The 56,322-nt window shown below is 71.6% G+C and carries 53 protein-coding genes, 1 tRNA gene and 3 pseudogenes (2 of these 57 running past the window's edge); 33 read left to right on the top strand and 24 right to left on the bottom strand.

The window, feature by feature from the left end; genetic code table 11:
* A protein-coding gene (locus ACOBQB_RS25485) for a low temperature requirement protein A (protein WP_423594583.1) crosses the window boundary here: on the bottom strand, positions 1–1,079 show its 5' portion. The gene continues 172 nt to the left of window position 1, outside the view; only the first 1,079 of its 1,251 coding nucleotides appear in the window; it begins with the start codon at positions 1,077–1,079; its stop codon lies off the left edge, out of view.
* A gap of 530 nt (positions 1,080–1,609) precedes the next feature.
* Here ACOBQB_RS25485 and ACOBQB_RS25480 point away from each other — a divergent pair.
* Positions 1,610–1,855, top strand: coding sequence for a hypothetical protein (locus tag ACOBQB_RS25480; protein WP_423594581.1), 246 nt, complete (start codon positions 1,610–1,612; stop codon positions 1,853–1,855).
* Between the two features lie 7 nt (positions 1,856–1,862).
* Here the strand turns inward: ACOBQB_RS25480 and mscL are convergent, their stop codons facing one another.
* From mscL to ACOBQB_RS25450, 6 genes are all read right to left on the bottom strand, one after another.
* Positions 1,863–2,339 (bottom strand): large conductance mechanosensitive channel protein MscL, encoded by a 477-nt coding sequence (gene mscL / locus ACOBQB_RS25475; RefSeq protein ID WP_423594579.1) that lies wholly within the window; start codon positions 2,337–2,339, stop codon positions 1,863–1,865.
* A 138-nt stretch (positions 2,340–2,477) separates the two neighbouring features.
* A complete protein-coding gene (locus ACOBQB_RS25470) occupies positions 2,478–3,002 on the bottom strand; it encodes an RcpC/CpaB family pilus assembly protein (RefSeq protein ID WP_423594577.1) in 525 nt (174 codons plus the stop codon).
* Between the two features lie 210 nt (positions 3,003–3,212).
* On the bottom strand, positions 3,213–4,088 hold the full coding sequence (locus ACOBQB_RS25465; protein WP_423594575.1) for an S-methyl-5'-thioadenosine phosphorylase: 876 nt from the start codon (positions 4,086–4,088) through the stop codon (positions 3,213–3,215).
* 85 nt (positions 4,089–4,173) lie between these two features.
* Complete coding sequence (locus tag ACOBQB_RS25460) at positions 4,174–4,512, bottom strand: FmdB family zinc ribbon protein (RefSeq protein ID WP_423594573.1); 339 nt, start codon at positions 4,510–4,512, stop codon at positions 4,174–4,176.
* A 67-nt stretch (positions 4,513–4,579) separates the two neighbouring features.
* A complete protein-coding gene (locus ACOBQB_RS25455) occupies positions 4,580–5,851 on the bottom strand; it encodes an MFS transporter (RefSeq protein ID WP_423594571.1) in 1,272 nt (423 codons plus the stop codon).
* A gap of 289 nt (positions 5,852–6,140) precedes the next feature.
* Positions 6,141–7,646 (bottom strand): potassium/proton antiporter, encoded by a 1,506-nt coding sequence (locus ACOBQB_RS25450; protein ID WP_423598748.1) that lies wholly within the window; start codon positions 7,644–7,646, stop codon positions 6,141–6,143.
* Between the two features lie 243 nt (positions 7,647–7,889).
* Here ACOBQB_RS25450 and ACOBQB_RS25445 point away from each other — a divergent pair, with 243 nt between their 5' ends.
* Positions 7,890–10,706, top strand: a complete 2,817-nt coding sequence (locus ACOBQB_RS25445) for a penicillin acylase family protein (RefSeq protein WP_423594569.1) — start codon at positions 7,890–7,892, stop codon at positions 10,704–10,706.
* 93 nt (positions 10,707–10,799) lie between these two features.
* Here ACOBQB_RS25445 and ACOBQB_RS25440 read toward each other — a convergent pair whose 3' ends face one another.
* Entirely contained in the window at positions 10,800–11,414 is a 615-nt protein-coding gene (locus tag ACOBQB_RS25440) for a 5-formyltetrahydrofolate cyclo-ligase (RefSeq protein ID WP_423594567.1), read from the bottom strand.
* Positions 11,415–11,506: 92 nt separating this feature from the next.
* Here ACOBQB_RS25440 and galU point away from each other — a divergent pair, with 92 nt between their 5' ends.
* The 7 genes and pseudogenes from galU (at position 11,507) to ACOBQB_RS25405 (ending at position 17,227) form a co-directional block, all read left to right on the top strand.
* Positions 11,507–12,418 carry a UTP--glucose-1-phosphate uridylyltransferase GalU gene (galU, locus tag ACOBQB_RS25435; RefSeq protein WP_423594565.1) on the top strand — a complete coding sequence of 304 codons (912 nt, stop codon included), beginning with the start codon at positions 11,507–11,509 and terminating at the stop codon, positions 12,416–12,418.
* Positions 12,419–12,422: 4 nt separating this feature from the next.
* Complete coding sequence (glp, locus tag ACOBQB_RS25430; RefSeq protein WP_423594563.1) at positions 12,423–13,769, top strand: gephyrin-like molybdotransferase Glp; 1,347 nt, start codon at positions 12,423–12,425, stop codon at positions 13,767–13,769.
* An 87-nt stretch (positions 13,770–13,856) separates the two neighbouring features.
* Positions 13,857–14,378, top strand: a complete 522-nt coding sequence (gene moaC, locus ACOBQB_RS25425; RefSeq protein ID WP_219687546.1) for a cyclic pyranopterin monophosphate synthase MoaC — start codon at positions 13,857–13,859, stop codon at positions 14,376–14,378.
* Positions 14,375–15,007, top strand: coding sequence for a MogA/MoaB family molybdenum cofactor biosynthesis protein (locus tag ACOBQB_RS25420; RefSeq protein ID WP_423594561.1), 633 nt, complete (start codon positions 14,375–14,377; stop codon positions 15,005–15,007). The genes moaC and ACOBQB_RS25420 overlap by 4 nt, the downstream gene beginning before the upstream one ends.
* 59 nt (positions 15,008–15,066) lie before the next feature.
* Positions 15,067–15,627, top strand: a complete 561-nt coding sequence (locus ACOBQB_RS25415; RefSeq protein WP_392143565.1) for a GNAT family N-acetyltransferase — start codon at positions 15,067–15,069, stop codon at positions 15,625–15,627.
* 184 nt (positions 15,628–15,811) lie between these two features.
* Positions 15,812–17,067 (top strand): annotated as a pseudogene (gene glpR, locus ACOBQB_RS25410) (gephyrin-like molybdotransferase receptor GlpR).
* 86 nt (positions 17,068–17,153) lie between these two features.
* Positions 17,154–17,227, top strand: a tRNA-Ala gene (locus ACOBQB_RS25405).
* 58 nt (positions 17,228–17,285) lie between these two features.
* Here ACOBQB_RS25405 and ACOBQB_RS25400 read toward each other — a convergent pair.
* Entirely contained in the window at positions 17,286–17,798 is a 513-nt protein-coding gene (locus ACOBQB_RS25400; protein ID WP_423594559.1) for a GNAT family N-acetyltransferase, read from the bottom strand.
* Between the two features lie 178 nt (positions 17,799–17,976).
* Between ACOBQB_RS25400 and ACOBQB_RS25395 the strand changes: the two genes are divergently transcribed.
* Together ACOBQB_RS25395 and ACOBQB_RS25390 are read left to right on the top strand one after the other, a co-directional pair.
* Positions 17,977–18,759 carry an exodeoxyribonuclease III gene (locus tag ACOBQB_RS25395; RefSeq protein WP_423594557.1) on the top strand — a complete coding sequence of 261 codons (783 nt, stop codon included), beginning with the start codon at positions 17,977–17,979 and terminating at the stop codon, positions 18,757–18,759.
* 139 nt (positions 18,760–18,898) lie between these two features.
* Positions 18,899–19,915, top strand: a complete 1,017-nt coding sequence (locus ACOBQB_RS25390; RefSeq protein WP_423594555.1) for a DUF6528 family protein — start codon at positions 18,899–18,901, stop codon at positions 19,913–19,915.
* A gap of 12 nt (positions 19,916–19,927) precedes the next feature.
* Here the strand turns inward: ACOBQB_RS25390 and ACOBQB_RS25385 are convergent, their stop codons facing one another.
* Positions 19,928–20,554: a MerR family transcriptional regulator gene (locus ACOBQB_RS25385; RefSeq protein WP_423598746.1), complete on the bottom strand. Its 627-nt coding sequence runs from the start codon at positions 20,552–20,554 to the stop codon at positions 19,928–19,930.
* Between the two features lie 198 nt (positions 20,555–20,752).
* Here ACOBQB_RS25385 and ACOBQB_RS25380 point away from each other — a divergent pair.
* The 3 genes and pseudogenes from ACOBQB_RS25380 to ACOBQB_RS25370 all read left to right on the top strand — a co-directional run bounded on the left by ACOBQB_RS25380 (position 20,753) and on the right by ACOBQB_RS25370 (position 24,135).
* Positions 20,753–22,337, top strand: a pseudogene (locus tag ACOBQB_RS25380) (flavin-containing monooxygenase).
* Positions 22,334–23,263 carry an alpha/beta fold hydrolase gene (locus ACOBQB_RS25375; RefSeq protein WP_423594553.1) on the top strand — a complete coding sequence of 310 codons (930 nt, stop codon included), beginning with the start codon at positions 22,334–22,336 and terminating at the stop codon, positions 23,261–23,263. Before ACOBQB_RS25380 ends, ACOBQB_RS25375 begins: the two are co-directional and overlap by 4 nt.
* Positions 23,260–24,135: an SDR family oxidoreductase gene (locus ACOBQB_RS25370; RefSeq protein ID WP_423594551.1), complete on the top strand. Its 876-nt coding sequence runs from the start codon at positions 23,260–23,262 to the stop codon at positions 24,133–24,135. The genes ACOBQB_RS25375 and ACOBQB_RS25370 overlap by 4 nt, the downstream gene beginning before the upstream one ends.
* A gap of 100 nt (positions 24,136–24,235) precedes the next feature.
* On the opposite strand, the gene ACOBQB_RS25365 is transcribed toward ACOBQB_RS25370, so the two are convergent.
* Positions 24,236–24,493 carry a hypothetical protein gene (locus ACOBQB_RS25365; protein ID WP_423594549.1) on the bottom strand — a complete coding sequence of 86 codons (258 nt, stop codon included), beginning with the start codon at positions 24,491–24,493 and terminating at the stop codon, positions 24,236–24,238.
* A 91-nt stretch (positions 24,494–24,584) separates the two neighbouring features.
* The gene (locus ACOBQB_RS25360; protein WP_423594547.1) at positions 24,585–27,998 is read right to left on the bottom strand and encodes a S41 family peptidase; all 3,414 of its coding nucleotides are present in this window, start codon (positions 27,996–27,998) and stop codon (positions 24,585–24,587) included.
* Between the two features lie 159 nt (positions 27,999–28,157).
* Between ACOBQB_RS25360 and ACOBQB_RS25355 the strand changes: the two genes are divergently transcribed.
* Positions 28,158–28,748, top strand: coding sequence for a TetR/AcrR family transcriptional regulator (locus ACOBQB_RS25355; RefSeq protein WP_423594545.1), 591 nt, complete (start codon positions 28,158–28,160; stop codon positions 28,746–28,748).
* A 127-nt stretch (positions 28,749–28,875) separates the two neighbouring features.
* Complete coding sequence (locus ACOBQB_RS25350; protein ID WP_423594543.1) at positions 28,876–31,116, top strand: MMPL family transporter; 2,241 nt, start codon at positions 28,876–28,878, stop codon at positions 31,114–31,116.
* 10 nt (positions 31,117–31,126) lie between these two features.
* Here the strand turns inward: ACOBQB_RS25350 and ACOBQB_RS25345 are convergent, their stop codons facing one another.
* Complete coding sequence (locus ACOBQB_RS25345; RefSeq protein ID WP_423594541.1) at positions 31,127–31,474, bottom strand: SsgA family sporulation/cell division regulator; 348 nt, start codon at positions 31,472–31,474, stop codon at positions 31,127–31,129.
* A 209-nt stretch (positions 31,475–31,683) separates the two neighbouring features.
* On the opposite strand from ACOBQB_RS25345, the pseudogene ACOBQB_RS25340 reads away from it, so the two are divergent.
* From ACOBQB_RS25340 to ACOBQB_RS25325, 4 genes and pseudogenes are all read left to right on the top strand, one after another.
* A pseudogene (locus ACOBQB_RS25340) lies at positions 31,684–32,715 on the top strand (energy-coupling factor ABC transporter permease); the annotation flags it as partial.
* A gap of 589 nt (positions 32,716–33,304) precedes the next feature.
* Positions 33,305–34,066 carry a cobalt ECF transporter T component CbiQ gene (gene cbiQ, locus ACOBQB_RS25335; protein WP_423594539.1) on the top strand — a complete coding sequence of 254 codons (762 nt, stop codon included), beginning with the start codon at positions 33,305–33,307 and terminating at the stop codon, positions 34,064–34,066.
* Positions 34,054–34,857, top strand: coding sequence for an energy-coupling factor ABC transporter ATP-binding protein (locus tag ACOBQB_RS25330; RefSeq protein ID WP_423594537.1), 804 nt, complete (start codon positions 34,054–34,056; stop codon positions 34,855–34,857). Before cbiQ ends, ACOBQB_RS25330 begins: the two co-directional genes overlap by 13 nt.
* A 29-nt stretch (positions 34,858–34,886) precedes the next feature.
* Positions 34,887–36,059, top strand: a complete 1,173-nt coding sequence (locus ACOBQB_RS25325; RefSeq protein WP_423594535.1) for a serine hydrolase domain-containing protein — start codon at positions 34,887–34,889, stop codon at positions 36,057–36,059.
* A 1-nt stretch (position 36,060) separates the two neighbouring features.
* Here the strand turns inward: ACOBQB_RS25325 and ACOBQB_RS25320 are convergent, their stop codons facing one another.
* Positions 36,061–36,330 carry a hypothetical protein gene (locus ACOBQB_RS25320; RefSeq protein ID WP_423594533.1) on the bottom strand — a complete coding sequence of 90 codons (270 nt, stop codon included), beginning with the start codon at positions 36,328–36,330 and terminating at the stop codon, positions 36,061–36,063.
* A complete protein-coding gene (locus ACOBQB_RS25315; protein ID WP_423594531.1) occupies positions 36,327–36,785 on the bottom strand; it encodes a hypothetical protein in 459 nt (152 codons plus the stop codon). The genes ACOBQB_RS25320 and ACOBQB_RS25315 overlap by 4 nt, the downstream gene beginning before the upstream one ends.
* 80 nt (positions 36,786–36,865) lie before the next feature.
* Here ACOBQB_RS25315 and ACOBQB_RS25310 point away from each other — a divergent pair, with 80 nt between their 5' ends.
* Positions 36,866–37,207: a PadR family transcriptional regulator gene (locus ACOBQB_RS25310; RefSeq protein ID WP_423594529.1), complete on the top strand. Its 342-nt coding sequence runs from the start codon at positions 36,866–36,868 to the stop codon at positions 37,205–37,207.
* The gene (locus ACOBQB_RS25305) at positions 37,204–37,887 is read left to right on the top strand and encodes a permease prefix domain 1-containing protein (RefSeq protein ID WP_423594527.1); all 684 of its coding nucleotides are present in this window, start codon (positions 37,204–37,206) and stop codon (positions 37,885–37,887) included. The genes ACOBQB_RS25310 and ACOBQB_RS25305 overlap by 4 nt, the downstream gene beginning before the upstream one ends.
* A gap of 6 nt (positions 37,888–37,893) precedes the next feature.
* Here ACOBQB_RS25305 and ACOBQB_RS25300 read toward each other — a convergent pair whose 3' ends face one another.
* Genes ACOBQB_RS25300 through ACOBQB_RS25290 form a run of 3 tightly spaced genes read right to left on the bottom strand, consistent with a single transcriptional unit; the run spans position 37,894 to position 39,195 of the window.
* Complete coding sequence (locus ACOBQB_RS25300; protein ID WP_423594525.1) at positions 37,894–38,091, bottom strand: DUF397 domain-containing protein; 198 nt, start codon at positions 38,089–38,091, stop codon at positions 37,894–37,896.
* Positions 38,088–38,318, bottom strand: a complete 231-nt coding sequence (locus ACOBQB_RS25295) for a DUF397 domain-containing protein (RefSeq protein ID WP_423594523.1) — start codon at positions 38,316–38,318, stop codon at positions 38,088–38,090. The genes ACOBQB_RS25300 and ACOBQB_RS25295 overlap by 4 nt, the downstream gene beginning before the upstream one ends.
* A 25-nt stretch (positions 38,319–38,343) precedes the next feature.
* A complete protein-coding gene (locus ACOBQB_RS25290; RefSeq protein WP_423594521.1) occupies positions 38,344–39,195 on the bottom strand; it encodes a helix-turn-helix domain-containing protein in 852 nt (283 codons plus the stop codon).
* 240 nt (positions 39,196–39,435) lie between these two features.
* Between ACOBQB_RS25290 and ACOBQB_RS25285 the strand changes: the two genes are divergently transcribed.
* A complete protein-coding gene (locus ACOBQB_RS25285) occupies positions 39,436–39,717 on the top strand; it encodes a hypothetical protein (protein ID WP_423594519.1) in 282 nt (93 codons plus the stop codon).
* On the top strand, positions 39,717–40,157 hold the full coding sequence (locus ACOBQB_RS25280; protein ID WP_423594517.1) for an ATP-binding protein: 441 nt from the start codon (positions 39,717–39,719) through the stop codon (positions 40,155–40,157). Before ACOBQB_RS25285 ends, ACOBQB_RS25280 begins: the two co-directional genes overlap by 1 nt.
* A gap of 206 nt (positions 40,158–40,363) precedes the next feature.
* On the opposite strand, the gene ACOBQB_RS25275 is transcribed toward ACOBQB_RS25280, so the two are convergent.
* Positions 40,364–41,719, bottom strand: coding sequence for a tetratricopeptide repeat protein (locus tag ACOBQB_RS25275; protein WP_423594515.1), 1,356 nt, complete (start codon positions 41,717–41,719; stop codon positions 40,364–40,366).
* A gap of 257 nt (positions 41,720–41,976) precedes the next feature.
* On the opposite strand from ACOBQB_RS25275, the gene ACOBQB_RS25270 reads away from it, so the two are divergent.
* From ACOBQB_RS25270 to ACOBQB_RS25255, 4 genes are all read left to right on the top strand, one after another.
* Positions 41,977–42,114: a hypothetical protein gene (locus tag ACOBQB_RS25270; protein WP_423594513.1), complete on the top strand. Its 138-nt coding sequence runs from the start codon at positions 41,977–41,979 to the stop codon at positions 42,112–42,114.
* Between the two features lie 305 nt (positions 42,115–42,419).
* Entirely contained in the window at positions 42,420–42,713 is a 294-nt protein-coding gene (locus tag ACOBQB_RS25265; protein ID WP_423594511.1) for a hypothetical protein, read from the top strand.
* 78 nt (positions 42,714–42,791) lie between these two features.
* The gene (locus ACOBQB_RS25260; RefSeq protein ID WP_423594509.1) at positions 42,792–43,538 is read left to right on the top strand and encodes a class I SAM-dependent DNA methyltransferase; all 747 of its coding nucleotides are present in this window, start codon (positions 42,792–42,794) and stop codon (positions 43,536–43,538) included.
* Positions 43,539–43,562: 24 nt separating this feature from the next.
* Entirely contained in the window at positions 43,563–44,462 is a 900-nt protein-coding gene (locus tag ACOBQB_RS25255; RefSeq protein WP_423594507.1) for a protein kinase domain-containing protein, read from the top strand.
* 24 nt (positions 44,463–44,486) lie between these two features.
* Here the strand turns inward: ACOBQB_RS25255 and ACOBQB_RS25250 are convergent, their stop codons facing one another.
* The 5 genes from ACOBQB_RS25250 to ACOBQB_RS25230 all read right to left on the bottom strand — a co-directional run bounded on the left by ACOBQB_RS25250 (position 44,487) and on the right by ACOBQB_RS25230 (position 51,269).
* Positions 44,487–45,338, bottom strand: a complete 852-nt coding sequence (locus ACOBQB_RS25250; RefSeq protein WP_423594505.1) for an EamA family transporter — start codon at positions 45,336–45,338, stop codon at positions 44,487–44,489.
* Positions 45,335–45,841 (bottom strand): YbaK/EbsC family protein, encoded by a 507-nt coding sequence (locus tag ACOBQB_RS25245; RefSeq protein WP_423594503.1) that lies wholly within the window; start codon positions 45,839–45,841, stop codon positions 45,335–45,337. Before ACOBQB_RS25245 ends, ACOBQB_RS25250 begins: the two co-directional genes overlap by 4 nt.
* Before the next feature lie 96 nt (positions 45,842–45,937).
* The gene (locus ACOBQB_RS25240; RefSeq protein ID WP_423594501.1) at positions 45,938–47,674 is read right to left on the bottom strand and encodes a penicillin-binding transpeptidase domain-containing protein; all 1,737 of its coding nucleotides are present in this window, start codon (positions 47,672–47,674) and stop codon (positions 45,938–45,940) included.
* 102 nt (positions 47,675–47,776) lie between these two features.
* Positions 47,777–49,417: a penicillin-binding transpeptidase domain-containing protein gene (locus ACOBQB_RS25235; RefSeq protein WP_423594499.1), complete on the bottom strand. Its 1,641-nt coding sequence runs from the start codon at positions 49,415–49,417 to the stop codon at positions 47,777–47,779.
* A 112-nt stretch (positions 49,418–49,529) separates the two neighbouring features.
* Positions 49,530–51,269, bottom strand: a complete 1,740-nt coding sequence (locus ACOBQB_RS25230) for a dolichyl-phosphate-mannose--protein mannosyltransferase (protein ID WP_423594497.1) — start codon at positions 51,267–51,269, stop codon at positions 49,530–49,532.
* Between the two features lie 62 nt (positions 51,270–51,331).
* Between ACOBQB_RS25230 and rsmI the strand changes: the two genes are divergently transcribed.
* The 5 genes from rsmI to rsmA form a co-directional block, all read left to right on the top strand.
* Positions 51,332–52,228 carry a 16S rRNA (cytidine(1402)-2'-O)-methyltransferase gene (rsmI, locus tag ACOBQB_RS25225; protein WP_423594495.1) on the top strand — a complete coding sequence of 299 codons (897 nt, stop codon included), beginning with the start codon at positions 51,332–51,334 and terminating at the stop codon, positions 52,226–52,228.
* Between the two features lie 157 nt (positions 52,229–52,385).
* Entirely contained in the window at positions 52,386–52,853 is a 468-nt protein-coding gene (locus ACOBQB_RS25220; protein ID WP_423594493.1) for a hypothetical protein, read from the top strand.
* A 73-nt stretch (positions 52,854–52,926) separates the two neighbouring features.
* Positions 52,927–53,802, top strand: coding sequence for a TatD family hydrolase (locus tag ACOBQB_RS25215; RefSeq protein ID WP_423594491.1), 876 nt, complete (start codon positions 52,927–52,929; stop codon positions 53,800–53,802).
* A gap of 118 nt (positions 53,803–53,920) precedes the next feature.
* Positions 53,921–55,231, top strand: a complete 1,311-nt coding sequence (locus tag ACOBQB_RS25210; protein ID WP_423594489.1) for a ubiquitin-like domain-containing protein — start codon at positions 53,921–53,923, stop codon at positions 55,229–55,231.
* A 475-nt stretch (positions 55,232–55,706) separates the two neighbouring features.
* A protein-coding gene (rsmA, locus tag ACOBQB_RS25205; RefSeq protein ID WP_423594487.1) for a 16S rRNA (adenine(1518)-N(6)/adenine(1519)-N(6))-dimethyltransferase RsmA crosses the window boundary here: on the top strand, positions 55,707–56,322 show its 5' portion. It continues 251 nt past the right edge of the window; 616 of the gene's 867 nt are visible here — the first part of the coding sequence; its start codon is at positions 55,707–55,709; its stop codon lies beyond the right edge, outside the window.

Raw genomic sequence — 56,322 nt, 5'->3', positions numbered from 1 at the left:
TAGTAGCGGGAGTGCAAAGCCCAGATGGTGATCAGATAGAGCGCGGTGGGGACCGTCACCGCGGCGGACGCGGCCAGTGTCGACAGATGCGCCTCGCCCACGGCCTGCTCGACCGCCACCTCGATCCCGGCACCGATCGCCGCCGCCGAACCGAGGATCACGTAGTGGCCATACCCCCAAAGGAACGCCTGCCGGTTGCTGTGCAGCCTTCCGTGGATGGGCACGACGAAGTAGATCCACCATGCGGCGAAGACGATGAGCAGCCCGCCCGCGGCGATGGGCAGGAGCTCGTCGAGCGCGTCGTTCTCCTCGATGCCGGACTTCACCGCGATCGTCGCCGCCGCGATCGTCTCGCCGAGCACGATGATCGTGAACAGGCCGTACCGCTCCGAGATGTGATGCGGATGCCAGGCCGTGGTGTACTCCCGCTCCGCCAGTACCGGCACACACATCTCGGCGACCGCCATCACCAGGAACAGCCAGGGCCGGGCGTCCTCCGGCAGAAACAGCAGCCCCGTCCAGCCGATCTGGCAGATCAGCACGCCGATCGCGTACCGCAGGGCCGTGGCGCGCTCGGCGCCCGTCGCGTTCCTGGCCGCGCGCAGCCACTGCGAGGAGAGCGCGATCCGCATGATGAGGTAGCCGAGCCAGACCAGCAGGAAGTCGTGCTCCTGGAAGGCCTTGGAGACCCCGGCCGCGAAGACGAGGACGCCGGCGATCTGGACCAGCGTCACCACGCGGAACAGCGCGTCGTCGTTGTCGTACGCCGAGGCGAACCAGGAGAAGTTGACCCACGCCCAGAACAGCGCGAAGAAGACCATCGCGTAGTTCAGGACACCCTCGCCCGCGTGCCCCTCGGCGACGGCGTGCACCAGCTCGGCACCCGCCTGCGCCACCGCCACGACGAAGCAGAGGTCGAAGAAGAGCTCCAGCGGTGTCGCCGCGCGGTGTTTCTCGTCCCGCCCGCGCGCGCGGAGGGGCCGCAGCGGCTTGGCGGAGACGGACGACGTGGGACGCGTGTCCGCCGCGGAGGAGTCGGTGGGGCCGGAAGTGTCGGGGGAGCCAGGCGGTGACGTCATGGGGCCACCACAGCAGAAGGCGTACGCCGAACCGGGCTGCGCCGCCCGGCGCCGCGTGAGGGCCACCCGGGCGAAGCAAGGCCGCCGCCCGGCCGCGGCCTCGCCTGCGCGCGGACGGGTCCGAAGTCTTCACGACATCCATGCCTCCGGGCTCGGCAGCCCGTGCCCTACGGCTCTGCCGCCGGCTCCGCACGCAGGCGAGCTCGGAAGGGTCAGGCCCCGTAGCAAGCTCGGGCCCCTGAGCGAACCGGGACCACCATGAGATCGCCTGCCGTCCAAGGGGCCGCCCAAGGGGCCGTCCAAAGGGCCGTCCAAAGGGCCGCCCAAGAGGCCGCCCAAGAGGCCACCCAAGAATCGGCCCCACCAGAAGGTCACGCGCCGACCCGTGCGGCCCACCCTCGACTTCGCCCTGCGCGGCACGCCCTCGCCGAGTCCGGGGCAGAACGCCGCCGCCCAGGAGATCTTCGCGGCCCAGGGGCTGCGGGCCGTCTGACGGCGGCCGTCCGCCCCGGCGGACGTACCCTGGAGACATGAGTACCGCCCCCGCCCCCGAACCGCGCGATCCGGAGAGCCCGAAGAGCCCCAAGAGCCCGGCGAGCCCCGAGAGTCCCCAGCAGGGCAAGAAGCCGCGGAACACTCTGGTCTTCGACGACCCGCTGTCGCAGCAGTCTTCGGACGACACGGACCGAGGGTGGGGCGAGCGGGCCGAGACCGGCGGCGGCAGCCCCGCCGACCTGGGGCGGTTCCTCGACGAGAAGCCGCCCCACCACCTCTGAGCCCGCGCTACCGCTTGTCGGGCCCGGCGCCGTGCTGTGCCACCAGGGCGTCGCGGATCTCCTTGAGGACGTCCAGCTCGGAGACCTCGATGATCTCCTGCGTGCCCTCCTTCTCGGCCCGCCGGGCCGCGACCCGCGCGAGGTACTTCGCCATCGGCAGCACCATCAGGAAGTACACGACGGCCGCGGTGATCAGGAAGCTGAGGACCGAGCTGAGCACGGTGCCCCACATGATGGGGATGCCCCTGACGACCTCGCCCGCGGCGTTCATCTCGCAGGGAGACTTCAGGCACGAGCTGTAGTGGTCGAGGTTCTTCGTGCCGAAGGCGCCGACCAGCGGGTTGATGACACCCTTCACCACGGAGTTCACGATGTTCGTGAACGCGGCGCCGATGACCACCGCGACCGCCAGGTCGACCACGTTGCCACGCGTCAGGAAGGCCTTGAAGCCCTCCCAGACGCCCGGTTCCTTCTTCTCGCTCACCACGAGGCCTTTCGTCGCATGTGCGGGTTGCGGAACGAACGACTTCGCAACCTACGTCAGACCGTGGAGAGCCTGTCCAATCAGCGCTCCCCAATGGGCGACTTGACCGGGTGCCAGTGCGATCGTGAACGGTACGGTTCATCGCAGGGTCACCGCCAGGCGGGCGCTCGCACCGGCCCCGGCCAGCCGCGACGCGGTGTCGCGCGGCACCGACAGCACCACCAGCGCCCCGCTCTCGACGGGCCCGTCCGCCGACTCGGGCACCTCGGGCACCTGGGAGACCCGCGCGCCCGCCGCCACCACACGCGGCTTGCCACCGCTCCCCGGCGGCCCCTCGGTGGCGATCACGTCGACCTGGTCACCGGGGCGCAACAGCGCGGCGGCCGCCGGGTCCGCGATCCGCACCGGCGCGCTCACCGTCGCCGCGGGCGGTCGCTCCCGCGGCTGCTCGGCCGCAGCGGCGGGCCCTGGCGGCCGATCGGCGCCGGGCGGGGCCGTGGTCGCGAGGGCGGCGGCGGTCACCGCGAGCCCCACGGCCAGGGCCCGCCGCCGGTGCCGCAGCAGCCGGCGCAGCCGTGGATGGCCGCCGCGCACCCGCACGGGCGTGAAGGGAGGGACAGGGCAGCCGTCCGACGGCCGGGCCTGGGGAGGAACTTGGGTCACGACAACCACCGCCTGCGGTGCGAGAGCTGGGCTTGCGCTCCCACGATGCAGGCCCGCGCCGATTCCCGCTGAGGCCCGTGGACTACTCGCCGGTTGTGGACAACTCCCTCACCCGAAGGGGAACTTCCACCATGCCCCCACCTTCACGGCCACACGGCAGCGTCACGGCCACACGGCGTCACGGCCGCACGGCGTCACCGCCGCACGGCGTCACGGCAGCCGAATCCCCGTCTCCATCCCACCCAACGCCCCCGCACACAGACACTCCCGCTCCCCACCGGCCGGCAGCCCCGCGACGGCATCGAACAGCACACCCCGCAGCCGGTCCACATTCGCGGCGAACACCTGGAGCACCTCCTCGTGCGAGACGCCCTCCCCGCTCTCCGCCCCCGCGTCCAAGTCGGTGACCAGCGTCAACGACGTGTAGCAGAGCTCCAGTTCCCGTGCGAGCGCGGCCTCGGGGTGCCCGGTCATGCCCACCACCGACCAGCCCTGCGCTGCGTGCCACCGTGACTCCGCCCGAGTCGAGAAACGCGGCCCCTCCACCACGACGAGCGTCCCTCCGTCCACCGGCTCCCAGTCACGGCCGCGCGCGGCCTTCAGCGCGGCCGCCCGGCCCACCGGGCAGTACGGATCGGCCAGCGATACGTGCACGACCTCCGGAATGCTGCCGTCCGGCAGCGGCACCCCGTCGAAGTACGTCTGCGTACGCGCCTTCGTGCGGTCCACCAGCTGATCGGGCACCAGCAGCGTGCCGGGCCCGTACTCGGCCCGCAGCCCGCCCACCGCACAGGGAGCGAGCACCTGGCGTACGCCGACGGAGCGCAGCGCCCAGAGGTTGGCGCGGTAGTTGATGCGGTGCGGCGGCAGGTGGTGCCCGCGGCCGTGCCGGGGCAGGAAGGCGACCCGCCGGCGCGCCCCGTCGCCGAGAGAGCCGTCGCCGAGAGAGCCGAGGAAGAGAGAGTCACTCGGGGCCCCGTAGGGGGTGTCGACCTGGACCTCGGTCACGTCGTCGAGGAAGGAGTAGAGGCCGGAGCCGCCGATCACGCCGATCTCGGCCCGTGTCACGTTCGCCGTGTTCACCATGGACGGCACGGTATCGGCGCCCGGACACGCCGAGGACCCCGCCGTCGGTGAACGGCGAGGTCCTTGGAGAAGAAGTCTGGAAGCCCTACGCGGCCGAGCTCGAAGCCGACGAGGAGCCGGACGACGAGGACGACGAAGCCGACGCTGACGAAGAAGCCGACGCGGCCGACGACGACTTGGCGTCGGATGTGGACTTCGACGGCGGCGCAGAAGACGGCGAAGACGACGGCGTGCTGCTCGACGACGAGCCGCGGCTGTCATTGCGGTAGAAGCCGGAGCCCTTGAAGACGATGCCGACCGCCGAGAACACCTTCTTGAGGCGTCCGTCGCAGTTCGGGCACACGGTCAGGGCGTCGTCCGTGAACTTCTGCACCGCCTCTAGGCCCTCGCCGCACTCGGTGCACTGGTACTGGTACGTCGGCACTTGCTTCCTCCTGGCACTCTCACTCGATGAGTGCTAACGACGATCCATAGTGACGTATTCCGGGGGATCAGTCCACCGTGACCGGCTGGCGGTGACCGACGCCACGTGCCACCGTGCGTCCGGGGGTCTTCGGAACGAGGCGCGAGCGCAGTGTCACGAGGACCGCGAGGGCCAGTGCCGTGCCGCCCAGGGGGACCAGGAATCCGGCCCCGCCCCAGAGGCGGTCCTCCAGCTGTCCGGCGACCGTGACGGCCGCGGCCTGGCCGAGTGCGACGGCGCCGGTCAGCCAGGTGAAGGCCTCGGTGCGGCCGGTCGGCGGGACCAGCTTGTCCACCAGCGTGTAGCCGGTGATCAGCGCCGGCGCGATGCAGACGCCGACCAGCAGGCCGAGCCCGGCGAGCAGCAGCGCGGAGTGCGCGGCCCACAGCCCGGAGGCCATCAGCGTCAGCGCCGCGTAGGCCACGAGGAGGCGCCGCTGCGGGGAGACCTTCCAGGCGATGGCGCCGCACACGACTCCGGAGAGCATGTTGCCCGCGGCGAACGTGCCGTACAGGACGCCGTTCAGGCCGGGCTCGCCGATGGACTCGGTGAAGGCGGCCAGTGAGACCTGCATGCCGCCGAAGACGGCGCCGATCCCGAGGAACGTCACGATCAGCACGCGGATACCGGGGATCCGCAGCGCGGAGACGTGCTCCACGCGCGCGTGGCCCTCGGTCTGCGAGGACGGCTTCGGCTGGGTGCCCTTCTGCGCGGCGAACAGCAGTCCGCCGATCAGCGTGAGCCCGGCTTCCGTGAGGAGCCCCGCGGAGGGGTCGACGCCGGTGCACAGCGCGGTCGCCACGAGCGGCCCGAGGACGAAGGTCAGCTCGTCGGTGACCGACTCGAAGGCGGCGGCGGTGGTGGCCAGCGGAGAGCCCTGGAGCCTGACGCCCCAGCGGGCCCGCACCATGGGGCCGATCTGCGGCGTCGAGGCGCCCGCGGGCACGGCGGCCACGAACAGCGCCCACAAGGGGGCGTCGGAGAGCGCGAGCACCGTCAGGGTGATGACGGAGGCGGAGTGGACGAGCACGCCGGGCACCAGCACGGCGCGCTGCCCGAACCGGTCGGCGAGCTTGCCGCTGAAGGGGGCGAACAGCGCCATGGAGACGCCGGTGACGGCGGAGACGGCGCCCGCGGCACCGTACGAGCCGGTGGTGTGCTGCACCAGCAGGACGATGGAGATGGTCAGCATCGCGAAGGGCTGTCGCGCCGCGAAGCCGGGGAGCAGGAACGTCCAGGCGCGAGGTGTGCGCAGGAGCTGTCCGTAACCCGGGCGGGATTCGGTGACCGTGGATGCCACGGCCCGTGCCTTTCTGCCGCCTGGTAGCGCGGCCCCCCTTGTGGGGCGGCGACGCCGAGAGCTGTCCTCTTGCGCGGAACTGCGGTAGATGCCGGGGCCCACTGCGGGGGCGCCACGACCGCCATACGGTCGCGCCAGCTCTGCTTCAGACAGAGTTGGTTCGATCAGTTGGTTCAGTCAGCTGGGTGCTCCGAGCAGGGTGCTTTCCAGCTTCCCCCTCGGGCGCCTTTATCGTACAGGCAATAGCCGCATCTGGCCCTGTGATCACAGCCGATGAGACCCCCGCCACCTACGATTGGTGCTTTTCTCCGTCGGTTCCCAGCCAGCTCGCGAGCTTTCCGCCGTGGCCGACCGCGCGCAGCCGCTTCTCGGCGGCGTCCCGCACCGGGTCGGTCGCCACGACCAGCAGCTCGTCGCCGCGCCGCAGCACCGTCGTGGGCAGCGGGACAAACGATTCGCCCTCCCGCACGATCAGCGTGACCGCCGCGCCCTGGGGCAGCCGCAGCTCGCCCACCTCGACGCCGTGCATGCGCGAGTTCTTGGGGATGGCGACCGACAAGAGGTGCCCGCGCAGCCGCTCCAGGGGCGCCGACTCGACGCCGAGGTCGGCGGCCTCCGAGGAGCCGCCGATCCGCAGCAGCTTGGCCAGCCAGGGCAATGTGGGGCCCTGGACGAGGGTGTAGACGACGACGAGCACGAAGACGATGTTGAAGATCCGCTGGCTGTCCTCGACGCCGTTCACCATGGGGATCGTGGCCAGGATGATGGGCACGGCGCCGCGCAGGCCGGCCCAGGACAGCAGTGCCTTCTCCTGCCACGGCATGCGGAACGGCAGCAGGCTCAGCACGACCTCCAGGGGCCGCGCCACCATCGTCAGGACCAGCCCGATGACGATCGCGTGCCAGGTGTCGTCGAGCAGCTCGTGCGGGGTGACCAGGAGGCCGAGCAGGACGAACATGCCGATCTGGGCGAGCCAGCCGAGGCCTTCGGCGAAGCCGCGGGTGGCGGGCCAGTGCGGCAGCCTGGCGTTGCCGAGGACCATCGAGGCGAGGTAGACGGCGAGGAAGCCGCTGCCGTGGGCCATGGCGCCGGCCGCGTAGGCGGCGACGGCGATCGCCATGACGGCGATGGGGTAGAGGCCGGAGGCGGGCAGGGCCACGTGCCGCAGGCCGTAGGCGCCGAGCCAGCCGACCGCGATGCCGATCGCGGCGCCGATCGCCAGCTCCAGGGCGATCGTGCCGAGCAGTACATACCAGTCGTCCACCGGTCCCGCCGTGGAGAACGCCACGACGAGGATGACCACAGGGGCGTCGTTGAACCCCGACTCCGCTTCCAGCACGCCCGTGATGCGCGAGGGGAGGGGCACCTTCCGCAGCACCGAGAAGACCGCCGCGGCGTCCGTGGAGGAGACGACCGCGCCGATGATCAAGGCTGCCCGCCAGTCAAGCCCCACCAGGTAGTGCGCACCGGCCGCCGTGATGCCCACGCTCACCGCGACACCGACCGTGGAGAGCACGGCGGCCGCCGGCAGGGCGGGCCGCACTTCCTTCCACTTCGTGCCGAGACCGCCCTCGGCCAGGATCACGACCAGAGCGGCATAGCCGATGACCTGCGTCAGTTCGGCGTTGTCGAAGTGGACGTCGCCGATGCCGTCCTGGCCCATGGCGACACCGATGCCGAGGTACAGGAGCAGGCTGGGGAGCCCGCTGCGCGACGAGATGCGGACCGCCGCCACCGCGACGAGCAGAACGAGCGAGCAGACGAGCAGGAGCTGGTTGAGGTGGTGGACAGTCAGGGGCCGTTCCTTCCTCCGTGCGCGCGCAACTACTTCTTGCGAGCCAAGTACTTCGTTACCTTACCTAATCGTTAACGCCCTCTTGATGCCTTCGAACGCGTTTACGATCTTTCGAGGTCCGGTTCCTGACTCCGCGTCCGGAGTCGAGACGCCCTGCGCCTATGGTTGCTCCAGCGCTCCCAGAGCCGCCCGCCCGACAGCACAGCCCGCCCTGCCGCTCGCGTAAGGACAGCAAGGACAGCGATGCCCTCCAACACCACCGCCTCTTCCGGTCATAAGTCCGGCAAGAAGAAGGGGCGCCGAGCCCGACTCGTCGTGATCGTCCTGGTCCTGGCCATCGTCGGAGGCATCGGCTTCGGCGCGTACTGGAGCGTCAGCACCGTGCGCGCCTCCTTCCCGCAGACCAAGGGGACCCTCAAGCTCGACGGCCTTTCCGGCAACGTCGAGGTGAAGCGCGACGGGAACGGCATCCCGCAGATCTACGCCGAGTCCGACGCCGACCTCTTCATGGCACAGGGCTTCGTCCAGGCGCAGGACCGCTTCTGGGAGATGGACGTCCGCCGTCATATGACCTCCGGGCGGCTCTCGGAGATGTTCGGCAAGAGCCAGGTCAAGCGCGATGAGTTCCTGCGCACGCTCGGCTGGCACCGGGTGGCGAAGAAGGAGTACGACTCCAAGCTCTCCCCCGAGACGAAGAAGTACCTCCAGGCGTACGCCAAGGGAGTCAACGCCTACCTCGCCGGCAAGGACGGCAAGGACATCTCCGTCGAGTACGCGGCGCTCGGCTTCACCAACGACTACAAGCCGCAGAAGTGGACCCCCGTCGACTCCGTGGCCTGGCTCAAGGCCATGGCCTGGGACCTGCGCGGCAACATGCAGGACGAGATCGACCGCTCCTTGATGACGAGCCGCCTCGGCCCCTCGCAGATCAAGGACCTGTACCCCGAGTACCCGTACAAGCGGAACAAGCCGATCGTCCGCGAGGGCGCCTACGACGCCGTCACCAAGGAGTACGACGCCAAGGGCACCGGCACGCAGTCCGGAACCGGCGGCACGGGCACCGGCACCGGCACAGGCACCGGCACAGGCGGCGCCACGGGCGCAGGCGGCGGCACGGCGGGCTCCGGCCTGGCGGGCGGCACCCAGGCGCCCGACGGGCTCCAGTCGCAGCTCTCGGGGGTCTCCGACGCCCTGGACGAGGTCCCCGCGATCCTCGGCCCGAACGGCAACGGCATCGGCTCGAACTCCTGGGTCGTCTCCGGCGAGCACACCATCACCGGCAAGCCGCTCCTCGCCAACGACCCGCACCTGGCCCCGCAGCTGCCGTCCGTCTGGTACCAGATGGGCCTGCACTGCCGGTCGGTCTCCGACAAGTGCCAGTACGACGTCTCCGGTTACACCTTCTCCGGCATGCCGGGCGTCGTCATCGGCCACAACGGTGAGATCGCCTGGGGCATGACGAACCTCGGAGCCGACGTCACGGACCTCTACCTGGAGAAGTTCACCGGGGACGGATACCAGTACGGCGAGAAGGTGCTGCCCTTCGAGTCGCGCGAGGAGACCATCAAGGTCGCGGGCGGCAAGGCGAAGAAGATCACGGTCCGCGAGACCAACAACGGCCCGCTCATCTCCGACCGCGACGACGAGCTGGTCAAGGTCGGCAAGAAGGCCCACGTCGACGCCGCGGCCCCCGACCGGGGCGACGGCTACGGAGTGGCGCTGCGCTGGACGGCGCTGGACCCCGGCAAGTCCATGGACGCGGTCTTCAAGCTCAACAAGGCCAAGGACTTCACGGAGTTCCGCAAGGCGGCCGCCCTCTTCGAGGTGCCGTCCCAGAACCTCATCTACGCCGACCGCGAGGGCCACATCGGCTACCAGGCGCCCGGCAGGATCCCGGTCCGCGGCAAGGGCGACGGTTCGCTCCCGGCGCCCGGTTGGGACCCGGAGTACCGCTGGACGGACTACATCCCGCAGGACGCCCTGCCGTACGAGTACGACCCCAAGCGCGGCTACATCGTCACCGCCAACCAGGCCGTGATCGACGACAGCGACAAGGCGAAGTACCCGTACAAGCTCACCGGGGACTGGGGCTACGGCGCGCGCAGCCAGCGCATCGACGACCTGATCCAGTCGAAGATCAAGAACGGCGGCAAGATCTCCACCGAGGACATGCGCCTCATGCAGATGGACAACAGCAGCGAGATCGCCAAGCTTCTGGTGCCCAAGTTGCTGAAGATCGACGTCAAGGACAAGTACGTCCGCGAGGCGCAGAAGCTCCTGGAGGGCTGGGATTACACCCAGGACGCCGATTCGGCCGCCGCCGCGTACTTCAACTCGGTCTGGCGCAACATCCTCAAGCTCGCCTTCGGCAACAAGCTTCCCAAGGAGCTGCGCGTCAAGGGCCAGTGCCTGAGCGTCGAGCCGGCCGGCAACACCGGTCCCGCGGACGAGGGCAAGAAGGTGCGCGAGTGCGGTGAGCGTGACGCGGACTCGGCCCAGCCGGACGGCGGCGACCGCTACTACGAGGTGATCCGCAAGATCATCGACGACGAGACCAACGACTGGTGGAAGTCGCCCAAGACCCGCACCGACAAGGCGACCAAGACCCGCGACCAGCTGTTCGCGCGGGCCCTTGAGGACGCGCGCTGGGACCTGACGGCCAAGCTCGGCAAGGACATCGACACCTGGAGCTGGGGCCGCCTGCACCGCCTCACGCTGAAGAACCAGACGCTCGGCACCGAGGGCCCCGGCTGGCTCCAGTTCGTGCTCAACCGCGGGCCCTGGAACCTCGGCGGCGGTGAGGCGGCGGTCAACGCCACCGGCTGGAACGCGGCGGGCGGCTACGGCGTGGTCTGGGTGCCGTCGATGCGCATGGTGGTGAACCTCAAGGACCTCGACAAGTCCAAGTGGATCAACCTCACCGGCGCCTCGGGGCACGCGTACAACGACCACTACACCGACCAGACCGAGAAGTGGGCCAAGGGCGAACTCCTGCCCTGGGGTTACTCGGAGAAGGCGGTCGAGAAGAGCACCAGCGACAAGCTGGTCCTGCGCCCCTGACCGGAACCCGTCCGGCGCCGGCAGTCTGACATCGGAAGATCCCGAAAGGGCCCCCCACGCGCGCGTGGAGGGCCCTTTCGGCTGTCCAGGGGGTCAGCGGAAGCGGCGCACCCCCGACGGCGTCACCACGGCGTGCACCGGCAGGTCGTGCGCCTCCGCGGGGAGGTGCGGGACGACTTCGGAGTCGTAAAGGAGCACCACGAGAGCGGGATCGGCGCCCGAGAGCTCCAGGCGGGCCAGGACGCGGTCGTACGAGCCGCCGCCCCGCCCGAGCCGCGCGCCGCGCTCGTCCACCGCGAGCCCCGGCAGCAGAACGGCGTCCGCCCCCAGGACGGCTTCGGGGCCGAGCCGCTCTCCGGAGGGCTCCAGCAGCTCGATCTTCCCCTGGTGCCGCACCCGGACCAGGGAGCCCTCCCCGTCGTACGCGGCCCAGTCCAGGTCGTTGTCCGGGAGCAGCACCGGCAGCAGGACGCGTGTCCCGCGCGCGTGGAGGGCGTCGAGCAGCACGCGCGTGCCGGGCTCGCTCCCCACGGAGACGTACGCCGCCACCGTCCGCGCCCCGGCCAGCTCCGCGAGCTCCAGCGCGTGCTCGGCGAGCAGTACGGCCGCCTTGTGCGTGTCATCCCCCGTCAACCCGCTTCTCACCGCGAGGAGGTCTCGCCGCAACGTGCGCTTGGTTGGCTGTCCGCCGGTCTCGGTTCCGCTCATCGGATTCTCACATTTCTCCCTGGTGGGCGCATATGCCATCGAATTACCTGGACCCACAGATTCCGCACATACGTACCGGATATGGTGTCGACATGACTGAGTCTCACCCCCGCACCCCCCGGATCACCAAGGCGGTCATCCCGGCGGCAGGCCTCGGCACGCGCTTCCTGCCGGCGACCAAGGCGACTCCCAAGGAGATGCTGCCGGTCGTCGACAAGCCGGCGATCCAGTACGTGGTCGAGGAGGCCGTGTCGGCGGGTCTCGACGACGTCCTCATGATCACGGGCCGCAACAAGCGCCCGCTGGAGGACCACTTCGACCGCAACTACGAGCTGGAGTCGGCCCTCCTGAAGAAGGGCGACGAGGCGCGGCTCGCCAAGGTCCAGGAGTCCAGCGACCTGGCGACGATGCACTACGTCCGCCAGGGCGACCCCAAGGGGCTCGGTCACGCGGTGCTGTGCGCGGCCCCGCACGTCGGCAAGGAGCCGTTCGCCGTACTCCTCGGCGACGACCTCATCGACCCCCGCGACCCGCTCCTCGCCCGCATGGTCGAGGTCCAGGAGGAGTGCGGCGGCAGCGTCATCGCCCTCATGGAGGTGGCACCCGAGCAGATCCACCTCTACGGCTGCGCCGCCGTCGAGCCCACCGAGGACGGCGACCTCGTCAAGGTCACCGACCTGGTCGAGAAGCCCGACACCGCCGACGCGCCCAGCAACTACGCGATCATCGGCCGCTACGTCCTCGACCCCGCCGTCTTCGACGTGCTGCGCACGACCGAGCCGGGCCGCGGCGGCGAGATCCAGCTCACCGATGCCCTCCAGCAGCTCGCCGCGGACGAGAAGGTCGGTGGCCCGGTGCACGGCGTCGTCTTCAAGGGCCGCCGCTACGACACCGGCGACCGGGGCGACTATCTGCGTGCCATTGTCAGACTGGCGTGCGAACGTCAGGATCTGGGCCCTGACTTCAAGGCCTGGCTTCGCAGTTACGTCACCGAGGAGATGTAGCACTTTGAGCAGCAGCACGACGACACCGACCACCGGCCAGAGCCCCCTGTGGTCGGTGGAAGAGCATCTGGACGACATCCTCGCGACCGTCCGCCCGCTCGAACCCATCGAGCTCCAACTCCTCGACGCACAGGGCTGCGTCCTCGTCGAGGACGTCACGGTGCCCGTCTCGCTGCCGCCCTTCGACAACAGCTCCATGGACGGGTACGCGGTACGGGTCGCCGACATCGAGGGCGCCAGCGAGGAGTTCCCCGCCGTCCTGCGCGTCATCGGCGACGTGGCGGCGGGCGCGGGCGAGCAGCCCACCGTCGGCGCGGGCCAGGCGGCCCGCATCATGACCGGCGCCCCGCTGCCGCCCGGCGCCGAGGCCGTCGTCCCCGTGGAGTGGACCGACGGAGGCCTCGGCGAAGGCCCCGCCTCCGGGATGCGCGCCCACAGCGCCGCCCCGGAGGGCGCCTCCGGCGAGGTCCGCGTGCACCGCCCGGCGGAGGCACGCGCGCACGTACGCGCGCGAGGCAGCGACGTCCGCGCCGGCGACCGCGCCCTGAGCGCGGGCACGGTCCTCGGCCCGCCCCAGATCGCCCTGCTCGCCGCCGTCGGCCGCGGCACCGTGAAGGTCCGCCCGCGCCCCCGCGTGGTCGTCATGTCCACCGGCAGCGAACTGATCCAGCCCGGCGAGTCCCTGGCGGACGGTCAGATCTACGACTCCAACAGCTTCGCCCTCACCGCCGCCGCCCGCGACGCCGGAGCCATCGCCTACCGCGTCGGCGCGGTCGCCGACGACGCCGAGACGCTGCGCTCCACCATCGAGGACCAGCTGATCCGCGCCGACCTCGTCGTCACCACGGGCGGCGTGAGCGTCGGCGCGTACGACGTCGTGAAGGAGGCCCTGACCTCCCTCGGCGACCCGGACGAGGAGACCGGCATCGGGGCGGGCGGCGGTGTGGAGTTCCGCAAGCTCGCCATGCAGCCGGGCAAGCCGCAGGGCTTTGGCACCATCGGCCCCGACCACACCCCGCTGCTCGCGCTGCCGGGCAACCCCGTCTCCTCGTACGTCTCCTTCGAGCTCTTCGTGCGCCCGGCGATCCGTACGCTGATGGGCCTGCCGGAGGTCCACCGGCCGCTCACGCGCGCGGGGCTGGCCGCCGGGAAGGCGCTCGGTTCGCCCGCGGGGCGCCGCCAGTTCCTGCGGGGGAAGTACGACGCCGGGGCCGGCACCGTGACGCCCGTCGGGGGCGCCGGCTCGCATCTGGTCGCCGCGCTCGCCCACGCGGACGCGCTGATCGTCGTCCCCGAGGACGTCACCTCGGTGGAGCCGGGCACGGACGTCGACGTGGTCCTGCTCGGCTGAGAACGCCGCCCGCGCGGTACCGTGTCGCGCACAACAGGCCCGCGCGCGCCGCACCGCGCGGGGCCCGGACCGGGAGCGCCACAGCACATGACCGCGATTTCCCGGGGGGACACCCCCGGCCCTGAGCAGCAGCGACTGACGCACATCGACGAGGCGGGCGCGGCCCGCATGGTCGATGTGTCCGCGAAGGACGTGACCGCCCGCACCGCCCGCGCCAGCGGCCGCGTCCTCGTCTCGCCGCGTGTGATCGAACTCCTGAGGGGCGAGGGCGTCCCCAAGGGCGACGCCCTCGCCACCGCCCGGATCGCCGGGATCATGGGTGCCAAGCGCACCCCCGACCTGATCCCGCTCTGCCACCCCCTGGCCGTCTCCGGAGTGAAGCTGGACCTCTCCGTGGCGGACGACGCCGTCGAGATCCTCGCCACGGTGAAGACCACGGACCGTACGGGCGTGGAGATGGAGGCCCTCACCGCGGTGAGCGTCGCGGCCCTCACGGTCATCGACATGGTCAAGGCCGTCGACAAGGGCGCCGTCATCACGGACGTACGCGTCGAGGAGAAGACCGGCGGCAAGTCCGGGGACTGGAGCCGCGAAGGAGCCGGGGCATGAGCGGACGGGACGCGCACGGAGACGGGCATGGGCATGGGCACGGGCACGGGCACGGCGAGCGTGCGCAGGAGGCCCCGGCGCTTCGGGCGGCCCCGGCGGCCCGGGACGCGTCGCAGGGCGGCGCCCTGCTCGCGCCGTACAGCGCGCTCGTCGTCACCGCCTCCAACCGCGCCGCCGCCGGTGTCTACGCCGACCGCGGCGGCCCGATCCTCGCCGAGGGGCTGGCCGCGCTCGGGTTCGCCGTCGACGGGCCCCAGGTCGTCCCCGACGGGGACCCCGTCGAGCGGGCCCTGCGCGCGGGAGCCGAGGCGGGCTACGACGTCATCCTCACCACCGGCGGCACCGGCATCTCGCCCACCGACCGCACGCCCGAGGCCACCCGCCGCGTCATCGACCACGAGGTGCCCGGCATCGGGGAGGCGATCCGCGCGTACGGCAGGGACAAGGTCCCCACAGCCGTGCTCTCCCGGGGCCTCGCCGGGGTCGCGGGCCGGACGCTCATCGTGAACCTGCCGGGCTCCACGGGCGGCGTACGCGACGGCCTCGCCGTCCTGGAGCCGCTGCTCGCGCACGCCGTCGACCAGTTGCGCGGCGGCGACCATCCCGGGCCCGCGGGGGGTACGAGCTGAACAGCCCTGCCTGGCCCGTCGAGCTGACGGACGGAGACGTCACCCTCCGCCCGATAAAGATGCGCGACCAGCGCGCCTGGCGTGAGGTCAACCGGCGCAACCGTGACTGGCTGCGCCCCTGGGAGGCGACGATCCCGCCGCCCACGGCCGGCGGCCCGATCGTGCACCGCCCCACCTACCGGCAGATGGTCCGCCATCTGCGCGCCGAGGCGGGCGCGGGCCGGATGCTGCCGTTCGTCATCGAGTTCCAGGGCCGTCTCGTCGGGCAGCTGACGGTCGCCGGGATCACCTGGGGATCGATGTGCTCGGGCCACGTCGGCTACTGGGTCGACGAGTCCGTCGCGGGGCGCGGTGTGATGCCGACCGCCGTCGCGCTCGCGGTGGACCACTGCTTCCGCTCGGTCGGTCTGCACCGTATCGAGGTCTGTATTCGGCCCGAGAACACGCCGAGCCGCCGGGTCGTGGAGAAACTCGGATTCCGTGAGGAGGGGCTTCGTCCACGGTATCTTCACATCGACGGTGCCTGGCGCGATCATCTCGTCTTCGCGCTCACCGCTGAAGAGGTGCCGGAAGGGTTGCTGCGCCGCTGGCACCAGGCCCGACCTCGGAACACTGCCTAGCCGACCGGACTCCGACACAAATGAAATAAGTGTTCGAATTTGATCGCCGAACGACCGTCCAGGGTCCCTATGAGCCTTGTCCCGGGCATTTATTTCACGCCGACGGCCTCCTGCTGATCGCATCAGTCACAAAAAAAGTTCGAGATATCAGCCGGATCGTGCGACACACCGGCGCAATTGGCGGATGGCCTCACGCAAACCCCTCTACCGTGTGAGCGTGAGCAGCAGCGGCCTCATCTACGCAGTCATCGTCGGGGCCTGGGCCGCCTACTTGGTGCCGATGTGGCTCCGTAGGCAGGACGAGCTGAACGAAGCCCGTCCGACGGAACGCTTCAGCACCGCCATCCGGCTGCTGTCCGGACGGGCGGGGATGGAGCGCCGATACGCCAAGGACCTGCAAGCCCGCTCGCCCGAAGAAGGGGAGACGCGCGGCGACCCGGACGACGTCACCGGCTCGGTGGACGTCCGGGCCTTCGCCATGCCTCCGGTCGACCGGGCGGAGCCCCAGGCGGACCGGGCGGAGTCCCCGACGGACCGGGCGGAGTCCGTCGCGGCGCGGAGTGAACCTCCGGCCCGTCAGCAGGCGCGCCCCGAAGCCGAACCGGAACGCGAGCAGCCGCCGCGCGCCAAGGCGTCGCCCGCGCAGCGTGCCGCCTCGGCCGAGGCCGCCGCGCGCGCCAGGCGTTCGAAGGTCCTCGCCCGGCGCCGGCGCACGACGATGATGCTCTTCCTGGCCTTCACGGCTGGAGCGGTCGTCGCCGGGGTGGGCGGTCTCGCCTTCCTGTGGGCGCCCGCCGTGCCCGCCGTGCTGCTGAGCGCGTACATCGTCTATCTGCGCGGCCAGGAGCGGCGGCGTTTCACGTACACGATGGACCGGCGCCGGGCCGAGGCCGCGGCGCAGCGGCTGCGGGAGAGCCGGCCCGGCGCGGTACCGCGAGCGCGGAGCCCGTCGCCGACGAGGCGGCGCGGGAGGCGCAGGCGCCCGGGACGGAGACGGGCCTGTCCGCGCTCGCCGCCGACCGCCGCGCCCTCGTCGAGCAGACCGACCACGCGGAGTGGGTCGACCAGCAGCGGGAGCGCCAGCACGGGCCCGGCCGGGGCGACAGCTGGGACCCGGTCCCGGTGCCCCTGCCGACGTACGTGACCGCGCCGGTCGCCCCGCGCGCCACCAGCGGCGTCGACCTGGGCGCCCCCGACACCTGGAGCTCGGCGCGCTCCAGCACGGCCGAGCCCGCTGCCGACGAGGCGCGGCGCGGCGCCGGCACGGCCCGGGCCGCCGGGTCCGCCGGAGATATCGACGCGGCCGAGGGCTCCGACGCGGCCGGGGGTCGCAGCGACAAGCGGCGGGCCGCGTCCGCGCGGCGGGCCCGCGAGCGCGGTCGTACGCCGCTCTTCGACCAGTACGAGGACGGGGACCGGCCCCGCGCCGCCAACGAGTGAGGCGCCGTGGGGTCCGCCCCGGCTGACCAGCCAGGACCGGATTTCCGAGCACCCGGATCGGGATGCTAGAGTTTCACTCGTTGCAAGGGCCTGTGGCGCAGTCCGGTAGCGCACCTCGTTCGCATCGAGGGGGTCTGGGGTTCAAATCCCCACAGGTCCACTGCACATGAGATCCCGTCCAGTTCATCGAACTGGACGGGATCTCGGCGTTGTGCCCCTCAGAGCGCCTTCGCATAGCAGAGGCTCTCGTCGTGGAAGCGGTAGTAGCCGAACTTGGCGGGGGCGGGGGTGTAGCCGCTGGAGGTGTAGAGGGCTATGGCCTCGGGCTGTTTTGTGCCTGTTTCCAGGACCATCCGTACGCGGTTCGCCGCCTTCGCGTCCGTCTCCAGCTCTGCCAGGATGCGCCGGGCGAGGCCGAGGCCGCGTGCCTCGGGTGTGACGTACATCCGCTTGAGCTCCGCGTCGCCGTTCTCGTAGCCCTCGCCGTTCTCGTCCATCGCCCGCCAGCCGCCGGTGGCCAGCGGGGTGCCGGTCTCGTCGTATGCGATGAGGTAGAGGCCCCGTGGCGGCTCGAACATGGACGGGTCGAGGAAGGTGACGTCGCCGTCGTCGCCGTAGCGCTGCGCGTATTCGCGCTGGACGCGGTCGTTGAGCTCGACGGCGTGGGGGTGGGCGAACGTGACGGTGCGCAGGTGGACGCGGGGGGCGGTGTCGGCGGTCTGGATACTCATGCGTGGCATCGTACTTCTATGCGGCGGCCGGGGGAATGCGTGTTCCAGTGTGCCGGGGTGGCCGGGCGCGGGTCAGGGGTTCGGATGGTGGCGCCGGTCACGGATGGGCCGTGTGGGAGCCTGATCCCCGGTCCGGGAGAAGAGGCCGGAGGAGAGTAGGGCGAGTGTTGTGCTGACAGTGACCTCTGTGAACGTGAACGGGTTGCGTGCCGCGGCCAAGAAGGGGTTCGTCGAGTGGCTCGGCGGGACCACGGCCGATGTGCTGTGCCTCCAGGAGGTGCGCGCCGAGCCGCAGCAGCTGCCGGACGAGGTCCGCGCGCCCGAGGGGTGGCATGTCGTGCACGCGCCCGCCGCGGCGAAGGGGCGCGCCGGCGTCTCCCTGTACACGCGCCGTGAGCCGGACCGGGTGCGGATCGGCTTCGGTTCGAGCGAGTTCGACGGCAGCGGGCGGTACGTCGAGGCCGATCTGCCGGGTGTCACCGTCGCGAGCCTGTATCTGCCGTCGGGAGAGGTCGGCACCGAGCGGCAGGACGAGAAGACGCGGTTCATGGCGGAGTTCCTCGTGTACCTGAAGGAGCTCAAGGCGCGGGCCGCCGCCGACGGGCGCCACGTCGTCGTCTGCGGCGACTGGAACATCGCCCACCAGGAGGCCGACCTCAAGAACTGGAAGGGCAACAAGAAGAACTCCGGGTTCCTGCCCGAGGAGCGCGCCTGGATGAGCGAGGTCTTCGAGGAGTACGAGGACGTCGTGCGGGCGCAGCACCCGGGTGTGGAGGGGCCCTACTCGTGGTGGTCCTACCGCGGACGCGCCTTCGACAACGACACGGGCTGGCGCATCGACTACCACGTCGCGACGGCCGGTCTCGCCGAGCGCGCCGTGAAGGCGTACGTGGAGCGGGCCGCGACGCACGCGGAGCGGTGGAGCGATCACGCGCCCGTGACCGTGGTCTACGACCTGTAGGCGTCCGCCAGGGGGGTGGTCCTCGGCGGGACACGGTCACAAAGTCCGGCACAGGGCTGTCCGGGGCCCTCCCGGCATGGCAGATTGCGGTCGCGTACACGACCAACTGCCGTGGAGCCGGGGGTACTTCGTGTCGGGCATGCCTACGAGACGTGCCGTGGTGCTGGGCGCCGCGGGGGCCGGGATCGCGGCGGCGCTGCCCGCCACGGCGGCGCACGGGGCGAGCGGGGGCGCGGTCCCGGCCGGGACGCCGCCCGTGCTGCTGACCGAGCAGGCGTCCCGGCGCCTCCTCGTCCTCGACCCGCGGCGGCGCGTGTGGGACCCGGCCGCCGATCCGTCGGTGGTGCGGTGGCAGTTCTCGCCGCTCGACGACCCGCGTTACCGGGATCTGCGCCCGGACGTGAGCTGGGTGTATCCGTGCGAGGCGAAGGTGCGGGTGCACCGGAAGCGTACGTATGTGCTGACGACGGCGTCGTTCGGGTTCGTGGCGGTCGTCGAGCATCCCACGGGGCGGCGGTTTTGGGGCGCGGCGCTCGGGCCCGGGGACGACCTGCTCAATCCGCACAGCGCCGAGATCCTGCCCGACGGCAACGTCGCCGTCGCGTGCAGCACGGGCGCGCTGGTCCGGCTGTACGCGGCGTCGCAGGGGCCGCGCGCCGAGCGGTACGCGGAGGCCCGGCTCAAGGGCGCCCATGGGTTGCACTGGGACGGTGTGCGGCGGGTGCTGTGGGCCATCGGTGACGATGAGCTGGTGACGTATGAGGTGGGCGGCACCGCCGCGCGGCCCGCCTTGACCCGGACCTCGGCGGTCGGCCTGCCGGTGGGGACGCCGGGCCGCACGCCCGGCGGCCACGATCTCTTCCCGGTGGCGGGGCGGCCGGGGCGGCTGTGGGTGACGACCAATACGGCCGTCTTCCAGTACGAGACGAGCAGGGGAGTCTTCGTCCAGGACTTCGCCGGGGCCGGGGAGGTCTCGCGGAAGTCGGTGAAGGCCGTCGGCGACGATCCGCGCACCGGGCAGGTCCTGAGCACCGTGCCCGAGCGCGGCCTCGGGGAGACGTGGTGGACGACGACGGTGAGCGTCCACCGGCCCGCGAGCAGCTACAAGCTGGTCGGCGGCGGGATCTACAAGGCGCGGTGGTGGCTGCCGCGCTGACCGTGACCTCGCTCAGGGCCGTTTGAGGCGGCGGTCCAGAGCCATCGACAGCTCCGCCTCCACCACGGCCTTGGCCACCGGGCGCAGTTCGTCGAGGTCCGTCTCCGCGCTGCCGGGCCGGTGGTCGCGCAGGACGGTGACGAACAACTCCGCGAGCGCGTCGGCGTGTTCGCGCACCCGCTGCCCCGCCTCCAGGACCGCCGCGAGCGGAACGCCCTTGCGCACGAGGGTGGATGACGCGTCGAGGAGGCGGCGGCTGATGTGGACCAGCTCGTCGCCGTCGGTGCCCAGATAGCCGAGGTCCAGGGCGGCGACGAGGTTCTCCGGGGTGACCTCGCCCGCGAAGTGGTCGGCCAGTTCCTCGGGGGTGAGGCGGACCGGCTGTTCCTCGGTGGGCTCGCCGAGGCCGAGGAGTTCGCCGACGTCCCGGCCCTTTTCGAAGGCGTCGGCCAGTTCGGCGATGCCGTTCAGGGTGTGGCCGCGCTCCAGCAGGGCGGCGATGGTGCGCAGCCTGGCCAGGTGGTGCTCGTCGTACCAGGCGATGCGGCCCTCGCGGCGCGGCGGCGGGATCAGTCCGCGCTCACGGTAGAAGCGCACGGTGCGCACGGTGATGCCGGCCTGCGCGGCCAGCTCCGTCATGCGGTACTCGCGGACGCCGCCCGCGCCTTCCCGTTGCCCCGCTCCTCGGCCTGCCCCTTGGTCTGCCACGGGGGAAGCCTATGTCGTACCGTCGGTAACTTTCCCTGGCCGACCCCTACCCATGAGTACGCAGGTGTTCTACTCTCCCCATTGCGCCAGTAGTTACTGGCAGAGTCGTGTACTTCGGGAGGCGGCGGCATGGCTGAGCGCGAGCGTGGCCCTGAGCAGGGGCGCGAGCACGAGCACGTACGGGTGGCGGTGATCGGCTCCGGGTTCGGGGGCCTCGGGGCCGCCGTGCGGCTGCGCCGGGAAGGCGTCACCGACTTCGTCGTCCTGGAGCGGGCCGGCGCGGTGGGCGGCACCTGGCGGGACAACAGCTATCCGGGCTGCGCCTGCGACGTGCCCTCGCACCTCTACTCGTTCTCCTTCGCACCCAAACCCGACTGGCCGCGCACCTTCTCCGGGCAGGAGCACATCCAGGAGTACCTGGAGCACGTCGCCGACACCTTCCGGCTGCGCCCGCACATCCGCCTCGACACCGAGGTGAAGCTGATGAGCTGGGACGCCGACCGGCTGCGCTGGACCATCGAGACCAGCAACGGCATGCTCACCGCCGATGTCGTCGTCTCCGCCACCGGGCCGCTCTCCGACCCCAAGACCCCGGACATACCCGGCCTCGCCACCTTCCCCGGCAAGGTCTTCCACTCCGCCCGCTGGGACCACGACTACGACCTGAGCGGCAAGCGCGTCGCGATGATCGGCACCGGCGCCTCCGCCATCCAGATCGTGCCGGAGATACAGAAGAAGGCCGGCGCTCACCCTCTTCCAGCGCACGCCCCCGTGGGTGATGCCGCGCGCGGACCGCGCCATCACCGGCGTGGAGCGCTGGCTGCACAAGCAGCTGCCGTTCACCACCCAGGCCCGGCGCGGACTCCTGTGGGGCATACGGGAGTTGCAGGTCCAGGCGTTCACCAAGCGGCCGAACGAACTCGGCCTGGTCGAGCAGCTCGCCAAGCGGAACATGTACCGCGCCATCAAGGACCCCGCGCTGCGGGCCAAGCTGACACCGACGTACCGCATCGGCTGCAAGCGCATCCTGCTGTCCAACACCTACTACCCGGCGCTCGCCCGGCCGAATGTGGACGTCGTCGCCAGTGGGCTCGGCGAGGTGCGCGGCAACACCGTCGTCGCCGCCGACGGCACCGAGGCCGAGGTCGACGCGATCATCTTCGGCACCGGCTTCCACGTCACGGACATGCCGATCGCCGAGCGGGTCGTCGGCGCCGACGGGCACACCCTCATGGAGACCTGGAAGGACGGCATGAACGCGCTGCGCGGCGCGACCGCCGCCGGCTTCCCCAACTGGATGACGATCATCGGCCCCAACACCGGGCTCGGGAACTCCTCCATGATCCTGATGATCGAGTCCCAGCTGAACTACATGGCCGACTACCTGCGGCAGTTGGACGTCCTCGGCGGCCGCGCCGCGCTCGCCCCCCGCCCGGCCGCCGTGAGCGCCTGGAACCGCCGCGTCCAGGAGCGGATGAAGCGCACCGTGTGGAACACCGGCGGCTGCACCAGCTGGTACCTCGACGCGAACGGCGTCAACACCACGGTCTGGCCCGGCACGACCACCGAGTTCCGGGCGGCGACGCGGCGCGTGGACCTCCAGGAGTACGAGGTGCTGCGGGCGCCGAAGGCGTTGGAGGCGGTGCCGAAGCCCCGTACGGAGGAGCCCGCACGGGACACCTCCGGCGGCGCGAAGGTGGAGGCTGGGGCATGAGCAGGCTGACCCGCCTCGCGGACGGGCCCTACGCGCCGCCCGCCGCCGCGCGGGAACTGACCGCCGTCTCCGCCGACGGGGCCCGCATACACGTCGAGGTGCATGGTCCACAAGAAGCGCCCGCCGTGGTGCTCGCCCACGGCTGGACGTGCTCGACGGCCTTCTGGGCGGCGCAGATACGTGCTCTCAGCGCCGCCGGACACCGGGTCGTCACGTACGACCAGCGGGGGCACGGGCGCAGCGCCGCGCCCACGGACCCCGAGGGGTACAGCACGCGGGCGCTCGCCGACGACCTCGAAGCGGTGCTCGGCGCGGCGCTCGCGCCGGGTGAGAAGGCCGTGCTCGTCGGGCACTCCATGGGCGGCATGACGATCATGGCCGCGGGCGGGCGCGAGGTGTTCCGGGAGCACACGGCCGCCGTTCTGCTGTGCAGCACGGGCAGTTCGAGCCTGGTCGCCGAGTCGATGGTGGTGCCGCTGCGGGCCGGGCGGGTGCGGACCCGGATCACGCGGTCCGTGCTGGGCTCGCGGGCGCCGCTCGGGCCCGTCACGCCACTGTCCCGGCGCCTCCTCAAGTACGGGACCATGGGCCCCGGTTCGGCGCGGGACAAGGTCGACGCGTGCGCGCGGATCGTGCACGCCTGCCCGACCGCCGTGCGCCACGGCTGGTCCCATGTGCTGGCCACGCTCGAACTGGACGTCGAGGTGGGCGCGTTGCGGGTACCCACGGCCGTCCTCGCGGGGCAGGCCGACCGGCTCACCCCCGTCGTGCACGCGCGGCGGATCGCCGCCGCCCTGCCCGACTGCGCGGGGCTCACCGAACTGGCCGGGGTCGGGCACATGACGCCCATCGAGGCACCGGACGCCGTCACGGCACGCATAGCGGAACTCGTCGCAACGTACGTACAGGTGAAGGAGGGCGCATGAGCAGGGTCAGCCTGGAGGGGCAGGTCGCGGTCGTCACGGGCGCGGCGCGCGGGGTCGGTGAACTGCTCGCGCGCAAGCTGTCGGCGCGGGGCGCGAAGGTCGCGCTCGTGGGCCTGGAGCCGGACGAGCTGAAGCAGGTGGCGCAGCGGCTGCACACCGAGGCCGACCACTGGCACGCCGACGTCACCGACCACGAGGCGATGGCCCGGGTCGCGCGGGAGGTCAAGGAGCGCTTCGGCAAGGTCGACATCGTCGTCGCCAACGCGGGCGTGGCCAGCGGCGGGCCCTTCGTGGAGTCCGACCCCGTGGCGTGGCGCCGCGTCATCGAGGTCAACCTCATCGGCAGCGCGGTCACCGCGCGGGCCTTCCTGCCGGTCCTGATGGAGAGCCGCGGCTACCTGCTCCAGATCGCCTCGCTCGCCGCGATCACACCGGCTCCGATGATGACGGCTTACTGCGCGTCGAAGTCGGGCGTCGAGGCGTACGCGCACGCGCTGCGGGCCGAGGTCGGCTACAAGGGCGTCAAGGTCGGGGTCGGCTATCTCTCCTGGACCGACACCGACATGGTGCGGGGCGCGGACCAGGACGACGTGATGCGCGAGCTGCGCCAGCGGCTGCCGTGGCCGTCCAACAAGACGTATCCGCTGGGCCCCGCCGTGGACCGCATCGTCGCCGGGATCGAACGGCGCTCCAGCCATGTGTACGCGCAGTGGTGGCTGCGGGGCATGCAGGGCGTCCGTGGCTACCTGCCGAGCGTCATCGGCGCGGTGGGGCAGCGCGAGATGCGGCGCTTCGAGCCGCGGCTCACGAGCGTGCCGACGGGCCTGGTGGGGGCGGGCGGTTCGGCGGACGAGGCGGCGCGGGCGAGCTGAGCGGTCCGGTCTCTCCGGCCGCGTGAGTCCGCCTTCCCCGGGGCGCGTGAGAAGGCCCCCGGCGTCCCGGGGGCCTTCGTCAGGCGGTGCGGGTGCGGGGTCAGATGTCGTAGTCCTCTTCGAACCTCTCCCGCTGCTGCCGCGCGGTGTCACGGGCCTGCGAGGACCGCTCCGACGCCTCGTCCTGGCCCTGCGAGCCGCGCTGACGCATGTCGTCACGGGCCCGCGTGCCGCGCTCGCGCATGTCGTCCTGGGCCTGCGAGCCGCGCTCGCGCAGCTTGTCCTTGTCGCCCTGGGCGCCCTTGGCCTTGCCGGCGAGGTCGTTGGCCTTGTCCTGGAACTGGTCCTTGATGCCCATGCTGTTCACTCCCGTTGTGGGTGAGGGGGTTGGGGCCTCGACCAGATTGACATGGGCGGACATGCGCCGCATTTCGATCAACTACGGAGCGTCAGGAGCGGGGTGGCAGCGGTGGGCGACGGCGGTCCGGTACGTCGGAGTAGCCCGGCGGTGCCACCGCCGGGTGCTGCTCCAGGAGGTCCAGCGCCACCCTTACCGCGTCGTCGAGTTGGGCGTGCCGCCCCTCCGCCCAGTCCAGCGGGGTGCGCAACGCCTCGATGTCCGGACTCACGCCGTGGTTCTCCACGGACCAGCCGTACGCGTCGAACCAGCCCGCGTTCATCGGCACCGTGATCACCGTGCCGTCGCCGAGCCGGTGCCGCCCGGTCATGCCGACCACGCCGCCCCAGGTGCGCTGCCCGACGACCGGGCCGAGCCCCAGCAGCTTGAACGCCGCCGTGATCATGTCGCCGTCCGATGAGGTCGCCTCGTCGGCCAGCGCCACCACCGGGCCGCGCGGCGCGTTCGAGGCGTACGAGACGGGCTGGGCGTTGCGCGTCAGGTCCCAGCCGAGGATCTTGCGGGTGAGTTTCTCCACCACCAGCTCGCTGATGTGGCCGCCCGCGTTGCCGCGCACGTCGACGATGAGGGCGGGCCGTGACACCTCCAGGCGCAGGTCCCTGTTGAACTGGGCCCAGCCGGAGCCGCCCATGTCGGGGATGTGCAGGTAGCCGCACTTGCCGCCGCTCAGCTCCCGCACGACCTCGCGGCGTTTGGCCACCCAGTCCTGGTAGCGCAGGGGGCGTTCGTTGACGAGCGGGACGATGGCGACCCGCCGGGGGCGCCCCTCGCCCTCCGCCGGGCGGAACGTCAGCTCGACGGTGGTGCCGCCCGCCGCCGCCAGGAGCGGGTAGGGGCCGGTCACCGGGTCGACCGGGCGGCCGTCGACGTGGGTCAGGATGGCGCCCTCGCGGATGCCCGAACCGGCCAGCGGGGAGCGGGCCTTGGAGTCGGAGGACTCGCCCGGCAGGATCCGCTTGACCATCCAGCCGCCGTCCCTGCGTACGAGATTGGCGCCGAGCAGGCCCATCGCGCGCTGGTAGTGCGGTGGGCCCTCGTTGCGGCGGGCCGGGGAGACGTACGCGTGGGAGGTGCCCAGTTCGCCGAGGACCTCCCGCAGCAGGTCCGCGAAGTCGTCGGGGGACGCGACGCGTTCGACCAGCGGCCGGTACTGCGCGAGCACCCCGTCCCAGTCGACGCCGGACATCCCCGGGTCCCAGAAGTAGGCGCGGATGATCCGGCCCGCCTCCTCGTACGCCTGACGCCACTCGGCGGCCGGGTCGACCTCGTGCAGGATGCGGCGCAGGTCGATCCAGACGGTGGTGTCGCTGTCGCCCTGCTCGGTGGCGGGCACGGCGGTCAGGTCGCCCTCGTCGACGACCACGAGCCGGGTGCCGTCGCCGCTCGGTGCGAACCAGTCCAGGTGCTCGACGAGCTGCGACTTCTTCGCCTTGGCGATGTTGAAGTACTCCAGAGTGGGGCGGCCGGAGGTGTCGGCCGGGTTGGCGAAGGTCTCGCCGAGCGCGCCCGAGATCGGCCAGCGCAGCCAGACCAGGCCGCCGCCGCTGACCGGTCGCAGGGCCGAGTACTTCGACGCCGCGACCGGGAAGGGCGTCACCCGCGCCGCCAGGCCCTCGGTCTCCACCGTCGTCGTGCCGTCGCCCGTGTTGTCGTCGGCCGGGTCCAGGCCGCCGGCCGCCGGGCGCCCGTCGGGCAGCAGCGCGAAGGGGGAGGGGATCGCCGAGGAGAGCGGTACGAGGTAGGGGCGGCAGCCCAGCGGGAAGGACAGGTCGCCGGTGTGCACGTCGTAGACGGGGTCGAAGCCGCGCCAGGAGAGGAAGGCGAGGTAGCGGCCGTCGCGGGTGAAGACGGGGTTCTCGTCCTCGAAGCGGCCGTTGGTGACGTCGACGATCGTGCGGGGTCCCGGCCCCGCGACGCGGGCCAGTTTGATCTGCCGCAGGGAGCGGCCGATGCCCGGGTGCGACCAGGCCAGCCAGGTGCCGTCGGGGGAGAAGGCGAGGTCGCGTACCGGCCCGTTGATGGAGCGGATCACCTCGGTGACCTCGGCCTCGGTCCTCTCCACGGCCTCGGTCCCGGACTCGCCGACGGCTGCGGGGGTGATCTCCCCGACCTCGCGCAGTCTGCGGTTCATGGCGTCGGCCTCCTCCTTGTCGGAGACCGTGACGAGCAGGAGGCGGCCGTCGTTCGAGGCGATGGCGAGCCGTTCGCCGTCGGGGTCGCAGACCAGTTCCTGTACGTGGCCCAGTCCTCCGGTCATCAGCCTGCGCGGCGGGCGGTCGCCGGTGGCGCGCGGCAGGTGGGCGATCTCGACGGCGTCCTCGCCGTCGGCGTCGGTGACGTACGCGACCTGCCCGCCGGTGCCCAGCATCTCCGGCAGCCGCACGCGCACGCCGGGTGTGTCGGTGATGGTGCGGGCCGGGCCGTCCCGGTGGGTGAGCCAGTAGAGGCTGCCGCGCACGACGACGGCGCTGGCCCGCCCCGTCGTGTCCACGGAGAGCGCGTCGATGTGCTGCGCGGCGGGGACCTGGTAGACGCGCCGTCCGGGGCGCGGCCCGCCGAGCCGCACGTCGAGGCGGCGCGGCACGGAGTCCGCGGTGAGTTCGTCGACCAGCCACACCTCGCCCGCGCACTGGTAGACGACGCGTGTGCCGTCGCTGGCGGCGTGCCGGGCGTAGAAGGCGTCGTGGTCGGTGTGGCGGCGCAGGTCGGAGCCGTTGGGAAGGCAGGAGTACAGATTTCCGACGCCTTCGTGGTCGGAGAGGAACGCGATGCGGCCGGCGACGAACATGGGCGAGTCGAGGTGCCCGTCGAGGTGGCCGAGGATCTGCTTGCCGTGCATCCACAGGCGGCCCGTCGCGCCGCCCCGGTACCGCTTCCAGGCGGCCGGTTCGTGGGGCGGCTTGCCGGTGAGGAGGAGCGTCTTGCGCTCGCAGTCGCCGGGGCCGTGGCTGTCGGCGAGGGCGTCGGTGACCGCGATGTCGGCGACCGGGCCCCAGGGCAGCTTGCCGCCGGGGGAGCCGTCGGTGGGCACGCTGTAGGCGAAGCAGAAGTGCGAGAAGGGCTCGCCGTGCGAGGACACGGCGAGGATGTGGCCGTCGGGCGTCCAGCCGCAGACCCGGGTGTCGGTGCTGCCCCAGTAGGTCAGGCGGCGCGCGGGCCCGCCGTCCACCGGGGCCAGATGGATCTCCGGGTCGAGGCTGCGCCAGGTCGTGTACGCGATGTGGCGGCCGTCCGGCGAGAAGCGCGGGTGGCCGATCTTGGTCCGGTCCACGGTGAGCCGCCAGGCCCGGCCGGCGGGGGTGCCCTCGGGGGTGAGGGGGGCCACCCAGAGGTCGTCCTCGGCGGCGAAACAGAGACGGTCGCCGCTGAGGTGGGGGAATCGCAGGTAGGCCTGTCCTGACAGTGGGGGCTGCTCTGCCTGGGCATCGTCGCGCTCGTCGGTCACCTCACCATGCTTTTCCGCTGCGAGGGCCCCGGCAACTCGTGGGAGCGGCGTGACACAGCCCACGTACGAAACCGTTTCGTTTCGTTAAAAGGTGTGGGTAGGGTGCCGGTGTACGAAACCGTTTCGTTCCCCGGACCGGGGCGGCGCAGGAGGTGGGTCATGGCCGACGCGGCGAGCGCGCGGCGCAGCAGAATCACGCCGGAGCGCGAGGCCGAGCTGTACGAGGCCGTGCTCGACCTGCTCCGCGAGGTCGGTTACGACGCCCTCACCATGGACGCCGTGGCGGCCCGCACCCGCTCCAGCAAGGCCACCCTCTACCGCCAGTGGGGGAGCAAGCCCGAGCTGGTCGCCAAGGCGCTGCGGCACAACAAGCCGACGTCGCTGGCGGATATCGACACCGGGTCGCTGCGCGGCGACCTGAACGAGATGGTGGCCCGCTCGGACGACTGCCAGATGGAGAAGGACGCCGCGCTGATGCGGGGTCTGTTCCACGCCGTGCACGAGAATCCCGAGCTCCACCAGGCGCTGCGGAACCTCCTCATCGAGCCGGAGCTCACCGGCATGAACGCCCTGCTGCGCAGAGCGGTGGAGCGCGGTGAGGTCGCCGCGGACAATCCGGCGCTTGAGTACGTCGTGCACATGCTGGTCGGCGGTTTCGTCGCCCGGGACCTCATCGAGGACCGCCCGGTCGACCAGGCCTTCCTCGCCTCGTACGTCGACGCCGTGATCCTCCCCGCCCTCGGCGTCTGACCGGCGCCGGCCCGCTTCCTCCCCGCACCTGACGTCACCGCTCACGTCGTCGGGCTCACCACCCCTGCCCGCGGACGCCCCCTGGCCCCGCGGTCATTCACCACGACCTGACCGGGAGTACGCCCCCGTGGCCACTTTCCTGTACAAACTCGGCAAACTAGCCTTCCGGCGACGGCACTTCGTCGCCCTGATCTGGGTGGCGCTGCTCACCCTCGCCGGGGTCGGCGCGGCGTCGGCGCCGACCGCCGCGTCCAGCTCCTTCTCCATACCGGGCACGGAGGCGCAGAAGGCCTTCGACCTGCTGGAGAAGCGTGCCCCCGAGGCCGGCGCGGACGGCGCGAGCGCCCGCGTCGTCTTCAAGGCGCCCGACGGCGAGAAGGTGACGGACCGGGCCAACAAGGCCGAGATCGCCAAGACCGTCGGTGCCCTGCGGTCCGGCTCGGACCACGTGGTACGCGCCGACGACCCGTTCCGCGCCAAGACCGTCAGTAAGGACGGCTCCACGGCGTACGCCTCCGTCTCGTACAAGGTCACCTCGATGGAGCTGACCGACGAGGACCGCGACGCGCTGGAGAAGACCGTCGACAAGGCGCGCGGGTCCGGGCTCACGGTCGAGGTCGGCGGTGACGCGCTCCAGGCCATGCCCGAGACCGGCTCCTCCGAGGTCATCGGCATCGCGATCGCCGCGGTCGTCCTCGTCGTCACCTTCGGCTCGCTGATCGCGGCCGGACTTCCGCTGCTGACCGCGCTGATCGGCGTGGGCATCGGCGTCTCGACCATCGCGGCGCTCGCCGACGCGCTGGACCTCGGCACCACCACCTCGACGCTCGCCATGATGATCGGCCTCGCGGTCGGCATCGACTACGCGCTGTTCATCGTCTCGCGCTTCCGCGGCGAACTCGCCGAGGGCCGCGACCGCGAGGAGGCGGCGGGCCGTGCCGTCGGCACCGCGGGTTCCGCGGTCGTCTTCGCCGGACTCACCGTGGTCATCGCGCTGGTCGGCCTGGCCGTGGTCAACATCCCGATGCTCACCAAGATGGGCCTCGCCGCGGCCGGCACGGTCGTCATCGCCGTCCTCATCGCGCTCACCCTCATCCCGGCGCTGCTCGGCTACGCGGGCAAGCTGGTCCTGCCCATGGGTGAGAAGAGCAGGCTGTTCGGCGGCGGCCGCGCGAAGGCGGCCGCGGATGCCGGTGGCGGCGAGAAGCCGAACATGGGCACCCGTTGGGCCCGCTTCGTGGTCCGCCGCCCGATCGCGGTGCTGCTCGTCGGCATCGTCGGGCTCGGCGCCGCCGCCGTCCCGGTGTCGCAGCTGGAGCTCGGCCTGCCGGACGACGGCGCGCAGCCCACGTCCACGACCCAGCGCAAGGCGTACGACCTGGTCTCCGACGGCTTCGGTCCCGGCTTCAACGGCCCGCTGATGGTCGTCGGCGACCTCAAGGGCGCCGACGACCCGAAGGCGGCGGCCGGTGAGATCGGCAAGACGATCTCCAAGCTCGACGACGTCCTGACCGTCGCCCCGCCCGTGCTCAACGAGGCCCGTGACACCGCGATCATCAGCGTCGTGCCGTCCTCCAAGCCGAGCGGCATCGAGACCGAGGAACTGGTCCACTCGATCCGCGACACGGGCGCGGAGATCACCTCCGACACCGGCGCCGAGATCATGGTCACCGGCACCACGGCCATGAACATCGACGTCTCGCAGAAGCTCAACGACGCCCTGCTGCCCTACCTGGCCCTGGTGGTCGGCCTGGCCTTCCTCCTCCTGATCGTCGTCTTCCGCTCGGTCCTGGTCCCGCTCAAGGCGGCCCTCGGCTTCCTGCTCTCGGTCCTCGCGGCCCTCGGCGCGGTCGTCGCGGTCTTCCAGTGGGGCTGGCTCGGCTCGCTCTTCGGCGTGGAGCAGACCGGCCCGATCATGTCGATGATGCCGATCTTCATGGTCGGCGTGGTCTTCGGCCTGGCGATGGACTACGAGGTCTTCCTCGTGACGCGCATGCGGGAGGCGTACGTCCACGGGGAGCGGCCCGGCCAGGCGGTCGTGACCGGGTTCCGGCACAGCGCACGGGTGGTCTCGGCGGCGGCCGTCATCATGATCGCGGTCTTCGCGGGCTTCATCGGCTCCAGCGAGCAGATGGTCAAGATGATCGGCTTCGGGCTCGCGATCGCGGTCTTCTTCGACGCGTTCGTGGTCCGCATGGCGCTGGTGCCCGCCGTCCTCGCGCTGCTCGGCGACAAGGCGTGGTGGCTGCCCAGGTGGCTCGACCGCGCACTGCCGAACGTGGATGTCGAGGGTGAGGGGCTGCGTACGGCGGCCGGGACGGTGAGCGACCCGGAGCCTGACCCCCACCGGAAGCCGGTACGCGTCTGACCAGGCAGGGTCAGCGGGTGACCGGGGTGGCGGCGGCCGCGTAGGTGCGGCGCAGGAAGCGCATCAGCGCCGAGGCGTCGAACTGGACGACCGTCACCCCCTCCCCGGCGTGGAACTCCACGATCGTCTGGACCCGGCCGCACGGCCAGACATGCACGTCACCGGCGGTGACCGGGGCCCGCAGGCCCTGTTCGAGCAGCTGCCGGGCGAAGGTCCATTCGTGGGGGCCGGGGAGGCCGATCCGTACCGTGTGCGGGTCGGCCTCCGCGTCGTAGCGCAGGACGACGGGGACGGCGCGGTGGCCCTCGGAGGAGTCCGTGACGAGGTGGGCGCGTGCGTACTGCTCGACTGCGGACATCGCTGAACTCCTCGTCCCTGCGTACGTGCGCGCCGCCGTTGGCGCCCACTTCCTCACTAATGTCCCACATGTCCGACAATCCGCTCCGTGGCTCGGGCGTAGCCGTATCGGGACCGCAGTGCTCTTGCAAACCGTTTGCAACAAGCCCCTATCATTGAACGGTTCACGAGCGATCTGCCCTGCCAGGGCCCCTGCCCAGGAGCGCGCGCATGCATGTCCCCGATGGATTCATCAATGCCCCCGTCTCCGCCGCGGCCGGGCTCGTCGCCGCGGGCGCGGTGGCGGTCAGCCTCAAGGGCGCGCGGCGTGAGCTGGACGAACGGACCGCGCCGCTCGCGGGCCTCGTCGCCGCCTTCATCTTCGCCGTGCAAATGCTGAACTTCCCCGTCGCGGCCGGGACCAGCGGTCACCTTCTCGGCGGTGCGCTCGCCGCGATCCTCGTAGGCCCCTTCACCGGCGTCCTGTGTGTCTCCGTCGTGCTGCTCATGCAGGGCGTCCTCTTCGCGGACGGCGGGCTGACCGCGCTCGGCGTGAACATCTCCGACATGGCGATCGTCACCACCGTCGTCGCCTACGTGGTCTTCCGCGGCCTGGTGAAGCTGCTGCCGCGCGGGCGCCGCTCGGTCACGGCCGCCTCCTTCGTCGCGGCGCTGCTGTCCGTGCCGGCCGCCGCGGTCGCCTTCACCCTCATCTACGCCGTGGGCGGCACGACCGACGTCTCCCTCACCAAGGTCGCCACCGCCATGGTCGGCGTCCACGTCCTGATCGGCATCGGCGAGGCCGCGATCACCGCGCTCACCGTCGGCGCGGTCATCGCCGTACGACCCGACCTCGTGTCCGGGGCGCGGGGCCTGACCCGGCCGCTGAAGCTGCGGGTCGGCGGGGAACTGGTGGACGCGCCGACGCCCACCGCACCGCCTGTGGCGCCGACCCGCTCCCCCCGAAAGGTGTGGATCGCGGGCATCGTCACCTCCCTCGTCCTCGCGGGCTTCGTCAGCTTCTACGCCTCCGCGAACCCCGACGGCCTGGAGAAGGTCGCGCAGGACAAGGGCATCGACAAGAAGGCGGAGAAGCACGCCACGGCGGACTCGCCGCTCGCGGACTACGGCGTCAAGGACATCACCGACGCGCGCCTCTCCGGGGGCCTGGCGGGCGTGATCGGAGTGGGCGTCACGGTGGTCGCCGGCTCGGCGGTCTTCTGGGCGCTGCGGCGCCGAAGGACGGGGGAGGCGTCCGCGGTGGCCGTGCCGGGGGTGCTGCCGGGGGCGGACGCGGTGCCGGGGGTGGACGCGGTGCCGGAGGCGGCCCTCGCGGCCGGGGCAGCTCCTGCGGGCAACGCGGCCCCTGCGGCCGAGGCAGGCAAGGCGGCCCTCGCGGCCGAGGTGGGCCCTGTGGGCAAGGCGGGCGATGTGGCTCCGTCTGCCCGCGTGGCCGAGGCAGCCTCCGCGGTGGAGGCGGGTAAGGCAGCCCCCGTCGGCAACGCGGGCCCTGCGGCCGAGGCAGGCAAGGCGGCCCTCGCGGCCGAGGTGGGCCCTGTGGGCAAGGCGGGCGATGTGGCTCCGTCTGCCCGCGTGGCCGAGGCAGCCTCCGCGGTGGAGGCGGGTAAGGCAGCCCCCGTCGGCAATGCGGGCCCTGCGGCCGAGGCAGGCAAGGCGGCCCTCGCGGCCGAGGTGGGCCCTGTGGGCAAGGCGGGCGATGTGGCTCCGTCTGCCCGCGCGGCCGAGTCAGCCTCCGCGGTGGAGGCGGGTAAGGCAGCCCCCGTCGGCAACGCGGGCCCTGCGGCCGAGGCGGGTGGCGGCGGTGGGCGGTCCGCGTCCGGGGAGGCCTGACGTGGGGGCGGGGCACGCCCACCGGCTCTACCGGCACGCGCACTCGCCGGTGCACGCGCTGCCCCCGCACACCAAGCTCGCCGCGGTCTTCTGCTTCGTCGTCGTGGTTGTCTCCACGCCCCGCGAGGCGATGTGGGCCTTCGGCCTCTACGCGGTGCTCCTGGGCACGGTCGCCCGGGCGGCCCGCGTCCCCGCCGGGTTCCTCCTCAAGCGCCTGCTGATCGAGGTCCCCTTCGTGGCCTTCGCCGTCCTGATGCCGTTCGTGGCGCAGGGCGAACGCGTCGACGTGCTCGGCCTGTCCCTGAGCGTGAACGGCCTCTGGGGCGCCTGGAACGTCCTCGCCAAGGGAACCCTCGGCGTCGCCGCCTCCGTACTGCTCGCCTCCACCACCGAGCTGCGCGAGCTGCTCCTCGGCCTCCAGCGGCTCAAACTGCCCCCCCTGCTCGTCCAGATCGCCTCGTTCATGATCCGGTACGGCGACGTCATCACGGACGAGATGCGCCGCATGAAGATCGCCAGGGAGTCACGCGGCTTCGAGGCGCGGGGCGTGGGGCAGTGGGGCGTCCTGGCCAAGTCCGCCGGGGCCCTCTTCATCCGTTCGTACGAGCGCGGGGAGCGCGTGCACCTGGCCATGGTCAGCCGCGGCTACGCCGGGTCCATGCCGGTCATCGACGAGGTGACCGCCTCGCGGACGCAGTGGGCGTACGCCCTGACCCTGCCGCTCGCCGCCCTCGTCGTATGCCTGTTGGGATGGACCCTGTGACGACCGCACCCTCGCTGACACCTTCGCCGGCACCTTCGCTCGAAGTGGCCGGGCTGGCCTTCGCCTATCCCGACGGGCACCAGGCGCTGTTCGGCGTCGACTTCACCGTCGCGCGCGGCGAGCGCGTCGCCCTGCTCGGGCCGAACGGCGCGGGCAAGACCACCCTCGTCCTGCACCTGAACGGCATCCTGACCGGCGGCGCGGGCACCGTGACGGTGGCCGGGCTGCCCGTCGGCAAGAAGCACATGGCCGAGATCAGGCGCCGCGTCGGCATCGTCTTCCAGGACCCCGACGACCAGCTGTTCATGCCGACGGTCCGCGAGGACGTGGCGTTCGGGCCCGCGGCGGCCGGCCTGCGCGGCCCGGAGCTGGAGGCCCGCGTGCTGAAGGCGCTGGGCCGGGTCGGCATGGCGGAGTTCGCCGGCCGCCCGCCGCACCACCTCTCCTTCGGGCAGCGCCGCAGGGTCGCGGTCGCCACGGTGCTGGCCATGGAGCCGGAGATCCTGGTCCTGGACGAGCCGTCCTCCAACCTCGATCCGGCCTCGCGCCGCGAACTCGCCGACATCCTGCGCTCGCTGGACGTGACGGTCCTGATGGTCACGCACGACCTGCCGTACGCCCTGGAGCTCTGCCCCCGCGCCCTGATCCTCAGCGAGGGCGTGATCGCGGCGGACGGCCCGACGGGCGAGCTGCTGGCCGACGACGACCTGATGTGCGCCCACCGCCTGGAACTCCCCTTCGGCTTCGATCCGAAGACTGTGCGGCAGAGGAGCCAGGGAATCATCGGATAGTGGTGGCTGTTGGCCTTGTCATGAATGACATGGACGTCATGGGTGGAGTGCACGGCACGGTGGCCGCCGGCTTCGAGCCGGTTCGGGACGCTTTCGTACGCAATTTCAGCGAGCGGGGGGAGCGCGGTGCCGCCGTCGCCGTCTACCGGGGCGGCCGCAAGGTCGTGGACCTGTGGGGCGGTGTGAAGGACGTCGACGGGGACACCCCGTGGGAGTCCGGGACCGCGCAGGTGATCCGCTCGGCCACCAAGGGCGTGGCCGCCGCCGCACTGCTCCTGCTCCACCAGCGCGGCGAACTCGACCTGGACGCGCCGGTCGGCGCCTACTGGCCGGAGTTCAAGGCGCGCGGCAAGGAAGGCGTCCTGGTGCGGCACGTCCTCGCGCACCGCGCCGGGGTGCCCGCCCTCGACCGTCCGCTCACCCCCGCCGAGGCGCTCGACCCGGACCTCGCGGCGGCCGTTCTCGCCGCGCAGGCCCCGTTCTGGGAGCCGGGCACCGACCACGGCTACCACGCGCAGACCTACAGCTGGCTCACCGGCGAGCTGGTGCGGCGCGTGACGGGCAGGGCCGTGGGGGAGTGGATCGACGCCGAGATCGCCCGGCCGTACGGCCTCGGCCTCTGGCTGGGCCTGCCAGAAGCGGAAGCCGCGCGGGCCGGCCGGATGGGCCGCATCGAGCCGCCGCCCACCGCGCCGGGCGGCCTGCGGATCCGGCCCAAGCGGAACGTGGCGCAGGCCTACGCGGACCCCGCATCCCTGACCCGCCGCGCCTTCGGGGCGATCGATCCGCTGCCGGACGAGAACGACCCGGCGTACCGGGCGGCGGCCCTGCCCGCCTCCAACGGCATTGCCACGGCGGACGGCCTGGCCCGGTTCTACGCCGCGCTGATCGGCGAAGTGGACGGCGCGGCGCGGCTGTTCACCCCCGAGACGGTGGATGCTGCCAGGGCAGAGGCGTCGGCGGGCCCCGACCGCGTGCTGGTCGTCCCGACCCGCTTCGGCCTCGGCTACATGCTGCACGGCGGCGCCTCCCCGCTGCTGACCCCCACATCCTTCGGTCACCCCGGCCGCGGCGGCGCCCTCGGCTTCGCCGACCCGGAGTCGGGCCTCGCCTTCGGCTACGTCACCAACGGCATGAACAAGGGCGTGACGGCGGACCCCCGCGCCCAGGCCCTGGTCAGGGCCCTGCGCGAGGTGGCGTAGGTCAGTCCGCGGCGGGCGCCCGCCCCCCGATCCGCCGCAGGACGAGGAGGCCGCCGACGCCGGGGACGAGGGCCCGCCACCGGGTGCCCGGCGCCGCGGCCGAGGCCGCCGTCCACGTGGCCGCGATGACGACGAGGTACGCCGTGCCGTGCAGCGGGCCGAGGAGCGCGGAGAGCGCCGGCGCGTGGACGGTGAAGAGGTTGCCGAGCAGCAGGGCGAGCGAGGCGGCCTCGGCGGCGGCCGCGATGCGGAGCGTACGCACGCTGCTCACGCCCCCGTCGTGGAGCCGGGACGGACGATCATCAGGACCACGACGACCGCCCACAGCAGATTGAAGACGCCGGTGAGCATCGTCAGCCGGGCGGCGACGGGCCGCGCCGCCTCGACACCCCCAGGTGCCTCCGCCAGCGTGAGCAGAGTCCGCTGCCCCGGCAGGATGGCCAGCGCCAGCAGGCCCGCCGCGCCCGCCGTCAGGACGAGCGAGACGATCAGCCACGCGTCGCCGAGGACACCGAGCTGCGCGCCGGTGGCTATCCCGAACACCGGTACGGCGATACCGGCGAGCGCGTAGCCCCGGCAGACCCGGTGCAGCAGCGCGGCCACCTTCGGCCCCTCGCCGCCGATCGCCCGCAGTGCCTGGCGGGGGAACATCGAGGCGGCCACGGTGATCGAACCGACGGCGAGGATCGCCACGAGTACGTGGACGGACAACAGCAGTTTGGTCACGCCGGACCTCCGAAGGCTGAGCATGTGTTGGCTGCCAATACATACACTGCCAACGGTGCCTTTGTGTAGGCTGCCTACTCATGAAGGCGGATGCGGTGCGAGGGCACCTCGACGGACTGCTGCTGGCCGTACTGGAACAGGGTCCCCTGCACGGGTACGCGATCATCGCCGCCGTGCAGCGCCGCAGCGGCGGCGCCCTGGAGCTGCGTACGGGCACGATCTACCCGGCCCTGAACCGCCTGGAGCGGCTCGGCCTGTTGAGAAGCAGCTGGCAGTCGTCCGGTGAACGGCGGCGCAGATGCTACGAGTTGACGGACGCCGGCCGGGCGACGCTGGCCGGTGAGCGCGCGGCGTGGGTCGAGTTCACCGAGGCGATCGGCTCGGTCCTCAACCCCGGCGCGACACCCGGGGTCGCCACATGAGCCCCGCCGACCGGCTCGTACAGGAGTACGCGGCCGGCCTGACCGCCGCGCTGCACGGCCCGGCCAAGGCGAAGTCCCGGCTGGTCGAGGAGGTACGGGACGGCCTCGCCGACACGGCAGCCGCGTACGCCGACGCCGGGCTGACCGAGGAGGATGCCGCTCGCCAGGCGGTAAGGGAGTTCGGCACCGTCGAGGAACTGGCCCCCAGCTGCCAGCGCGAACTGACCGTCGCCCAGGCACGGCACACGGCACGGGCCGTCACGCTCACGGCCCCTTTCCTGCTCGCCTGCTGGTACCTGGCAAGGACCGCGGGCCACGCTCCGGCCTGGCAACTGCCCGCGGCGGCCCAGCTGCTGGCCGTCCACCTGGCCTTCGTCGCGACCATCGCCGCACTGCTCGCCGCGGCGACCCTGACCGCCACCGGCAGCCTCGCCCGCCGTCTCCCGACCCCGGAACGCCTGCCGCTGCTCGTCGCCTGGGCGGGCACCACGGCCAGCGCGGCCATGGCCGCCGCGACCCTCGCGCTCGCCACGGCGGCGACGCTGACCACGGACTGGCCCCTGCTGGCCTTCGCCGGGGCGCTGGCCGCGGCCTCGCACGCGGCGGTCGCACCATCGGCCCGCGCTTGCCGCCGGTGCGCGCGGCTGCCAGGCGTCGCGGTAACCGGCGTACGGACCTAACTCGGGCTAGCCGACCCGGTCCGCCTTGATTCCTGCGACGAACCCGTCCCACGCCTCCAGGGGGAAGATGAGGGCGGGCCCTACCCGATGCTTGCTGTCGCGTACGGCACGCCCACCGGTTCTGGTGTGCGCGATCTCCAGGCAGTCGCCCTGCTGGTCCGAGTACGACGACTTGCGGAACTCGGTGATGATGTCGGGGTTCACGGCTTCCCGCTCTGCTCATCCTCCGGGGAGGCCGACTTGATCGCCGTGATGAAGCCGTCCCACGCTGTGGCCGTGATGGCGAGGGCGGGGCCGCCCGGGTGCTTGCTGTCGCGGATGGCGGTGGTGTGGGGGAGGCAAGCGACTTCCACGCAGTCGCCGCCGGAGGAACCGCCCCCGCTGTAGCTGCTCTTGCGCCATATGACGTTGCCGAGATCAGGGGCAAGCATGGTACGCACCTCGTATTCCGGATGGTTACAGCTCTTGCCTGACCCGCCGGATCAGGTCGAGGCTGGCCGCAGGGCTCAACGCCGCCGATCTCAACGAGTCAAAGGCGAGCGTATATCGCTCGGTCTCCTCCTCGGTCTCCATGTGCAGGCTCCCCGTGACGTGCTCGACGCAGACCACGTCGGAGAAGGCCGGGGTGGGGAAGCCGAAGACCACGAAGCCGCCCAGCAGCCCGGCATGCGCACCGGAGTTGAGTGGCAGCACCTGCACCGTGATGTTCGGGTGGTCGGCAAGCTCGGCCAGCCGGTCCAGCTGCGGCTTCATGACGTTCGCGCCGCCGACCAGGCTTCGTAGCGCTGCCTCTCCCTCGATGACCGTGAGCCTGGGCGCGTCCTCCCGCTCCAGAATCTCCTGGCGCTGCATGCGGGTCTCCACCAGGTCGTCGACCTGGGAGCTGCTCAGCATCTCGGGGTTTCTCCGGTACAACTCGCGCGCGTAATCGGGTGTTTGCGCGAGCCCCGCGATGAGGAGGGGCTGATACGAGCGGATGTAGTCGGACGTCTGCTCGTAGTCGATGTGGTCCGCGTACGACGGGAGTGTCGCACCGAGGTGCCGCGTCCACCCGCGCTCGCCGCCTCGCCGGGCCAGGTTCACCAACTCCTCGACGTACGAGGCGTCGTCGATCCCGTAGAAGGCGAGCAGGTCTCGCAACTCGCCCAGTGAGATGCCGAGTCGGGCGTTCTCAATGCGGCTGATCTTCGTCTTGTGGCAGCCGATGCGGTCTGCGGCCTCTTCCATCGTCTTGCCTGCCGCTTCGCGCAGTTCGACGAGGAGTGAGGCGAGGCGGCGACGACGGACAGTGGGTCGCGGCTGTGACATGTGAGCCCCCTTGCACGGTGCTTTGCGGGTCCAACAGTAGGGCGAGCCGCAGAGTTGGAAACATTTCCATGCGGTTCGGTTGCAGTTCGAATTGATTCCCATGCAGGGTGCTCTATGTCGCCTGCCGTGATCGCGCCATCACGGCGGGTGTCGTTGCGGTTGCCCGCCGCAGCCAAAAGAGGACCCCCGCAACCGCAGGAACGGTCCGGGGGCATGGCCAACGCTTGGAGGAGCGCTGACATGAACGACCTTATCGCCCGTCTCTTCGGACCGTTGCTGCGGTTCTTACTCCCCGCGACGGGACGTCATCGGAGCGAGCCGGTCCGCACGTACGCCTGCCTCGAACCGCAGCCCCCGTATGCCAAGTCGGACGTACTCCGTGGCGAGGACAACGCCATCGTCCGACCCTACGTCGTGGCCGACGAACTGCGGTTGCGGCGGCAGCGTCGACGGGCACTGTGGCTGGCCGTGCACGGTGTGGATGTCGGGCCCCGGTTCATCCACGGGATGGAGGTGGCCTGATGGAGAGTGAGGTGGGTGACGAAGAGTCCGACGGGGAGTCGGGCGGCGCCGTCGTGTCGACGTGGCCGCACCACCCCCGCTCGGTAGGGCGGGCGCGGGAATGTCTGCGGAAGACCCTCGCCGCATGGGAGTTGAGCGGCACCGAGGATGCCGCGCTGCTCGTCCTGTCGGAGCTGTTCAGCAACGCCGTCGTCCATGGGGAGGGGCCCGCAGGGCGGAAGGTGGAGACCCGTTATCTGCGGATGGCGCGCGGCGTGCGGATCGAGGTGCGTGACACCTTCGAAGAGTTGCCGCGACCGGTTCCGTTGCCGGGCGACGACCTGTGCTCGGGGCGTGGGCTCTTCCTCGTCGCGGCCTTCGCCGACCGGTGGGGCGTCACTGAGTGGACCGCCGGTGCCGGAAAGGTGGTGTGGGCGGAGGCCTCGGTGCCGGGCCTGTGACGGGCGTGTAGGGGAGGGGCGGCGGCGCGCCGGGGTTGACGGTGTGCCGCCGCCCAGCAGGTCAGCCGGGAAAACCCCCTACCCCGGGTGCAGCACCAACCCGATGCCCGCCACCAGCCGTAGCGCGACGAAGGGTTCCTGAGGGTGGATCGACGCCGGCACAGAAAGCGCAGCCAGCACTCCTACCGGGATGTCCGTCCCTGTGGTTATTGGCTGGCCAAGAGGGCGGCGGCCCGGCGGTCGAGTGTGCTTACCCCGGCCACGCTCCGGTAGCGGGCCAGGCGGACACGCATGTCGGTGGCGGCGTCCCGGACGCGGGCGGACTGGACACCCTCGGCGCAGTCGAGGAACTCCGACCACACGGTGAGGGCACCGTCGAGGTCGCCTTGCCGGAGGTGGATCTCGCCGAGGTTTCCGAGCACGCTCGCGCGACTGCGGCGCCGGTCCAGGCCGTGGACTTCCAGGGACTGGTGGAGCTGTTCCCGGGCGCCGGCGAGGTCGCCCATCGTGGCCAGGATCATTCCCGAGGCGTGTGCCCACCGGCCGATGGTGAAATGTGATGCCCACGAGTGGCCCGGCGGCACGCCGGCGGTGCGCTCGATGGCGGACTGCGAAGCGGTCAGGGCCCGGGTGGCCAGACGGTAGTTGCCGTCCAAGGCGGCGGCCTCGGCGAAGGTCGACTCGTAGTAGGCGACCGCGCGCGAGTCGGCGAGTCCTTTGGCGTGCTCGACGCATTTCTCCGCGAGAGCGAACGCCTCGGCGCGATGGCGGGGGCCCAGACCGATGGACTGGACCGTCATGCCGCGCAGGGCGGTCGCGGCGAGCTCGGGCTCCTCTGCTTCGGCAGCCAGCCGGTAGGCGTAGGCGTAATAGTGCTTGGCCAGGGCCTGGGGGTCTTCACCGTGGTCCTGGCGTTGCTCCTTCTCGCCCTCGTCCTGGTACATCCAGCCGATGAGGTGGGCGAGTTGGGACGTAGCGGCCCACAGTTCACGGCCGGTAGTGACGCTGTAGCGGCCGTTCAGCCAGGGCCCGGCGCTGTCGGTGAGGTAGGTCTCGGCGAGGCGGCGGACGTGGCTGCCGCCGTACTCGGCGGCGGAGTCGCCGAGCGTCCTGACCATGGTCAAGATCGCGGAGACTTCTCCTCGCCCGACCCGGACCGCCCCTGCGGGCGTGTTCTCGACGCGGCGGGTGATGGCTTCGGCGTCGGGGACACCGAGGAGGGAGAGGGTGGCACCGCCGGATGCGGTAATAAAGCTCCGTCGGTCCACTGCGTCACTCCTCCCAAGGGTCAGGACATCTGCCGCGGTATCGGCGTGTTCCTTGCCCGGCACGGTCATATGCCGGGACGGGGCGACATCCAGGTCCAGCACCTGGATCAGGTACGGCAGCCAGTAGTCGGGGTTACGCTCCCCGATCATCAGTTTCCGGGCGTACTGGCGGCCCATCCCTGCCGGCCCCCGGCCTTCGGCGATACCCAGCTCACGGGCGAGTTTCGCCGGGCCCCAGCCGCGGTTGTCGCACGCCTCTTGGATCAGTTCAGCGATGCCCTGGACTCTCTCCACTCTCCGGCGACCCTTCCCTCTGGGGGTTACGCGGGACTACGCGGGGTTACACCCTGACACCTACCCAGGGTTGTCGGCCGGTCGTTGACTGAACAGCACACCGACCAAGACCAACCCCCGCCGTTTGGAGCTGGATTGGGGGATCCGTTGTTACACCAGGGACGGAGACGACCATGACTGGGAGGCCAACACCCCGTGTCCCAGCGCAGCGGACCGGCTTGGGCGCCGTCTACGACACGCGGGTGGACCAAGGCGCCGTGCGGATACTGATCCACTTCGAGGACGGCACCGAGACCGAGACATCCCTGGTCCTGACATCACCCGACATGGAACGCCTGTATGCCCAGGTCGGCCGCATGCTCTGCGACCGTGACCAGCGCTGGGGCAAGAAATGAGCGGCCGGGGCGCCATCACCGTGCCGGGTCGCGCCCGCAGCTCAAGTCTCCTGACGCCCCGGAGCCGTGCCCCGGCCCTCAACCCCCTCAGCCGTCTCCGCGGCCTGTGTCCCGAGAAGCAGGCCGACGGGGCGCGCACCACACAGCCCAACCGAAACAGGAAGGTGAAAATCCATGAATCTGCTCCTCAACCCCTGCGGACAGCTCACCCGCTTCCGCGTCCTGACCGGCGAGGACGACGACCCCGCCCGCCGGGGCGTCAAGACGCGGTCGCCCTCTCACAGTGCGCGCTGGCCTGCACGGGTATGGACAGCGTCACCCGTGCCATCGCTGCCCTGCGCTCCTCGGACGAGCAGCTCAAGGCCCGCCCAGAGTCGGAGAAGTTCTACGACTGGCAGAGCACCTACGTCGAGATCGACCCGCAGCAGCCGCAGCAGGGCCGGGTCCTGTTCGGCGTCGCCTGGTACGACGAGGCGTACTTCACCGCCAAGTCGCAGGCGTTCGGCAACGACATGCACCAGCACATGTTCAAGGCTCTGGGCATCGCCCCCGGCGCCGTAGACGTGACGCACTGGCGGCCGGTGGAACTCGCCGCCTGACCGCAACCGCGCAGGCAGGGCCCGGCGACGCCGGGCCCTGCCCCCGTGTTCGCCCGCACCATGCAATGGAGGCTGAGCGTGGAAGAGATCGACCGGCAAGCCCAGCGGTGGGACAAGTGGGCCCCGCACTATGACGCGTTGTCCACCGGCCGAAACCCGCGGCACGACGCCGGCCGCCTGCGCGAGCTGGCCCCGCCGGGACCTGCTCTGGAGCTTGGGTGCGGCACCGGGCTCGTGTCCGTCGAGCTGGCCCAGCTGGGCACCGACGTCACCGGTCTGGACGCCTCCCCGAAGATGGTCGAGGCGTTCAACGCCAAGGCCGACGCTCTTCCGGCTCGCTCTCTCGTCGGTGACATGACACGAATCGACCTGAACCGACGCTTCGCGCTGATCTTCGTGGTGGCCTCGACCCTGTTCACCCTCACCACCCAGGAGGACCAGGTCGCGTGCTTCAAGGCCGCCGCCCGTCACCTGGAACCGGGCGGGATGTTTGCAGTGGAGGCACATGTATCGGACTGGGAGCCGGGTCAGTTCCAGGGCACGAGTGTGCGCGAGATCGGTGAGGATCACGTGCGGTGGTCGGCGATGCAGCACGACCCGGTGACCCAGACGGTGCGCTCCCAGGAGGTCCTCACCACTCCTCAAGGGATGACGATGCTCCCTTTGGTCACACGCTATGCCTGGCCGTCCGAGCTCGACCTGATGGCTCGACTCTCCGGCATGCGCTGCCAGGCCCGGTACGGCGACTGGCAGGGCGGCCCCTTCAAAGCCGACTCCGTCCGGCACCTGACGCTCTACACTCTCGACTCTTCGGACGATCGTTGACGCACCAGCCGAACGGGACCTTGAGTGACCGCTTCCTCTCACACCACCGCACGCCGTCTGATCGCTTCCGTGTGGGGGGAGCGGGCCGAGGCCGGCGCGGTCCTCGTGGCCGAGCGGCGTGGCACGTGCCTATGGCGGGTGGACACCGTACGCGGCCCGTACGCGTTGAAGATCACCGTCCCATGCACCGACCCACAAGGGCATGTGGACTCCGAGCGGCTCGCCTTGGTCGAGGCCGAGATCCTCCTGGCACTGGCCGCTGACGGCGTCCTCACCGGCCTCTACGAGGCCCACGGGACCCTCTACGACAGCGAGGGTTCCTGGCTGGCCCTGAAGTGGGCAGGCGGGGACGACGCCGAAACCGCCTTCGCCAAGCTCCGCCAGGCCCCCGATGCCGCCATGGCCGCCTCATACGCCACCGCCATGTGCAAGGCCGTCGCCGACCTCCACGCGAGTGGCTGGCGCCACGGCGACCTCCAAGAGGTCCACTTCATCCTCAACGACCACGGCGCCACACTCCTGGATTACGCCATGGCCCACGCCCCCGACCGCCGGCCCGGCACCGGACCTGTCGTCTACCGGGGAGCGTATGACTGGTTCATGTCCCCCGAACTCGCGCGCGCCCGCCTCACCACCACACCGGCCGACGACCTGCCCCTCACCACCGCTTCCGAAGTGTGGTCCCTGTGCGCGGTGATCTACGCCTGCTGGACCGGCACCTATCCGATCAGCACCCGCGACACCCCTCAGTCGACCCCCGAACTGCGCGCGGAACTCGCCCTTGGCCGGGTAAAGCCCTGGGCGGACACGCGTCCCTGGCCGTTCGCCGAGTTCGAGGACATCCTCACCTCGGGCCTACAGACGGACCCCACCCGACGCCCCACCGCCCGTGCCCTTCAATACGCCTTCGAAGCCCTGGTCTGAGCGGGGGCGGGGAGAGCCTGTGACCTACCCCGCGTGCAGCATCAACCCGATCCCCGCCACCATCAACCCCGCCGCCACCAGCCGCGGCGCCCCGAACCGCTCCTTGAAGAAGATCGCGCCGATCGCCGCGCCGACGATGATCGAGGACTCGCGGAGCGCGGAGATCGGGGCAAGCTCCGCCTTCGTCTGGGCCCACAGGACCAAGCCGTACGCGCCGACGGACAGGGCCGCGCCCAGCAGGCCAACCGCCGCGAACGGGCGGAGCCGCGTGGGAAGTTCGCCCCGCCAGCGGTACGCCGCGTAGAGCGGGATCGCGGTGCCCTCCAGGATCATCAGCCACGCGATGTACCCCATCGAGGAGCCCGACGCCCGTACGCCGAGGCCGTCCACCACCGTGTACGCCGCGATGGAGACGCCCGTCGCCAGGGCCGCGCCGAGCGCCGGCCAGTCCGGGCGGCGCCCCGATCCCCGTATGCCCCACAGCGCCAGGCCCGTCAGGCCCGCGCACGACACCGCCACGCCCGCCGCCTGCCAGCCGTCCGGGATCTCGCCCGCGAAGACCGCCGCCAGGACGGTGACCACGAGCGGCGCCGTGCCGCGCGCGATCGGGTACGCCTGGCCGAAGTCGCCGAGCTTGAACGAGCGCATCAGCAGGGCGTAGTAGCCGATGTGGATCACGGCGGAGAGGACCAGGTAGGGCCAGGCCTCCGCCGCCGGGATCGCTACGAAGGGGGCCAGGAGCAGGCCTATCAGCGCGCCGCCGCCGGAGATGAGCGTGAAGCCGACCAGCTTGTCCGTGATGTGGTGGGCTATCGCGTTCCAGCCGGCGTGCGTGACGGCGGCGAGCAGTACCGCCGCCGCGACCAGCGGCGTCACTTCGCGGTCTCGCGCACGTCCACCACGGTGCCGCCCGCGTGGGCGATCAGCGTCTTCGGGTCCATCGGGAAGACGGCGTACGGGGTACCCGCCGCCGCCCACACCACGTCGTGCTCCAGCAGGGAGCGGTCGGCGAGCACCCGGGTCCTGGTCACGTGGCCGAAGGGCGGTACGCCGCCGATCGCGTAACCGGTGGTCTCCCGGACCACGTCCGCCTTGGCGCGCGTGACTTTCTCCGCGCCCAACTCCCGTCGTACCAGCTCCACATCGACCCTCGACGCGCCGTCCATCAGGACTAGAACGGGGACACCGTCCGCCGCGAAGATCAGGGACTTGCAGATCTGGCTCAGCTCGCAGCCGATCGCGGCGGCGGCCTCCTGCGCGGTGCGGGTCTGCTCCGGGAAGCGGCGGGTCCGGCCGATCACGTCGGCCAGACCCAGTTCGCGAAGGGCCTCGGCGAAACGGGGGTGGGCATCGGATGCTTCGGGTGCGGTAGCGCTCATGCCCGGCACGCTAGCGGTCCGTGTACCGGCCACGCGACCACGTATGCACCGGAGATGTATCGGAGCTCCCGGTCCCGCGATCCCGTACGGCAGCTCTCAGCTCCCCGCCACCAGCATCGCCCGCACCAGCGGCCCCGCCGACTCCCCGCCGTGTCCGCCCTCCCGCACGACCGCCGCCGACGCCAGGTCGCCCCGGTACGCCGTGAACCAGCCGTTCGGCTTCTTCTGGTTGTCGACCTCCGCCGAGCCCGTCTTCGCGCCCGAGTCGGCGCCGAGGCCCCGCATCGGCTGGGCCGCGGTGCCGGCCACCGCCGTGTAGTGCATGAGGTCGCGCAGCGCCGCCGCCGTCGCCCCCGACATCTTGCGCGGCGCCGTCGCCAGCGTGCGGTCGTCGACGTCCGGCGAGACCAGGTACGGCTGCCGGAACGTGCCGGACTTCACCGTCGCCGCCACCGACGCCATGTTGAGCGGGTTCATCCGCACCCCGCCCTGGCCGATCAGCGACGCCGCCATCTGCGCGTCCGCCTGCACCGGGACGGCGCCGTCGAAGGACGGCACACCGATCGACCAGTTGTTCCGGCCGAGGCCGAAGACCTCCTGCGCCTGCCGGGTCAGGGAGTCGTTCTCCAGCTTCTTGGCCTGGCTGATGAAGGCCGTGTTGCAGGAGCGCGCGAAGCTCGCCCGGAACGTGCCGTTCTTGATCTGGAACTTGTCGTCGTTCTGGAACTTCCAGCCGCCGTACGCCGAGTACTTCGGACACGGGTGCTTCTTGTCCACCCCGGCCAGCTTCTTCTCCAGGAGCATCGACGCGCTGACGGCCTTCATCGTGGAGCCCGGCGCGAGGGAACCCTGGAAGGCCATGTTGAAGCCGGTCGGGTTGGAGTTGGCCGCGGCCAGGATCTCCCCGGTGCTCGGCTTCACGACGACCACGGACGCCTGCTTGCGCTTGGCCGTCTCCCGCTCCGCCGCGGCCTGGAGCGAGCCGCTGAATGTGGTCTTCAGCGTCCCCGGGGTGCCGGACGCGATCGTCAGAAGCGTCTTGTCCGGCACCGACTTGGCGTCATCCTTGGACTTGGCGTCGGCCCCGGACCCGGCATCGCTCCCGGCCTTCTCGGACTTCTTGTTGTCGGCCCGCACCACCCGCAGTTCGATCCCCGCCGTGCCGCCCGCCTTCTTGCCGTACTTCTCGCGCAGGCTGTCGAGGACGGCGCCGAGCGAGGGGTACTTCGCCGCCGTCAGCTCGGCGCCCTGGCGGTCCACCGCCTTGATCGGCGGGTCGCCCGCCTCACCGGTGACCAGGCGGTCCCCCGGCCGCAGCTCGGGGTGGAGCACCGAGGGGCGCCAGTCGACCAACGTCCTGCCGTCGCTCTTCCTGCGCACCACCGTGAGCTCGGACGCGTACGAGTAGGGCTTGCTCACCTTGTCGTACGACACCATGGCCGCCGCCTTGAACGGCACCTCGGCGCCCGACCGCCGGCCCGGCTTCAGCCGCACCTCGGAGAGCCGGCCGTCCTTGCGGTAGGACGTCAGGGCCTTCTGCGCCGCCGCGCGATCGTCCGTCAGCGCGGCGGCCCGCGCCACGTCACCCTTGGCCCAGGCGGTCAGGAACTCCCGCGAGGTCGCGCGGATCTCGGCGGGCGTGGGCGGGCCCGTCGGCACCGACTTCTCCTCGCTGGTCGCCTCGCCGGACGCCGAGCCGCCGGAGAGCGCGAACGCGGCGGCCCCCATGCCGCACACGACGACGGCCGCCGCCCCGGCGAGCACGCCCCTGCGCACCCGCACGTTCCGCACTCCGACGCTCTTGCGCTCAGTGGCGCGCCTTCGCTTGCCCACAAACCCTCCGCAGTTCCCCAGAGCCGCCCATGCTCCTCACCGGAAGGCCACCTTAGAGGCGTACGGAGAAGCCCTCGACCACTTTGCTGCCCGGCGAAGCCACTACCCCGCGCGCAGCACGTCCGCGACGATCGGGCCCGCCGCGTCACCGCCGTGCCCGCCCCGCTCCGTCATCGCGGCGGCCGCCACATCGCCGCGGTAGCCCGTGAACCAGCTGTCGGCCTCCGCCTGGCCGTCCCTCTCCGCCGAACCGGTCTTCGCGCCGATGTCCCCGGTCAGGCTCGCCATGGCGCGCGCCCCGGTGCCGCTGACCGCCGTGCGGTGCATCATCCGGCGCAGCTGCGCGACGGTGGAGGCGGGCAGCCCCCGGGCGCTGGCCAGTTCGCGGCCGTCGAGGGAGCGCGGCACGATCACCGGCTGCCGGAAGCTGCCCGTCATCGCGGTGGCCGTGACCGACGCCATGCCCAGCGGGCTCATCTGGACCTTGCCCTGGCCGATGGCGTTGGCGGCGCGGTCCGGGCCCGGGGAGGGCGGGACGGAGCCGCCGAAGGAGGGCACGCCCACCTTCCAATCGCCCTTGCCGAGGCCGAAGTTGTGCTGCGCGACCTCGGTGAGGGAGGCGTCGGTCAGCCCGTCCTCGTCGATGAGCTTCACGAACGCGGTGTTGCAGGAGCGCGCGAAGCTCTCCGAGAACGTCGCCGACTCGTTCGGCGCCATGCCCTTGAGGTTGGGGAAGGTCTGGCTCTGCCAGACCGCCGTGGCCGGACAGGGCGCGGGCCCGCTCTCCTTGGTGACGCCCTTGTCGATGAGCATCGCCGCCGTGACGATCTTCATCGTCGAGCCGGGTGCCCCCGTGCCGAGGAACGCCGCGTTGAAGGCGTCCTTGCGGTTGTTGGCGACCGCGAGGACCTCACCGGTGCTCGGCTTCAGGGCCACCACCGACGACTCGTCGTGGCGCAGGACCGCCCGCTCCGCCGCCTTCTGCAGGCCCGCGCTGAGCGTCGTACGGAGCTTGCCCGCGTTGCCTTCCCGGAGGGTGAGCAGCGTGCGCGTCACCGCCTCCGAGCCCCCGTCGGCCGGCTGCACGTACAGCTCCACACCCGGGGTGCCGCCCGCCTTCTCGCCGTACTTGGTGCGCAGCGCGTCCAGCGTCGGGCCGAGCGAGGGGTAATCCTTCTTGTGCAGGGCGACACCCGCGCGGTCCACCGTCTTCAGGGGCGGCGCCGCGGCCTCGCCCGTCACGAGGGTGTCGCCCTTCTCCAGGGAGGGATGCAGGACGCGCTCCGACCAGTCGACGAGCGGGCGGCCGGTGGTGTCGTCGCCCCGCACGACGGTGAGCCGCGAGTCGTAGGTGAACCGTTTGCTCATCCCCTTGTAGGAGACCGTGGCCGACACGGCGAACGGCACATGACTGCCGGCCGCCTGCTTCGGCGTCAGCCTCACCTTGGAGACATGCGCGTCCTCGCGGTAGCCGGTCAGAGCGCGCGAGGCCGCCGCGTCGTCGTTCGTGTACCCCGCCGCCCGCCGGGCGTCGCCCGCCGCCCACGCGTCGAGGAACTTCCGCGCGGTCTCGCGGACCTCACCGCTGGTGGGCGGCCCGGTCTTCACGGGAGCCGGGCCCGCTTCGGGTGAACCGCCGCTTCCGCTCACCCCGTTCACCACGTTGTACGCGCCATAACCGGCGCCCCCCACCATGACGGCGAAGACCCCGCCGGCCAGAGCGGCCTTTGCTCCACTGCGCACGTCGCGCACCCCTCCCCAGGAGCCTTCCCGAAGGCATACGGGAAGGTCGTTCCTTCGGCACCTTATGGGGAAGGGGAGAAACCTGGGACGTCCGTTATCCGAAGGTGTCTCTTCATACCCACGTATCCAGCCACATGCGCGAACGCCAGGAATCGATGGGAATCGCGGTGCCGGTGTAGATCGGCCAGAAGTAGATGAAATTCCACAGGACGAGCAGGACCAGCACACCCGAAGCCGCGGCCCCCGCCACCCGCCGCCGCTCACTGGAGCCCGGCGGCCCCAGAATCGCGCCGATCAGCATCGCCACCGCCAGACACAGGAACGGCACGAACACGACCGCGTAGAAATAGAAGATCGTCCGCTCCTGGTAGAAGAACCAGGGCAGATAACCGGCGAGCACCCCGCAGAGAATCGCGCCCGCCCGCCAGTCGCGCCGGAAGGCCCACCGCCACACGACGTAGAGCAGCGCCAGCGCGGCGAGCCACCACAGCAGCGGCGTGCCGAGCGCGAGGACCTCGCGGGCGCACTTCTCCGTGGTGCCGGCGGGACAGCCGTCCTTGCCGGGCAGCGGCGACTCGTAGAAGTACGAGACGGGGCGCCCGTCGATGATCCAGCTCCAGGGGTTGGACTGGTAGGTGTGCGGCGAGGACAGGCCCACGTGGAACTCGTACACCGCGTGCTCGTAGTGCCACAGGCTGCGCACCCAGTCCGGCAGCCACGTCCAGCTGCCGCCCCGCCCCGACGTCGCCGCCCAGTCGCGGTAGTAGCCGCCGGAGCCGTCCGTCGGCGAGAGGATCCAGCCGAGCCAGGACACCACGTACGTCACGAGCGCCACCGGCACCGTCGACACGAACGCCGGAAGCACGTCCCGCCGCAGCACCGCGCGGTAGGGCCGGTCCGCCCCGGCGACGCGGCGCGCCCCCACGTCCCAGAGCACCGTCAGCAGGCAGAGGAAGACCATGACGTACAGGCCGTTCCACTTGGTGCCGAAGGCCAGGCCCAGGCAGAGTCCGGCCGCCCACCGCCAGGGCCGCCACCCCAGGCGCAGCGTCTCGGCGACGTGCGCGTCGGCGCGGATGATGCCGTCCTCGTCGATCGGCAGCGCCGCCGCCAGCCTGGCCCGCGCGTGGTCCCGGTCGATCAGGAAGCACCCGAAGGCGGCGAGCACGAAGAACATCAGGACTTGGTCGAGCAGCGCCGTGCGGCTCATCACGAAATGCAGGCCGTCCACCGCGAGCAACGCGCCCGCCAGGCAGCCGAGGAACGTGGAGCGGAAGAGCCGCCGCCCGATCCGGCACAGCATCAGCACGGAGAGGGTGCCGAGCACCGCCGTCATGAACCGCCAGCCGAACGGGTCGAAGCCGAACAGCCACTCACCGGCGCCGATCACGTACTTGCCGACCGGCGGATGCACCACGTACGCCGCGTCGTGCGGGATCGCGATGTCGCCGCCCTGCCGCAGCACGTCGTCGTTGATCTTCTCCGGCCAGTTGACCTCGAAGCCGCGGTGGATGAGCGCCCAGGCGTCCTTCGCGTAGTACGTCTCGTCGAATATCACGGCCTTCGGATTGCCGAGGTTCCAGAACCGCGTCACCCCGGCGACGAGCGTGACCAGCAGCGGACCCACCCACGCCGACCAGCGCACCAGCTGGTCGGCGGCCGGTTTCGCCACGCCGAGCGTCAGCCACAGGCGGGGGCTCGGCTCGGTGTACGGGGGCACCAGCCGCGCCGTGACGTCCTCCGGGGGGCGCGCCGCGTAGCCGAATCGGCGCAGCCGCCGCGGCCACGGGGGCTGCTGCTCCTCGGCTGCCTGGCCCTCGCGGGTGTCCGGGGAAGACGCGGTACTGGTCACCGCGCCATCGTAGGGAACCGAGGTGTGCGAGTCCCGCTGGTGGGCCCTGCGAGGATGGATCCGTGACAGGAAGCGCAGATTCCCCCGGAACCCTCGTGTTGGCAGGCACTCCCATCGGCGATGTCGCCGACGCGCCGCCACGGCTCGCCGCCGAACTGGCGTCCGCCGACGTCGTCGCCGCCGAGGACACCCGGCGCCTGCGCCGGCTCACCCAGGCGCTCGACGTGCGGGTCGGCGGCCGTGTCGTCTCCTACTTCGAGGGCAACGAATCCGCCCGCACCCCTGAGCTGGTCGAGGCCCTCGCGGGCGGCGCGCGCGTGCTCCTCGTGACCGACGCCGGCATGCCGTCGGTCTCCGACCCCGGCTACCGCCTTGTCGCCGCCGCCGTGGAGCGGGACATCAAGGTGACCGCCGTGCCGGGCCCGTCGGCCGTGCTCACCGCGCTCGCCCTGTCCGGCCTGCCGGTCGACCGCTTCTGCTTCGAGGGCTTCCTGCCGCGCAAGGCGGGCGAGCGGCTCTCCCGCCTGAAGGAGGTCGCCGAGGACCGCAGGACGCTGGTCTACTTCGAAGCCCCGCACCGCATCGACGACACGCTCACCGCGATGGCCGAGGCGTTCGGAGAGGAGCGCAGGGCGGCGGTCTGCCGCGAGCTGACCAAGACCTACGAAGAGGTCAAGCGCGGCTCGCTCGCGGAGCTGGCCGCCTGGGCCGCCGACGGGGTACGCGGTGAGATCACCGTCGTCGTCGAGGGCGCCCCCGAGAAGAGCGCCGCCGAACTCGGCCCGGACGAGCTGGTGCGCAGGGTGCTGGTGCGCGAGGAGGCGGGGGAGCGGCGCAAGGAGGCGATCGCCGCGGTCGCCGCCGAAGCGGGTCTGCCCAAGCGCGAGGTGTTCGATGCCGTCGTCGCGGCAAAGAATGCGGCTCGAAGCGGCCCATCGGAAGGCAAAGGACTATCGTGAAAGGCAAAGCGCGGGCCGCGCACGAGGCTTGTTTCCTATGGAATGGCCAAATCGGCTTCAATGCTCGACAGGTCTGATGCGCTCGCTCCGGGAAAGGCGTCCACTGGTCGTGGGGACGCGTAGCGCGCTTGTCCCCCGGACAAGAGGAGCAGCTGGCATGAGTGAGATCGCAGGCACCGGCCACCACCCCCAGACGGCGCTCGATGTGGTTCATGAGTCGTACGCTTTCGCCTGCATGCGCTGCGGGCACGGCTGGGAGCAGTCGTACGAGATAGAGCACCACGTGGACGCCAGGGGCCAGGAATTCGTGAGGTACCGCGCGGACGGCCACCATGTCCCCTCGCCCCTGTCCCGCCCCACCTGTCTGAACTGCGGTGGCCACGTCGTACGGATCATGCGCGCGGGCCAGGTGTCGTCGGTCCTCGACATGATGCGCCGCCAGCACGAGGGCGGGCACGCCGGGCGCGGCCACGAGAGCGAGCCGGCCGGGCCGGTGGGCGCCACGGAGTCCGATGTGCTGGCCGCAGGACCGGGCCCGGTGCCGGTGCCGGCCGCGCGCGGACGCGAGCACCACTGGCACCTGTCCGATCTGCTGCACCCCTTCCAGCACCGCGGGGCGCGCTGAGACGCACCCGCTCGGCGAGGCGCACCGCTTCGTAGGGTCGGGAGCATGCATCGAAGTTCGTAGGATCGGGAGCATGCCTTCGAAGAACGCCGACGTCCCGCCGCCCCCGCCCGCGCCGCTCGGGGTGGCGGTCGCCGACTCCCACACCCACCTCGACATGCAGTCCGGCACGGTGGCGGAAGCGCTCGCCAAGGCCGCCTCGGTGGGCGTCACCACCGTCGTCCAGGTCGGCTGCGACGTACGCGGCTCGCAGTGGGCGGCGGCCACCGCCGCCGAGTACGACGCCGTGCACGCCGCCGTCGCCCTGCACCCCAACGAGGCGCCCCGCATCGTGCTCGGCGACCCCGACGGCTGGTCCCGGCAGGGCGCGCGTGAGGCGGGCGGCGAGGCCGCGCTCGACGAGGCGCTCGCCGAGATCGACCGGCTCGCGGCGCAGCCCCAGGTGCGGGGCGTCGGCGAGACGGGCCTGGACCACTTCCGCACCGGCCCGGAGGGCATGGCCGCCCAGGAGCGGTCCTTCCGCGCCCACATAGAGATCGCCAAGCGGCACGGCAAGGCCCTCGTCATCCACGACCGCGAGGCGCACGCGGACGTGCTGCGGGTCCTGACGGAGGAGGGCGCCCCGGAGCGCACCGTCTTCCACTGCTACTCCGGGGACGCCGAGATGGCCAAGATCTGCGCGGAGCACGGCTACTTCATGTCCTTCGCGGGCAACGTCACGTTCAAGAACGCGCAGGGCCTGCGGGACGCGTTGGCCGTCGCGCCGCTGGAACTGGTGCTCGTCGAGACCGACGCGCCCTTCCTCACGCCCGCCCCGTACCGCGGCCGGCCCAACGCCCCGTACCTCATCCCGGTCACCGTGCGCGCCATGGCCGCGGTCCGCGGCATCGACGAGGACGCCATGGCCGCGGCCCTCTCCGCGAACACCGCGCGTGCTTTCGATTACTGACTGATCACAGGGGTCACCGACCGATAACGTAACGACGCTGTGTAGCCGGTCGGCTTTGGAGAGTGACGACGGCTCCGCTAGGTTCTGTCCGCCCGGTCCGGACCTCTGGAGCGTCATCGTGAGCAATGCGCAGTACGAGACGTACGAAGCGCCGTCTGACCTTTCGCGTGACTTTTCGTACGAGCCGACCGAGCCGTACGGCCAGGCATACGTGCCGGGCCAGGCCTCCGGTCCACCGTCCACCACGGCCCCTGTCGGCGGCGGCCGGGCCGAGGCGCGGCGGGCCGCCCGCCGCCGCAGGACCACCCGGGGCACCGGCCCCAGGGCCTCCGAGCGGGCCGGGACCCTGCGGCGGCTGGTGCCGCAGGCCCTCGTCGTCGCCTTCCTCGCGGGCGGCACCTCCGCGTTCGTCGCCGACGACAAGGCCGTGCGGCTGAGCGTCGACGGCGAGCCGCGCACCCTGCACACCTTCGCCGACGACGTCGGTGAACTCCTCGCCGACGAAGGCGTCGCCGTCGGCGCCCACGACCTCGTGGCGCCCGCGCCGGGCACCGCCCTGGCCAGCGGCGACGAGATCGCCGTCCGCTACGGCCGGCCCGTCCACCTCACCCTCGACGGCGAGCCGCGCGAGGTGTGGACCACGGCCCGCACCATCGACGGCGCCCTGCGCCAGCTCGGGGTGCGCGCGGAAGGCGCGCATCTGTCGGCCTCGCGCGGCCGCCGCATCGGCCGGGCCGGGCTCGACCTCGCCGTCCGCACGGAACGCACCGTCACGATCATGGCGGACGGCCGGGAGCGCACCATCCGCACGAACGTGGCGACCGTACGGGAGGCCGTCGAGGAGGCCGGGGTCACCCTGCGCGGACAGGACACCACGTCGGTGGCGCCCGGCAGCTTCCCGCGCGACGGCCAGACGGTCACCGTCATGCGGATCACCGGGTCGAGGGAGGTGCGGGAGGAGTCGATCCCCTTCGGTGTGCGGCGGACGGAGGACCCGACGCTGTTCCGCGGCACGGAGGTCGTGGTCCAGCCCGGACAGCCGGGCGCCCGGCGCGTCACGTACGCGCTGCGCAGCGTCAACGGCGTCAAGCAGCGGCCGCGGCGCGTGAGCTCCGAGGTGGTGCGCGCGCCGCAGGACCGGATCGTGAAGGTCGGCACCAAGCCGAAGCCGCAGTCGGTGGCGGGCGCGGACGGGCTCGACTGGGGCGCGCTCGCCCGCTGCGAGTCGGGCGGTCGGCCGGGGGCGGTCGACCCCTCGGGCACGTACGGCGGGCTCTACCAGTTCGACACGCGCACCTGGCAGGCCCTGGGCGGCAGGGGCCGCCCCCAGGACGCCTCGGCGTCGGAACAGACCTTCCGCGCGAAGAAGCTGTACGTACAGCGGGGCGCGAGCCCGTGGCCGCACTGCGGGCGGCGGCTGCGGGGCTGAGGTCGTGCGGTGCCCTGCCGTCCGCCGTCCGCTAGCCGCCGTCCGCCGTCCGCCGTCCGCCGGGTGCGGGGTGCCGGGTGCGGGTGTGTTGTGGTTGCTCGCGCAGTTCCTCGCGCCCCTTAGGGCCTGCGGCTGCGGCGTGTGGCCGTCGGTGGCTGCGTGGCTGAAGGTTCTGCGGTCGGTGCTGTGCCGTTGGGGGTGCGGGTGTGTTGTGGTTGCTCGCGCAGTTCCTCGCGCCCCTTAGGGCCTGCGCCGCTTGGCCTGCGCCGCTTGGCCTGCGCCGCTTAGGGCCCGCGCTTCTTAGGGCCTGCGCCGCTTGGCCTGCGCCGCTTAGGGTCCGCGCCGTTTAGGGTCCGCGCTTCTTAGGGCCTGCGCCGCTCGGGGCCCGCGTCCCGTAGGGTCCGCGTCCCGTAAGGCCCGCGCCCCGTAGGGTCCGCGCCCACGGGGGGTCGGTCAGGCACCGTAATCTTGAGGCGTGAGCACTGAGCACGGCGCCCTCCTCGGCCCCGCCGACATCCGCGAACTGGCCGCTGCCCTGGGCGTACGCCCCACCAAGCAGCGCGGCCAGAACTTCGTCATCGACGCCAACACCGTGCGGCGCATCGTCCGCACCGCGGAAGTCCGCCCGGACGACGTCGTCGTCGAGGTGGGCCCGGGCCTCGGGTCCCTGACCCTGGCCCTGCTGGAGACCGCGGCCCACGTCACCGCCGTCGAGATCGACGACGTACTCGCCTCCGCGCTGCCCGCGACCATCGTGGCCCGCCTCCCCGAGAAGGCCGCCCACTTCGCGCTGGTGCACAGCGACGCCATGCTCGTGAGCGAGCTGCCGGGCCCGGCCCCGACCGCGCTGGTCGCCAACCTCCCGTACAACGTCGCCGTCCCCGTCCTCCTCCACATGCTCGACACCTTCCCGACCGTCGAGCGCACGCTCGTGATGGTGCAGGCCGAGGTCGCCGACCGGCTCGCCGCCGCCCCCGGCTCGAAGGTGTACGGAGTGCCGTCCGTGAAGGCAAACTGGTACGCCGAGGTGAAGCGCGCCGGGTCCATCGGACGCAACGTCTTCTGGCCCGCCCCGAACGTCGACTCCGGAC

Source organism: Streptomyces sp. G5(2025) (assembly GCF_049542075.1).
Taxonomy (GTDB): Bacteria; Actinomycetota; Actinomycetes; order Streptomycetales; family Streptomycetaceae; genus Streptomyces.
Note: the sequence above shows the minus strand (reverse complement) of the source record. Positions and strands in the feature narration are given on the sequence as shown.

Bases quoted from the DNA above. Each gene is read 5' to 3' on its own strand.
- ACOBQB_RS25220 (WP_423594493.1), top strand. From the start codon at position 52,386: ATGAGTGAGATCGCAGGCACCGGCCACCACCCCCAGACGGCGCTCGAT.
- ACOBQB_RS25440 (WP_423594567.1), bottom strand. From the start codon at position 11,414: ATGAGCGGAACCGAGACCGGCGGACAGCCAACCAAGCGCACGTTGCGG.
- ACOBQB_RS25285 (WP_423594519.1), top strand. From the start codon at position 39,436: ATGAACGACCTTATCGCCCGTCTCTTCGGACCGTTGCTGCGGTTCTTA.
- ACOBQB_RS25355 (WP_423594545.1), top strand. From the start codon at position 28,158: ATGGCCGACGCGGCGAGCGCGCGGCGCAGCAGAATCACGCCGGAGCGC.
- ACOBQB_RS25310 (WP_423594529.1), top strand. From the start codon at position 36,866: ATGAAGGCGGATGCGGTGCGAGGGCACCTCGACGGACTGCTGCTGGCC.
- galU (WP_423594565.1), top strand. From the start codon at position 11,507: ATGACTGAGTCTCACCCCCGCACCCCCCGGATCACCAAGGCGGTCATC.
- ACOBQB_RS25280 (WP_423594517.1), top strand. From the start codon at position 39,717: ATGGAGAGTGAGGTGGGTGACGAAGAGTCCGACGGGGAGTCGGGCGGC.
- ACOBQB_RS25305 (WP_423594527.1), top strand. From the start codon at position 37,204: ATGAGCCCCGCCGACCGGCTCGTACAGGAGTACGCGGCCGGCCTGACC.
- ACOBQB_RS25375 (WP_423594553.1), top strand. From the start codon at position 22,334: ATGAGCAGGCTGACCCGCCTCGCGGACGGGCCCTACGCGCCGCCCGCC.
- ACOBQB_RS25465 (WP_423594575.1), bottom strand. From the start codon at position 4,088: ATGGTGAACACGGCGAACGTGACACGGGCCGAGATCGGCGTGATCGGC.
- ACOBQB_RS25345 (WP_423594541.1), bottom strand. From the start codon at position 31,474: ATGTCCGCAGTCGAGCAGTACGCACGCGCCCACCTCGTCACGGACTCC.
- ACOBQB_RS25370 (WP_423594551.1), top strand. From the start codon at position 23,260: ATGAGCAGGGTCAGCCTGGAGGGGCAGGTCGCGGTCGTCACGGGCGCG.
- ACOBQB_RS25445 (WP_423594569.1), top strand. From the start codon at position 7,890: ATGCCCTCCAACACCACCGCCTCTTCCGGTCATAAGTCCGGCAAGAAG.
- ACOBQB_RS25420 (WP_423594561.1), top strand. From the start codon at position 14,375: ATGAGCGGACGGGACGCGCACGGAGACGGGCATGGGCATGGGCACGGG.
- ACOBQB_RS25295 (WP_423594523.1), bottom strand. From the start codon at position 38,318: ATGCTTGCCCCTGATCTCGGCAACGTCATATGGCGCAAGAGCAGCTAC.
- ACOBQB_RS25390 (WP_423594555.1), top strand. From the start codon at position 18,899: ATGCCTACGAGACGTGCCGTGGTGCTGGGCGCCGCGGGGGCCGGGATC.
- ACOBQB_RS25365 (WP_423594549.1), bottom strand. From the start codon at position 24,493: ATGGGCATCAAGGACCAGTTCCAGGACAAGGCCAACGACCTCGCCGGC.
- ACOBQB_RS25385 (WP_423598746.1), bottom strand. From the start codon at position 20,554: ATGACGGAGCTGGCCGCGCAGGCCGGCATCACCGTGCGCACCGTGCGC.
- ACOBQB_RS25265 (WP_423594511.1), top strand. From the start codon at position 42,420: ATGGACAGCGTCACCCGTGCCATCGCTGCCCTGCGCTCCTCGGACGAG.
- ACOBQB_RS25330 (WP_423594537.1), top strand. From the start codon at position 34,054: ATGGACCCTGTGACGACCGCACCCTCGCTGACACCTTCGCCGGCACCT.
- ACOBQB_RS25325 (WP_423594535.1), top strand. From the start codon at position 34,887: ATGGACGTCATGGGTGGAGTGCACGGCACGGTGGCCGCCGGCTTCGAG.
- ACOBQB_RS25415 (WP_392143565.1), top strand. From the start codon at position 15,067: ATGCGCGACCAGCGCGCCTGGCGTGAGGTCAACCGGCGCAACCGTGAC.
- ACOBQB_RS25290 (WP_423594521.1), bottom strand. From the start codon at position 39,195: ATGTCACAGCCGCGACCCACTGTCCGTCGTCGCCGCCTCGCCTCACTC.
- moaC (WP_219687546.1), top strand. From the start codon at position 13,857: ATGACCGCGATTTCCCGGGGGGACACCCCCGGCCCTGAGCAGCAGCGA.
- ACOBQB_RS25480 (WP_423594581.1), top strand. From the start codon at position 1,610: ATGAGTACCGCCCCCGCCCCCGAACCGCGCGATCCGGAGAGCCCGAAG.
- ACOBQB_RS25400 (WP_423594559.1), bottom strand. From the start codon at position 17,798: ATGAGTATCCAGACCGCCGACACCGCCCCCCGCGTCCACCTGCGCACC.
- ACOBQB_RS25215 (WP_423594491.1), top strand. From the start codon at position 52,927: ATGCCTTCGAAGAACGCCGACGTCCCGCCGCCCCCGCCCGCGCCGCTC.
- ACOBQB_RS25245 (WP_423594503.1), bottom strand. From the start codon at position 45,841: ATGAGCGCTACCGCACCCGAAGCATCCGATGCCCACCCCCGTTTCGCC.